The 57,671-nt window shown below is 53.8% G+C and carries 53 protein-coding genes and 2 pseudogenes (2 of these 55 only partly in view); 45 read left to right on the top strand and 10 right to left on the bottom strand.

Annotation, left to right across the window (positions count from 1 at the left end; genetic code table 11):
• The 9 genes and pseudogenes from fdnI to DZE2538_RS11825 all read left to right on the top strand — a co-directional run.
• Positions 1-283 carry the final stretch of a formate dehydrogenase-N subunit gamma gene (fdnI, locus tag DZE2538_RS11855; RefSeq protein WP_019846009.1) on the top strand. The gene continues 359 nt to the left of window position 1, outside the view, so only the last 283 of its 642 coding nucleotides appear in the window; the start codon falls outside the window, past its left edge; it ends in the stop codon at positions 281-283.
• 421 nt (positions 284-704) lie between these two features.
• Positions 705-1,727, top strand: coding sequence for a LacI family DNA-binding transcriptional regulator (locus tag DZE2538_RS11850; RefSeq protein WP_038916442.1), 1,023 nt, complete (start codon positions 705-707; stop codon positions 1,725-1,727).
• 148 nt (positions 1,728-1,875) lie between these two features.
• The gene (locus DZE2538_RS11845) at positions 1,876-4,005 is read left to right on the top strand and encodes an alpha-galactosidase (protein ID WP_038916441.1); all 2,130 of its coding nucleotides are present in this window, start codon (positions 1,876-1,878) and stop codon (positions 4,003-4,005) included.
• A 53-nt stretch (positions 4,006-4,058) separates the two neighbouring features.
• Complete coding sequence (locus tag DZE2538_RS11840) at positions 4,059-5,339, top strand: MFS transporter (RefSeq protein WP_038916440.1); 1,281 nt, start codon at positions 4,059-4,061, stop codon at positions 5,337-5,339.
• Positions 5,340-5,486: 147 nt separating this feature from the next.
• Positions 5,487-6,093: pseudogene (locus DZE2538_RS20385) on the top strand (helix-turn-helix domain-containing protein); the annotation flags it as partial.
• Positions 6,094-6,609: 516 nt separating this feature from the next.
• Positions 6,610-6,747 carry a hypothetical protein gene (locus tag DZE2538_RS21035; protein ID WP_161624056.1) on the top strand — a complete coding sequence of 46 codons (138 nt, stop codon included), beginning with the start codon at positions 6,610-6,612 and terminating at the stop codon, positions 6,745-6,747.
• Positions 6,748-6,802: 55 nt separating this feature from the next.
• Complete coding sequence (locus tag DZE2538_RS20035; RefSeq protein WP_050568678.1) at positions 6,803-7,666, top strand: aKG-HExxH-type peptide beta-hydroxylase; 864 nt, start codon at positions 6,803-6,805, stop codon at positions 7,664-7,666.
• The gene (locus tag DZE2538_RS11830; RefSeq protein WP_038916439.1) at positions 7,663-8,730 is read left to right on the top strand and encodes a hypothetical protein; all 1,068 of its coding nucleotides are present in this window, start codon (positions 7,663-7,665) and stop codon (positions 8,728-8,730) included. Before DZE2538_RS20035 ends, DZE2538_RS11830 begins: the two co-directional genes overlap by 4 nt.
• A 100-nt stretch (positions 8,731-8,830) precedes the next feature.
• Positions 8,831-10,174, top strand: coding sequence for an ATP-binding cassette domain-containing protein (locus DZE2538_RS11825; RefSeq protein WP_038916437.1), 1,344 nt, complete (start codon positions 8,831-8,833; stop codon positions 10,172-10,174).
• A gap of 150 nt (positions 10,175-10,324) precedes the next feature.
• Here the strand turns inward: DZE2538_RS11825 and DZE2538_RS11820 are convergent, their stop codons facing one another.
• The gene (locus tag DZE2538_RS11820; protein WP_038916436.1) at positions 10,325-11,131 is read right to left on the bottom strand and encodes a C1 family peptidase; all 807 of its coding nucleotides are present in this window, start codon (positions 11,129-11,131) and stop codon (positions 10,325-10,327) included.
• Positions 11,132-11,457: 326 nt separating this feature from the next.
• Between DZE2538_RS11820 and DZE2538_RS11815 the strand changes: the two genes are divergently transcribed.
• Together DZE2538_RS11815 and DZE2538_RS11810 are read left to right on the top strand one after the other, a co-directional pair.
• On the top strand, positions 11,458-12,789 hold the full coding sequence (locus DZE2538_RS11815; protein WP_038916435.1) for an NAD(P)/FAD-dependent oxidoreductase: 1,332 nt from the start codon (positions 11,458-11,460) through the stop codon (positions 12,787-12,789).
• Between the two features lie 10 nt (positions 12,790-12,799).
• Positions 12,800-13,648 carry a GNAT family N-acetyltransferase gene (locus tag DZE2538_RS11810; protein ID WP_038916434.1) on the top strand — a complete coding sequence of 283 codons (849 nt, stop codon included), beginning with the start codon at positions 12,800-12,802 and terminating at the stop codon, positions 13,646-13,648.
• A 64-nt stretch (positions 13,649-13,712) separates the two neighbouring features.
• Here DZE2538_RS11810 and dsbG read toward each other — a convergent pair whose 3' ends face one another.
• The 3 genes from dsbG to DZE2538_RS11795 all read right to left on the bottom strand — a co-directional run bounded on the left by dsbG (position 13,713) and on the right by DZE2538_RS11795 (position 17,161).
• Complete coding sequence (gene dsbG / locus DZE2538_RS11805; protein WP_019846017.1) at positions 13,713-14,465, bottom strand: thiol:disulfide interchange protein DsbG; 753 nt, start codon at positions 14,463-14,465, stop codon at positions 13,713-13,715.
• 112 nt (positions 14,466-14,577) lie between these two features.
• On the bottom strand, positions 14,578-15,993 hold the full coding sequence (locus tag DZE2538_RS11800) for a GGDEF domain-containing protein (RefSeq protein WP_038914252.1): 1,416 nt from the start codon (positions 15,991-15,993) through the stop codon (positions 14,578-14,580).
• Between the two features lie 370 nt (positions 15,994-16,363).
• Positions 16,364-17,161: a DUF2076 domain-containing protein gene (locus DZE2538_RS11795; RefSeq protein ID WP_038916433.1), complete on the bottom strand. Its 798-nt coding sequence runs from the start codon at positions 17,159-17,161 to the stop codon at positions 16,364-16,366.
• A 415-nt stretch (positions 17,162-17,576) separates the two neighbouring features.
• On the opposite strand from DZE2538_RS11795, the gene DZE2538_RS11790 reads away from it, so the two are divergent.
• The 8 genes and pseudogenes from DZE2538_RS11790 (at position 17,577) to DZE2538_RS11760 (ending at position 23,818) form a co-directional block, all read left to right on the top strand.
• Complete coding sequence (locus tag DZE2538_RS11790; protein WP_038916432.1) at positions 17,577-18,611, top strand: isopenicillin N synthase family dioxygenase; 1,035 nt, start codon at positions 17,577-17,579, stop codon at positions 18,609-18,611.
• A gap of 36 nt (positions 18,612-18,647) precedes the next feature.
• Complete coding sequence (locus DZE2538_RS11785; RefSeq protein WP_038916431.1) at positions 18,648-19,454, top strand: MetQ/NlpA family ABC transporter substrate-binding protein; 807 nt, start codon at positions 18,648-18,650, stop codon at positions 19,452-19,454.
• A 3-nt stretch (positions 19,455-19,457) separates the two neighbouring features.
• Positions 19,458-20,249, top strand: a complete 792-nt coding sequence (locus DZE2538_RS11780; protein ID WP_019846023.1) for a methionine ABC transporter ATP-binding protein — start codon at positions 19,458-19,460, stop codon at positions 20,247-20,249.
• Positions 20,234-20,905, top strand: a complete 672-nt coding sequence (locus DZE2538_RS11775; RefSeq protein ID WP_038916430.1) for a methionine ABC transporter permease — start codon at positions 20,234-20,236, stop codon at positions 20,903-20,905. The genes DZE2538_RS11780 and DZE2538_RS11775 overlap by 16 nt, the downstream gene beginning before the upstream one ends.
• A 265-nt stretch (positions 20,906-21,170) precedes the next feature.
• Entirely contained in the window at positions 21,171-22,226 is a 1,056-nt protein-coding gene (locus DZE2538_RS11770) for an ABC transporter substrate-binding protein (RefSeq protein ID WP_038916429.1), read from the top strand.
• Entirely contained in the window at positions 22,226-22,945 is a 720-nt protein-coding gene (locus DZE2538_RS11765) for a substrate-binding domain-containing protein (RefSeq protein WP_038916428.1), read from the top strand. The genes DZE2538_RS11770 and DZE2538_RS11765 overlap by 1 nt, the downstream gene beginning before the upstream one ends.
• Positions 22,946-22,964: 19 nt before the next feature.
• Positions 22,965-23,102, top strand: a pseudogene (locus tag DZE2538_RS20885) (metal ABC transporter permease); the annotation flags it as partial.
• A gap of 323 nt (positions 23,103-23,425) precedes the next feature.
• Positions 23,426-23,818 carry a prolipoprotein diacylglyceryl transferase gene (locus DZE2538_RS11760; RefSeq protein WP_019846027.1) on the top strand — a complete coding sequence of 131 codons (393 nt, stop codon included), beginning with the start codon at positions 23,426-23,428 and terminating at the stop codon, positions 23,816-23,818.
• Between the two features lie 226 nt (positions 23,819-24,044).
• Here DZE2538_RS11760 and DZE2538_RS11755 read toward each other — a convergent pair whose 3' ends face one another.
• On the bottom strand, positions 24,045-24,824 hold the full coding sequence (locus DZE2538_RS11755; protein ID WP_038916426.1) for a CDP-diacylglycerol diphosphatase: 780 nt from the start codon (positions 24,822-24,824) through the stop codon (positions 24,045-24,047).
• Positions 24,825-25,039: 215 nt separating this feature from the next.
• The gene (locus DZE2538_RS11750) at positions 25,040-25,930 is read right to left on the bottom strand and encodes a LysR substrate-binding domain-containing protein (protein WP_019846029.1); all 891 of its coding nucleotides are present in this window, start codon (positions 25,928-25,930) and stop codon (positions 25,040-25,042) included.
• A 166-nt stretch (positions 25,931-26,096) separates the two neighbouring features.
• Here DZE2538_RS11750 and DZE2538_RS11745 point away from each other — a divergent pair, with 166 nt between their 5' ends.
• The 10 genes from DZE2538_RS11745 (at position 26,097) to DZE2538_RS11700 (ending at position 38,194) form a co-directional block, all read left to right on the top strand.
• Positions 26,097-27,638, top strand: a complete 1,542-nt coding sequence (locus tag DZE2538_RS11745) for an ABC transporter substrate-binding protein (RefSeq protein ID WP_038916425.1) — start codon at positions 26,097-26,099, stop codon at positions 27,636-27,638.
• 141 nt (positions 27,639-27,779) lie between these two features.
• A complete protein-coding gene (locus DZE2538_RS11740; RefSeq protein ID WP_023640009.1) occupies positions 27,780-28,664 on the top strand; it encodes a dihydrodipicolinate synthase family protein in 885 nt (294 codons plus the stop codon).
• Positions 28,661-29,722: a nucleoside hydrolase gene (locus tag DZE2538_RS11735; RefSeq protein WP_038916424.1), complete on the top strand. Its 1,062-nt coding sequence runs from the start codon at positions 28,661-28,663 to the stop codon at positions 29,720-29,722. Before DZE2538_RS11740 ends, DZE2538_RS11735 begins: the two co-directional genes overlap by 4 nt.
• Positions 29,719-30,678, top strand: coding sequence for a nucleoside hydrolase (locus DZE2538_RS11730; protein ID WP_038916423.1), 960 nt, complete (start codon positions 29,719-29,721; stop codon positions 30,676-30,678). The genes DZE2538_RS11735 and DZE2538_RS11730 overlap by 4 nt, the downstream gene beginning before the upstream one ends.
• A 40-nt stretch (positions 30,679-30,718) precedes the next feature.
• Positions 30,719-31,693, top strand: a complete 975-nt coding sequence (locus DZE2538_RS11725) for an ABC transporter permease (protein WP_023640006.1) — start codon at positions 30,719-30,721, stop codon at positions 31,691-31,693.
• A complete protein-coding gene (locus DZE2538_RS11720; protein ID WP_038916422.1) occupies positions 31,690-32,610 on the top strand; it encodes an ABC transporter permease in 921 nt (306 codons plus the stop codon). Before DZE2538_RS11725 ends, DZE2538_RS11720 begins: the two co-directional genes overlap by 4 nt.
• Before the next feature lie 3 nt (positions 32,611-32,613).
• Positions 32,614-34,404 (top strand): ABC transporter ATP-binding protein, encoded by a 1,791-nt coding sequence (locus tag DZE2538_RS11715; protein ID WP_038916421.1) that lies wholly within the window; start codon positions 32,614-32,616, stop codon positions 34,402-34,404.
• A 59-nt stretch (positions 34,405-34,463) separates the two neighbouring features.
• Positions 34,464-35,402: an alpha/beta hydrolase gene (locus DZE2538_RS11710; protein ID WP_038916420.1), complete on the top strand. Its 939-nt coding sequence runs from the start codon at positions 34,464-34,466 to the stop codon at positions 35,400-35,402.
• 213 nt (positions 35,403-35,615) lie between these two features.
• Positions 35,616-36,995 (top strand): glutamine synthetase family protein, encoded by a 1,380-nt coding sequence (locus DZE2538_RS11705; RefSeq protein WP_050568677.1) that lies wholly within the window; start codon positions 35,616-35,618, stop codon positions 36,993-36,995.
• Between the two features lie 113 nt (positions 36,996-37,108).
• Complete coding sequence (locus DZE2538_RS11700) at positions 37,109-38,194, top strand: alginate lyase family protein (RefSeq protein ID WP_038916419.1); 1,086 nt, start codon at positions 37,109-37,111, stop codon at positions 38,192-38,194.
• Between the two features lie 15 nt (positions 38,195-38,209).
• On the opposite strand, the gene DZE2538_RS11695 is transcribed toward DZE2538_RS11700, so the two are convergent.
• Positions 38,210-39,178, bottom strand: coding sequence for a threo-3-hydroxy-L-aspartate ammonia-lyase (locus DZE2538_RS11695; protein WP_038916418.1), 969 nt, complete (start codon positions 39,176-39,178; stop codon positions 38,210-38,212).
• A gap of 194 nt (positions 39,179-39,372) precedes the next feature.
• Here DZE2538_RS11695 and DZE2538_RS11690 point away from each other — a divergent pair, with 194 nt between their 5' ends.
• From DZE2538_RS11690 to mdcH, 10 genes are all read left to right on the top strand, one after another.
• The gene (locus DZE2538_RS11690) at positions 39,373-39,993 is read left to right on the top strand and encodes a helix-turn-helix transcriptional regulator (RefSeq protein WP_038916417.1); all 621 of its coding nucleotides are present in this window, start codon (positions 39,373-39,375) and stop codon (positions 39,991-39,993) included.
• A 605-nt stretch (positions 39,994-40,598) separates the two neighbouring features.
• Entirely contained in the window at positions 40,599-41,567 is a 969-nt protein-coding gene (locus tag DZE2538_RS11685) for a chemotaxis protein (RefSeq protein ID WP_019846044.1), read from the top strand.
• 477 nt (positions 41,568-42,044) lie between these two features.
• Positions 42,045-43,700, top strand: a complete 1,656-nt coding sequence (gene mdcA, locus DZE2538_RS11680; RefSeq protein ID WP_019846045.1) for a malonate decarboxylase subunit alpha — start codon at positions 42,045-42,047, stop codon at positions 43,698-43,700.
• Positions 43,701-44,558, top strand: a complete 858-nt coding sequence (locus tag DZE2538_RS11675) for a triphosphoribosyl-dephospho-CoA synthase (RefSeq protein WP_038916416.1) — start codon at positions 43,701-43,703, stop codon at positions 44,556-44,558. It begins immediately after the preceding gene.
• Positions 44,559-44,567: 9 nt separating this feature from the next.
• Entirely contained in the window at positions 44,568-44,867 is a 300-nt protein-coding gene (gene mdcC / locus DZE2538_RS11670; RefSeq protein ID WP_038916415.1) for a malonate decarboxylase acyl carrier protein, read from the top strand.
• Positions 44,860-45,693, top strand: coding sequence for a biotin-independent malonate decarboxylase subunit beta (locus DZE2538_RS11665; protein WP_023639995.1), 834 nt, complete (start codon positions 44,860-44,862; stop codon positions 45,691-45,693). Before mdcC ends, DZE2538_RS11665 begins: the two co-directional genes overlap by 8 nt.
• The gene (gene mdcE / locus DZE2538_RS11660; protein WP_038916414.1) at positions 45,690-46,490 is read left to right on the top strand and encodes a biotin-independent malonate decarboxylase subunit gamma; all 801 of its coding nucleotides are present in this window, start codon (positions 45,690-45,692) and stop codon (positions 46,488-46,490) included. The genes DZE2538_RS11665 and mdcE overlap by 4 nt, the downstream gene beginning before the upstream one ends.
• A gap of 256 nt (positions 46,491-46,746) precedes the next feature.
• Positions 46,747-47,706 carry an AEC family transporter gene (locus tag DZE2538_RS11655; RefSeq protein ID WP_023639993.1) on the top strand — a complete coding sequence of 320 codons (960 nt, stop codon included), beginning with the start codon at positions 46,747-46,749 and terminating at the stop codon, positions 47,704-47,706.
• A gap of 21 nt (positions 47,707-47,727) precedes the next feature.
• A complete protein-coding gene (locus tag DZE2538_RS11650) occupies positions 47,728-48,345 on the top strand; it encodes a malonate decarboxylase holo-ACP synthase (protein ID WP_038916413.1) in 618 nt (205 codons plus the stop codon).
• Between the two features lies 1 nt (position 48,346).
• Positions 48,347-49,255: a malonate decarboxylase subunit epsilon gene (mdcH, locus tag DZE2538_RS11645; RefSeq protein ID WP_038916412.1), complete on the top strand. Its 909-nt coding sequence runs from the start codon at positions 48,347-48,349 to the stop codon at positions 49,253-49,255.
• Here the strand turns inward: mdcH and DZE2538_RS11640 are convergent.
• Both DZE2538_RS11640 and DZE2538_RS11635 read right to left on the bottom strand, forming a co-directional pair.
• Positions 49,239-50,171 carry a LysR family transcriptional regulator gene (locus DZE2538_RS11640; protein ID WP_019846052.1) on the bottom strand — a complete coding sequence of 311 codons (933 nt, stop codon included), beginning with the start codon at positions 50,169-50,171 and terminating at the stop codon, positions 49,239-49,241. The two genes, mdcH and DZE2538_RS11640, sit on opposite strands and share 17 nt — an antisense overlap.
• A 239-nt stretch (positions 50,172-50,410) precedes the next feature.
• Positions 50,411-51,292, bottom strand: coding sequence for an SDR family oxidoreductase (locus DZE2538_RS11635; protein WP_038916411.1), 882 nt, complete (start codon positions 51,290-51,292; stop codon positions 50,411-50,413).
• A 62-nt stretch (positions 51,293-51,354) separates the two neighbouring features.
• On the opposite strand from DZE2538_RS11635, the gene DZE2538_RS11630 reads away from it, so the two are divergent.
• Positions 51,355-51,966, top strand: coding sequence for a TetR/AcrR family transcriptional regulator (locus DZE2538_RS11630; protein WP_201765530.1), 612 nt, complete (start codon positions 51,355-51,357; stop codon positions 51,964-51,966).
• Between the two features lie 132 nt (positions 51,967-52,098).
• On the opposite strand, the gene DZE2538_RS11625 is transcribed toward DZE2538_RS11630, so the two are convergent.
• Complete coding sequence (locus DZE2538_RS11625; protein ID WP_023639990.1) at positions 52,099-53,019, bottom strand: LysR substrate-binding domain-containing protein; 921 nt, start codon at positions 53,017-53,019, stop codon at positions 52,099-52,101.
• A 324-nt stretch (positions 53,020-53,343) separates the two neighbouring features.
• On the opposite strand from DZE2538_RS11625, the gene DZE2538_RS11620 reads away from it, so the two are divergent.
• From DZE2538_RS11620 to DZE2538_RS11600, 5 genes are all read left to right on the top strand, one after another.
• Positions 53,344-54,675, top strand: coding sequence for an MFS transporter (locus DZE2538_RS11620; protein ID WP_038916410.1), 1,332 nt, complete (start codon positions 53,344-53,346; stop codon positions 54,673-54,675).
• Positions 54,676-54,719: 44 nt separating this feature from the next.
• Positions 54,720-55,469, top strand: coding sequence for an SDR family NAD(P)-dependent oxidoreductase (locus tag DZE2538_RS11615; protein WP_019846055.1), 750 nt, complete (start codon positions 54,720-54,722; stop codon positions 55,467-55,469).
• A 14-nt stretch (positions 55,470-55,483) separates the two neighbouring features.
• Entirely contained in the window at positions 55,484-56,332 is an 849-nt protein-coding gene (locus DZE2538_RS11610) for a transketolase (protein ID WP_038916408.1), read from the top strand.
• Positions 56,329-57,330 (top strand): transketolase family protein, encoded by a 1,002-nt coding sequence (locus tag DZE2538_RS11605; RefSeq protein ID WP_023639988.1) that lies wholly within the window; start codon positions 56,329-56,331, stop codon positions 57,328-57,330. Before DZE2538_RS11610 ends, DZE2538_RS11605 begins: the two co-directional genes overlap by 4 nt.
• Positions 57,331-57,612: 282 nt before the next feature.
• A protein-coding gene (locus tag DZE2538_RS11600) for a phage terminase small subunit (RefSeq protein ID WP_038916407.1) crosses the window boundary here: on the top strand, positions 57,613-57,671 show its 5' end (the start). Its footprint extends 367 nt past the window's final position; the window shows 59 of its 426 coding nt (coding positions 1-59); it begins with the start codon at positions 57,613-57,615; the stop codon falls past the right edge of the window.

Raw genomic sequence — 57,671 nt, 5'->3', positions numbered from 1 at the left:
CATGGGCTTAACGCTGGTGCTGTTGATTACCGGTGTCATCATGTGGCGGCCGTACTTCGCCCATTTGTTCCCGATAGACCTGGTGCGTTATGCCATTTTGCTGCACGCCACCGCCGCCATTGTGCTGATCCACGCCATTTTGATTCACCTGTACATGGCGTTCTGGGTCCGTGGTTCGATCAAAGGCATGATTGAAGGCAAGGTCTCGGAGAAGTGGGCGCTGAAACACCACCCGCGCTGGGCGCGCATGGTGATCGATAAAGCCAACAAAGACAAGAAGTAAGGCTCTCTTCTCGTAGTGCCTTTCATGACAGGCGAAGGGTTTTCCGGCGTTAAAAACGGTGCTGAGGTGGACGACTTCGCCGGGTGAGCCGCATGGACTCGGCGAAAGCCCGTGCCGCTCCGGGAGAGCGTCACGGGCGGCCCGAACAGCGAAGGCGAACGCCGAAGGAACCGCGAAGCGGCACAGTTTAGCCCTCAAGCCAGTGGTCAAGGAGAGGCGGCGTTTGAGCCTCTCCTTGTCGTGCGAGAGATAATGTTACAAAGGAAAGATTGGCTTTACCTCGCACGAAATCATCCACAACCCAGACAGATATCACCGTTCACAAAACCACTTGGCTGTTTGTCAACCGCCTCTCGCATCCCCCCTTGCCGTGATTTGTGGTAGTCTGGCCCGTAATAGCATTCAGGGTGAATGATGCGCCATGTCACTGAAACAGATTGCAAAAACGTTGGGATTATCGGTCACCACCGTCAGCCGGGCGCTCAATGGCTACGATGACGTGGCCGCTCAAACGCGCCTGAGGGTGGAAGAAGAAGCGCGACGTCTTGGTTATCGCCCCAATACGTTTGCCCGCCGACTGAAAATGGGGCGTATTGACGCGGTAGGGCTGGTGTTTCCGATGCAGCCCGCACCGCTCAGTAACACCACTTTTATGGAGATGGTGGCGGAAATCAGCCACGAGCTGGCGAAGCAGGAGATTGATCTGCTGCTGATTGCCGACAAGGAGCAGGCCGATCACCATGCGTTTTTACGCATGATAGAAAGCCGCCGGGTGGATGCGTTGATCGTCGCGCATACGTTGCAACAAGACCCCCGACTGCAATACCTGCAATCGGTCGGCTTTCCGTTTTTGGCGCTCGGGCGCAGTGATCTGCCATTGCCCTATGCCTGGTTCGATTTTGACAGTCAGGCCGGTGCGGCGCTCGCCACCCGGCATTTGATCTCGCTCGGTCACCGTCACATCGCTTTTCTTGGCGAACATCATCCGCAATCCTTTATCGCCCAACGTCGCGCTGGCTATCTGGAAGCATTGGCGGCAGCCGGTATCGCCCCGCGTGATGAACTGTTACGGCAGGTGGCACCATCACGCCGGGAAGGGTATCAGGCAACGTTGCAATGGCTGGCGTTGCCACAGCCTCCTACCGCTATCGTTATCGATGGCAGCACACAAGGGGAAGGGGCGGCGCTGGCGTTGCGCGACAGCGGCCGTCTGCAAGGGGAGCGCGCGGTATCGTTGATCGTCTATGATGGCCTGCCAGCCGACTCGTTGCTGGAGATACCGGTCACCGCCATCACACAGGCTACCCGTTCGCAGGTGGGCCAGCAGATAGCCCAGATGGTGTCGCGTTTGTTGATGGGGGAAGCCCCCTCCTCACTACAGGTGTTATGGCAACCACAGTTGCGCGCCGGACTGACGGATAACTCACCGCCAGCAACGAAATAACCCGACTGCGTCCGCCTGTTTCGTCATCGTTTTCCTCCCTTGTTCCTGCGTTCGTTTTTTAACCCGATCACAAAACCGAAACGTTTCGGTTTTTATCCGAAACGTTTCGGAATACAACTAACCTCATCAACCATTCAGGAGGATGAGGATGGAAACGACGCTAATTCGTCTGACCAGTTCGGTGACGGATGTGATTGTGCGCTGCCGACCGGCAGCGGAAATACTGTATTGGGGGCCACATCTGGCAGACTTTTCACCACAGGATGTGCAGAGTCTGTCACGACCAGTGGCGAACGGCCGACTGGATGTAGATGTGCCGGTGACACTGGCGGCGGAAACCGGGCGTGGGTTATTTGGCTCGCCGGGCGTTGAAGGGCATCGTAACGGTCTTGACGCCTTTGCGGTGTTGACTACCGTGGCGGTAGAACAACCGAGTCCACAACACCTGATCATTGACGCAGAAGACCGTCAGGCGGGCTTGCGTCTGACCAGCGAATTCAAGCTGCACGCTGACAGCGGTGTGCTGCAACTGCGTCATTGTCTGACCAACCTGCATCCGGGTGACTGGCAGGTGCAGCGGCTGGCGGTCACGTTGCCGTTGCCGGAATCGGCGGCGGAGGTGATGGCGTTTCACGGGCGCTGGGTACGGGAGTTTCAGCCACACCGCACGCTACTGTCACACGGCAGTCTGGTTCAGGAAAACCGCCGTGGGCGCACCTCGCATGAATATTTCCCGGCGATGGTGAGCGGCGAGCCGGGATTTTCCGAGCAACAGGGACGCGTATGGGGGGCGCACCTCGGCTGGAGCGGCAACCATCGGTTGCGAGCGGAGGTGAAAACCGATGGACGACGGCTGGTGCAGGCGGAAGCGCTGTATCTGCCCGGCGAAATCGCGCTGGCGCAGGGGGAATCCCTGACCACGCCGTGGCTGTACGCCGCCTGCTCTGAGCAGGGACTCAACGGTATGAGCCAACAGTTTCACCGCTTTTTGCGCCAGGAAATTATTCGCTTTCCTCGCGCTAACGCCCGCCCGGTGCACCTCAATACCTGGGAAGGTATCTATTTTAAACACGACCCGGACTACATCATGCAGATGGCGACGCAGGCTGCTGCGCTGGGTGTTGAGCGTTTTATTATCGATGACGGCTGGTTTCGCGGGCGTGACCATGACCGTGCCGCCCTCGGCGACTGGTACGTGGACGCGGAAAAATACCCGCAAGGGCTGATGCCGGTGATAAACCATGTGCGCTCACTCGGCATGGAGTTCGGTATCTGGGTGGAGCCGGAAATGGTCAACCCGAATTCCGAGCTGTATCGCGCGCACCCGGATTGGTTGCTGGCCGTGCCCGGTTACGAGCAGCCGACCGGGCGTTATCAGTATGCACTCGATCTGGCGAACCCTGAGGTATTCGATTATCTGCTGGCGCGCCTGAGCTGGCTGCTGGGTGAACACCCTATCGATTACGTGAAGTGGGACATGAACCGCGAGCTGGTGCAACCGGCCCATCAGGGGCAGGCGGCCGCCGATCGCCAGACAAAGGCGTTTTATCATCTGCTTGATGTACTGGGCGAATGCTTCCCGCAGGTGGAGTTTGAGTCCTGTGCCTCTGGCGGTGGGCGTATCGACTACGAGGTGCTGCGGCGTAGCCACCGCTTCTGGGCGTCTGACAATAACGACGCGCTGGAGCGGCAGACGATTCAGCGTGGTATGAGTTACTTCTTCCCACCCGAAGTGATGGGCGCACACATCGGCCACCACCGCTGTCACGCCACCGGGCGTCAGCACAGTATTGCCTTTCGTGGCCTGACGGCGTTGTTTGGTCACATGGGTATCGAGCTGGATCCGGTACGTGCCGACGTGCAGGAACAGGCTGGTTTTCGCCATTACGTGGCGTTGCACCGCCAGTACCGCACGCTATTGCACACCGGCCGCCTGTGGCGGGTCGATATGCCGGATGCCACCACACAGGTGCAGGGTGTCGTCAGCGAGGATAGGCGGCAGGCGCTGTTTCTGGTCGCGCAACTGGCCATGCCGGATTACGCGCTGGCCGGGGTGCTGCGTTTCCCGGGGCTGGATGCGCAGGCCCGTTATCGCTTAACCGTGGTGGACCACCCAGACCTGAAGCCGGTTATCGAAGGTGGCAGCACCATGCGCCAGTTACCGTCCTGGATGGCGGCACCGGCGCAATACAGCGGCGAATGGTTGATGAAAGCCGGGTTACGCCTGCCCATTCTTAACCCGGAAACGGCGCTGTTACTGGAATTAGAACGTCTGTAATACAGCGGGAGAGGGCGACCTCTCCCCCGACTGGCCTTTTTAAGGATAGATATATGGACATCAGTCAACCGACCCTACACACGACAACACATAAACATAATCGTAATTTCTGGATTTTCGGCCTGTTCTTCTTTCTGTATTTTTTCATTATGGCGACCTGTTTCCCGTTTCTGCCGGTGTGGCTGGCGGAGGTGATTGGTCTGAACAAAACCCAGACCGGGGTGGTGTTCTCCGCCATTTCACTGTTTGCCATTCTGTTCCAGCCGTTGATGGGGGTACTGTCCGACCGGCTGGGATTGAAAAAACACTTGCTGTGGGTCATCGCCATCCTGCTGTTTTTGTTCGCGCCGTTCTTTTTGTATGTGTTTGCACCGCTATTAAAGGTGAATAGCCTGTTGGGGGCGGTTACGGGCGGTGTTTACATCGGGCTGGTGTTTTCCGCAGGCTCTGCGGCGGTGGAAGCCTACATCGAGCGCGTCAGTCGCCAGAGCGGTTTTGAGTACGGCAAAGCGCGCATGTTTGGCTGCCTGGGTTGGGGATTGTGTGCCTCCACGGCGGGTATCCTGTTTAACGTTAACCCGGAACTGGTGTTTTGGATGGGGTCGGTCGCGGCGGTGTTGCTGCTCGTGTTGCTGCTGATAGCCCGACCGGAAGCCCACCCGACAGCACAGGTGATGGACGCGTTAGGTGCCAATCAGCCACAAGTCACGCTAAAAATGACAGGCCGGGTGTTCGGCGATCGCAAACTGTGGATGTTCGTCTTGTACGTGGTAGGCGTCGCCTGCGTGTACGATGTGTTTGACCAACAGTTCGCCAACTTCTTTAAATCGTTTTTCGCTACACCGCAGCAGGGTAATGAAGTATTTGGTTTTGCCACCACGCTGGGCGAACTGGCGAATGCGATCATCATGTTTTGCTCGCCGTGGATCATCAATCGCATCGGTGCTAAAAACACGCTGCTGGTGGCGGGGATTATTATGACGGTGCGTATCGTCGGGTCGGCGTTTGCGACCAGCGTGGTGGAAGTGGTCGCGCTGAAAATGCTGCATGCGCTGGAAGTCCCGTTCCTGCTGGTAGGAGCGTTCAAATATATCACCACCACCTTTGACACCCGGTTGTCTGCCACCATCTACCTGATTGGTTTTCAGTTCGCCAAACAATCGGCGGCGATTTTCCTGTCAGCGATGGCCGGGAATCTGTATGACCGTATTGGCTTTCAGCACACCTATTTAATCCTCGGGGCGATTGCCCTGACGGTGACGCTGATCTCCGCTTTCACGCTATCGGGTACACGTGGCGCACCGCAAGCGGCGTATCGAACCACGGTGTCTTAACGGCGTTCGCTCTTGGGTCGGCCGCCTCGGATGGCGGCCGAGACCTAAATAGCTTCGCCAAATAGTAGCTCACTTGAAGGGAACTCAGTCCAAAGTGAGCGATCTGATCAATCGCCAAATATCTCAAATCACTGACCGGACTGAGCGATGCCGATCATAGCAGCAATCCCTGATGAAGAACGCCAACTGATGTGCAAAGCAGCCCAACAAACCCACGATAAAAATTATGCCAGACGACTCATTGCCATGTTGATGTTGCATCGGGGAATGACCGTCACCGAGGTTGCCATACTGTTTTGTGCTGCGCGTTCATCCGTCGGAAGATGGATAAACTGGTCTACTTTACAGGGTGTTGAAGGACTTAAGAGCCTAAGACCCGGTCGAGTGCCTTGCTGACCGGTCGCCGAAGTATTTCGGCTGGCTGCGCTCCCGCTGGAACACGGAGTTCCTGACCCGTATCGTCAACCGGCTTTTTGACGTGACGCTTCATCGCCTCACCGTGCCACTCTGTACCTATACCTCAAACAGGCCGGTATGGTCTGTCGTAGAAGAGCCGAGCCGACGCTGAAAATAGTGACCCGCATTATGATGAAAAGCGGCTGTTATCGAGCAGGTGCTGGCTCAAGAGTCAGAGGCTAATCCTTTGTTTTATCAGGATGAATTAGATATAGACCTGAACCCGAAAGTCGGTGCCGATTGGATGCCCAAAGGGCAGCGGAATCGTATCGACACGGCTGGACAGAACCAGAAATATTTGGTTATTTATAAACACTTAACTTCATGTGATTATAATGTATAAATTAAATTAGATATTTTTATTTCAAAGTGCTTGGTTTTTGTTTTTGTGATAACTTATATAAACTTATTCTGCTTGATATAACACTTTCATGTTCCTTTATTATAAAGAGATAAAATTCTATATATATCTGTGATATTGGTTTTTTATTTTCCCATCATCTCGGGATAAAAATATTTGTTTCATATTCAATAAATTAATTACTTCATTGTTCTAGATCAATATATGATGGATTTAGAATGTAATTCTTGTTTTTTTATACATGTAGACATCAATAACTTATTGTTTTTTAATTCCTATTTCTGATTTTTTGTGAGTATTTGTTTTTCTTCTTGGGACTGTATTGTTTCTGGACTGCATTGACAGTTTTATCACATTGGCGCTATAAAAATTTTGAAGCTTAAAGATGGTTGTAAATTAAAATTTAACTATTTTGAAGCCTCGCCTTCTGCATATAACTATTTTGAGGAAGTAATGATGATTAATATTGATGAGATTATTGCGAATGTTAAGGATGAAGAATTTAAAGAAGCCAATGAACAAACTATGAATATGGAGAGAGAGGATGTTGATGTTTTAGGTCCAATGAACATGCTAGCCTTTGATCTCTAAAAATATCTAAACAGCCTTAGACAATACTAAGGCTGTCATTCATTTGGAGGTTGTTATGTTATCATTATATGGCATCAATTATTCAATAAAAAATATTTACCTTCTTTCTAAGAGATTTTCAGAAAAGAAAATAGAAAATAATGATGATTTGAGATGTGCGTACCTTAATTTCCTTAGCTATCATCAGCCTCGCCAGCCTGTTAATTATTCTGACAATAAATTCATCTATGACTCTGATGTATCAGATAGGTTAAAACTGATTTATCAACCGAGTAGTCTGAATGATATGAATCAAAATGACATCATTGGTGATTTACACTCAGAAAATGAAATAGAACGGCTATCTTCGATGATTTCTGAGGCAAAAGAACTTCTCACATATGAGTATCGTTTCATGGTCGATCTCATAATACATAGTTTTTTCTTCAGAAAAACAAGAGTATCAGGTAATACATCTTCATTTGGTGGTTCATCATCGACCGCTATCGGTGTAGTTTGGATAAGTGGTCATGGGAAACTAACAAAGTATGATATTGCTGAGTTTTTGGTACATGAGTTAACTCATCATTTATTATTTATAGATGAAAGATGCCATCAACAGTTTTTTTATAAAGAAATGCAAAAAAAAGAAAACTATGCGATATCAGCCTTGCTTGTTAGAGCTAGGCCATTGGATAAGGTTATACATAGTATTGTAGTTTCTTCAGAAATACTGAATTCTCGTAGATGTTTTCTTGGTGAGAATAGTGTTTCAATACATCCTAATACTCAGAATTTGCGCCAGAATACGCTTAATTCTATCGAAGATGTTCGCAAAATGCTAAACAGAGATGCTGTGATAACCGAGCATACACTGGATATCATTAATAGATGCGAAGAAGTTATCAATAGTCACGAAAATTTTAAGGTTGCTATATGAATAAATTAATTTTTGAAATGGCCAAGAGAATAGAGAATCGCTGGGTGATGAGTGATAATGATTATAGAATATTCCCAGATATCGCTAAAGAAGAAATGTCTCGGTATGAATTACATAAAGAATTTGACTATAAAGACATTATTACATTTCTGAATGATAGTTATGTGCAAAATGTTCAGATCAGTTCTGACTTTTCTGATCTTCATGTGAAGTTATTCGATAATGGAAAGTTTTATGTTGAAGTTCTTACATGGTTTGATAAAGACACAGCCATTCATGATCATGGATTTACTGGTGTACTACAGCAGTTAAAAGGTGTCTCTTTAAACGCCGCATATGGATTTAATGAAAGAAAAATAGTAAGTCAAAATCTTGCTCTAGGAAATTCTTGGCTCTGTGATGCAGAAATACTAAATCCTGGCGATTTTCACTCCATTTATCCTGGGCGAGAGGAAAAGCATGCTGTTTTTCATATAGAAAAACCAACTATATCTATTATAGTAAGGACCCATCCAATTACAGAATTACCTGCACAATTAAACTATTTCCCTCCATTTATAAGGGTGAATCATTCTGAGGCTGGTCTTGTATTCAAAAAAATGATTAATTTTTTTCTAAATCTGAATAGATATGACGAGAAATCATTTTCTTCAACACTACTAAATTCAATGGGTGCATGGAGTTACACGGAAAATTTTTGGGCTATAGTAAAGCTTTCTAGATTAATATTCACTCCAAATAACATAGATGTTATCTCTGCCTATCTAAATAGTTCGAAAAATGATATTGATCATGAGATCAGAAAAGAAATTATTGCCTCGGCTACTTTTAGATCATATTCACAATTTATAACAAACACAGTAAAGCCGAAGTTTAATGATTACTCTGTACGTCTTGCACTTTCTGCATTAGCTGCATGTTACACCGAGGAAGATTTAACTTTGATGGAGGGGAAGGTTGGAATTAATATTAAAAACACTATTGAAAAACAAGTTTATCCACATATATCTGTTGATGATGAAAATAAATTGAGGCGAATAATAAAATCTATATTTTTAGATTAGCTGTATATTATCAGGATAATATCAATGTAATTTATTATTTAAATTTGAATTTTTATGTGTTATAAGTTCAATAGGTGATAAGTGATTTAGTGAGTATTTAATGATCATAAAAAATTTTTGGTTTTTATCCAGCGTATTCCTTGTTGCGTTGCAGCAAGTATTGGTTGGGTTATCGACTTACTTTATAGGTGTTGCTGGCTACAACATATCAAGTAACATTGATAAAACGTTTAATTATATCGTGTTGTTTTATGCCAGCATCGCATTTTGCTATGTTTTTGGCTCTCTTTCTTTGTATACAAGAACAAGGCTTTCTAATTCTGTTTGGGCTGAATACTATTGTTGGGTATTTGGTGAGGTAATAAAGAAACCATCCCTCTCATCGCAGGATAATAAGAGGAGAACTCTCAATTGGATAGCGGGTGAATCTCTTCCAACTATCGAAGAGGCTTCATTTTATTATGTGGAAATTCTCGCTTTATATTTTAATGTGTTATTTACTATTGTTGCATTGATTTTTGTTTTGGGTGGGAATATATCTTCGGTTATTATCTGTTGTGTTGTGTTTTCATGGTTGCTGATTTACTATTCTAGTAAATCCATTAATAAAATGTCATCTGAAATACAAAATAGCAAGGTGAATGCTTTTCATGCAATTGATAAAATATGGGATAACGGTTTTTTTGGTTTAAAAAAACATTACTCTGAAGCGTTAAATTATGCGTCTGATAAACACTCAGTCTTTTTCTCTGTGCTTCAAAAATACAAAAAATTAGAGCAAATTTTGGCATGTATCCCAGTTCTTATTACTATACCACCGCTGGTTTATATTTCCTGGCAATCAACTTTGGTTAGGCCTGAAATTCTCGGTGCTATCGTTGCAGTCTTGCCAAGAACCATACAGCTTTTTCAAAGTATCAATGCTGCGAGTATGCATACAACTCAACTTATGCTAATTAAAAACAAGGTGAAGAATCTTCAACGATTCCCGTCCTCATTGGCAGAAGTAGATTATGAGGAAAATATTAATGATGATGATGTTATTATTCATAATCTTAGTGGGAATAATTCGAATCTATCTGTTCGCGAGTTCATTGATTATATATCCCATGGCTGTGCGTCGCCAGGGCGATATCGGGTGGAAGGGCCGAATGGTTCTGGAAAGTCATCTATCCTCAAGGTAATAAAAAAGATGACTGATGATTCTGTTTTACTCGGGCCGGAGAATAGTATAGGTATAGTCGATGTCAAGGGCTCTACAGGGCAAAAACATCGTGAAAATATTAATAGACTACTATCAGATGATGGTATTTCTATCCTTCTTCTTGATGAGTGGGATGCGAATCTGGATGCGAATAATACAATGGTGTTTGACAAAATACTTAATGACATATCACATGATAAAGTCGTCATAGAGGTAAGGCATAAGCATGTAGTAAGATAAAATGGCCTGTTGGCTACACCCAAACGCGTCACGATTATTCCTTGCTATGTATGCAAGTTGCCAAATCTTTTCTTTGGATCTGCGGTGAGGCTATGTCCGGGTTTTATCTCGAGGATAATGTATTTCGGGACATAGCCTAAACTGATTAGCCTAATTCTTAACAGTATTAATAGCCCAGATATCTTGTGCCAACCGATGGTCGAGTAAATAGGCGTAAGGCATATAGAAATAGCCGTTTTCTCCCACGTCTTTCCCCCATGAATTGCGGAATTTAAAGAGCTGGGTGGCGTTGTCATACCCGACGCACAGGACGGCATGGCCACCTTCCGGCTTATCTTTGCCACTGGGCAGGGGTACCACCACCGGCAGGTTTTTCAGGTCCATCCAACTGGAATAGACCGTAAAACCGAACACAAACGGAAAGCCGCAGGCCAGGCAGCCTTGCAAGTGTGACAAATCCTGATGCAAACGCTGATAGTTGGTGATGGTGTATTTCAATGCGTCCTGATAGCAGCGCTCCGGTGGCCGGGTCGCCGCCGGGGCGCCGGGAGGAAATTCACCGCCTTCTTCCTGTGCGGGGGTCGCCACATAGGACCACTCTTCTTCCGGACAGACTCCCAGTTTATGCAGGGTTTTGATGCCATCGCGCAGCGTAGCGCCCGCATCATACTTGACATCGCCTTCAATGGTGCGTTCGTTGTAGTAGATGAACAGCCGTGACGGTACAAAGTTAGGTCGCTCACCCATTTTTAACCGTTCAAACTGCACCGCACCTGCCAGTGCGTTGGCGGTACACGAGCCGACAGGGCCCTGATCGTAGACCTCAAAAGTGGGCGTCAGGTCCACTTTGGCGGGCAGCACTTTCAGCACGCTGGGGTCCGGGGTGTAGTGGTGGTCGCGAATGTCTGGGGTATCGGGAATGTAGCCCAGTCGGGATTTACGTCTTTTGGTTAACATAGCATCGCTCTCCTGATGGTAGGGTTCCTGTCCATTGTCGGCGATGGGGGTTATTCAGCTATCGGAATGGGTTGAGAGAAGATGACTGGCTGATGATCGTCTGTTGCAGGATGTGAGTGCGGTGTTATCGCGACCGGTGGCTAATCCGCCGTCGGCGGCACAACAGGCGGTTGATGCTGGCAGGCAGACCGTGACGCCGGTGCCATTGCCGATTACGATAGGCTGCTATCAAATGTGCGATAATGTCATAAAGAAATCAGGCTATTGGTAAGCGCACTGGCGTTAGAGATACATTTTCTATTCTTAGGCAATCACAGAGGAACAACATGCCTGCACCGATCAGATATGTTCAGGACAGTAGACAGTTGCCGGATCAGGCAGACGTGGTGGTGATTGGCGCTGGTATTGCTGGCGTGGCGGCAGCTTATGAGCTGGCGAAAAAAGGCGTCAGCGTGTTGCTGCTGGAAAAAGGGCTGGTGGGTGGCGAGCAATCCAGCCGCAACTGGGGATGGTGCCGACAGCAAAACCGCGATGAGCGCGAATTACCGCTGGTCATCTATGCGTTGCGTCGCTGGGAAGAACTGCAACAGGAGACCGGTGAAGATCTGGGCTTTCACCGTTCCGGGCTGCTGTACACCACGGTGGATCAGGCAGAAATCGATGCCTGGGACAACTGGGGTAAAATGGCGAAAGCCTACGGTGTGCGCAGCGATATTCTCAATGCTGAGCAAGCCAAAGCGATGACGCCGGGCAGTACCACCGCGTGGCTGGGGGGCGTGTCGTCGCCGACGGATGGTCATGCCGAACCCGCGCTGGCCTGCGCCGGGCTGGCTATCGCCGCGCAACGTCTTGGTGCCAGTGTTATCCAACAATGCGCTGTGCGCGGGCTGGATATCAGCGGTGGACGGGTCAGCGGCGTGTGGACCGAACGTGGCCGGGTCAAAACCTCCGCCGTGATTTGTGCTGGTGGTGTCTGGAGCTCACTGTTCTGCCGTCGTCACGGTATCGAACTGCCGTTGGGCAACGTGATTGGTACGGCGTTTCGTACCGCACCGATCGAGCAGGTCATTAGCCTGCCGTTTTACACCGCGGGGTTTGCCTGCCGCCCCCGGTCAGACGGCAGCTATACCGTATCGGTGTCCGGGCGCGGTCGACTGGAACCGGGCTTCCAGAGCCTGCGTTACGCCCGACAGTTTTATCCGACCTTCCGGGCGCGGCGTAAAAATTTGTCGTTCCGCCCGGGTATTAAACCTTTCCTATGCGGGCCGGAATCACGGGCAACCTGGTCATTCGATGGGGTGTCGCCGTTTGAGAAAACCCGTATTCTCGACCCGTTACCGGATATGGCGATAGTGAGCGACGGGCTGGCGGCGATGCGGCGTGAATACCCGGCGCTGGCCGCTATCCGCGCTATACAGGCATGGGGCGGAATGATCGACAGTACGCCGGACGCGATTCCGGTCATTTCAGCGGTGGAGAGCCTGCCGGGGCTGGTGCTGTCTGCCGGGTTCAGCGCGCATGGCTTTGGTATCGGGCCGGGAGCCGGTCGACTGGCGGCAGATCTGGTGACGGGGGATACCCCGATCGTGGATCCAACCCCGTTCCGCTACGCCCGACTGGTAGACGGTTCCGGGTTGAAAGCGCCGGGTATGATGTGAGGAGCATGACATGACGATAACGTTACGCGCCATGACGGCAGCGGATGCTGATTTCGGCTGGTCGCTAACCCAGCAGACGCACTGGCCGCACCGGCTGCAGGACTGGCAGGACGCGTTGCAGTTGGGGGACGGGCTGCTGGCGGAAGAAAATGGGCAACCGTTGGGAACCGCCGTATGCTGGCGCTGGGGCGAACGCTGGGCCACTATCGGACTGGTGGTGGTGGATGAACGGCAGCAAGGGCGTGGCATTGGTCGGCGGCTGATGGACGGGCTACTGGCTGGCCTTGAGGGATATCAGGTGCGACTGCACGCCACTGCGGCGGGGCAGGGGTTGTATGCCCAATTGGGATTTACGGCGGTGGGTGAAATCCATCAGTATCAGTGCCCGCAGTTACCGGCAATCGCTGCGCCCACGCTGGATGATGGGCTGCAACTGCGAGCCGCTACGCTGGCGGATGCCCACCACCTGTCGACGTTGGATCAACAGGCGCATGGGTTGGCACGCCCGGCGCTGATCGCCTGGCTATTGCGGCAGTCAACGGCGATGCAGGTACTGGAACAGCACGGCCGTATCGCTGGGTTTGGCGCGTTGCGACCTTTTGGCCGTGGGTATGTTATCGGCCCGGTGATTGCCGACAGCGCCGAACATGCCCGTGTGTTGATCCGTGCGTTGATGAGCGAGGTTGGCGGTGAGTTTGTTCGTATCGACACAGACGCTGCTCTCGGACTCGGGCACTGGTTGGCGGAGTGCGGGCTGCAACCGGTCGATGCGCCGGTCACAATGATCCGGGGCACACCGTGGCAGCCAGAGGCGGGGGGTATGCAGGCCTGGACGCTGATGACACAGGCGATGGCGTAATCAGGTAACGGTCCAGACGGCGTAGCGCCTGAGCACCCACTCTTGTACTTCCCGACGGAGCGGTTTATTTCCCCATCATGTCGGCCAGTTGCTTTTCATCGGGCAGGCCGACGACCTGTTGCAGCGCGTTGTCGGCATTCATGTAGTAGATAGCCGGGGTCACGTTAGCGCCCAGTTCGTCAAGCAACTGCTGGTTGTATTGTAGCTTTTTCACGACATCGGGCGGTGTAGCGTCCGGGAACGGTGGCACGGTTTTCCCGTTTGACAGTTCAAAGTCGTGCCAGGCTTGTGCCGGGTTTTTCGCACTGAGGATCGCAGCGGCGTACCGGCCGCTGTCCGGGCGGATAATCCCAACCAGTAATGTGTGTATCTGCACCTTACCGGATGCTACCCAGGGTTGAGCTTTTTCCCAGAACTGCTTGCAGTAGGGGCAGAATGGGTCAGCGAATACCACGATGGTGCGGGGAGCATCAGCCTTACCTTCAGCAATCCACGGCGCGCGCTCCAGTTTTTTCCACATTTCTCGCCCGGCGGGCAGGTAGAGTTCCTTGTCAATCAACTGTTCGCTCAGATTGTTGCCTTGCGCGTCGTACATGTAGCCGGATATCGCGTGTTTGCCATCTGGCGTCAGATAAATGGTGACGCCCATTTTTTGATATTCACCTAGCCAACCTTGCACGCCACCGGGTGCAGAAAACGGTTTGATAATTTTGATGCCCTGCTTTTCAAGCTGTTTTACCGCAGGCGGTATGGCGGTGTCGGCCTGTGCCGATACCGCAGCAAGCAGGGAGCAGAGCAGTAAATAACGGTATTTCATCCTGATGTCTCGATACGTTTTTATGTGTAGCGTGCCATGTGGTGAACGTCGGTAGGCCGAAGGGCCGCCACCGGGCGAGGTATCACCGACGCGCTTTTCAGCGATCATTCATTTACTGAATGGTGCGGTTACGCCCTTCGCGTTTGGCGGTATAGAGGTTTTTATCTGCCAGAGGAAACAGTTCATGCACCGTATCCACCAGGTGTTTACCCGCTACCTGCGCATGGGCAATGCCAATGCTGACGGTGACCGGCACATGCTGTTGGTTGAACAGAAACACGGTGTGCTGGATAGTTTGACGCAGTTCGTCGGCCAGCCGGTAAAACGCGGGCGGACTGTAGTTAAAGCACACGACGGCAAACTCCTCCCCGCCGATACGACTGACCAGCCCTTGAGCAGAAACCGTCCGTTGTATCACATTGGCGACCTGTCGCAGGATTTCATCGCCGCAGTCATGCCCGAAGCTGTCGTTGATGTTTTTGAAGTTATCGATGTCGATCAGCATGATGTTGACCGCATCCTGTTGCGATTTGATGTTCTGATCGTGCGTGGATAGCGCTTCGGTAAACCCGTAGCGCGACAAGGTGTTGGTCAAAAAGTCATGGCTGGCCTGTCGTAGCAGACGAGCGTTTAACTGGCGGATGGTTCGTGCGTTGGTTGCCATCATCAGCGGGCTGAAGATGGTGGCGGCGATACCGATGCGCGCAATCACGACTTGATGCATGAACATCGGGTCTTGTGGGTTATAGAGCGCGTAAACATGCTCGGCGGTCATGATTAACTCTGTCGCACCGACGCACAAGGTGATAAGCCGAATCAACCATAGCGGGTAGACAATCGCGCACCAGGTTAATGCGGGCAAGGGGAACGCCAGAATCGCGACCGGGCCGAGCAGCGGGGCGATGCAGATAGACAGCAGCAGTAACAATAATGGCAGAGCATCTGCCATTTGCAGCGACGCCGGGAGATGCAGCGGGATCCGGCTTTGCAGGGTTAACAACAGTGGCAGGAACAACACCGCGGTGTAGAACTGGTCGCTGAACCAATTGAGAAAATTACTGCGAAATATCGCCGCCGGGAAGGTGGGCCAGGGCTGCTGCGCCAAGGCACCGACAAAACCGCAGGCCAGAGCGGCAATCATACACGCGGCAAACACATACAGTGAGCTGATCATGTCGGTTTCCCGGCGTGTCAGGAGCCCCGGCCAGTTGAGCAACTGGGTGAGCACAACGATAAACGCGATGTTGGCAGAGTTGATGGTCAACGCGCTCACACCCCAGCCATAGAACATCGTATCTTGCAGAATCATCGCGGCGTAGGCGACGAGGTAATACCAGGGATTATTCAGGTATCGGCAGCGGTAAAACAAGGCCGCGATGATGATGTTCACCGGCCAGAATACGGATAAATCAATGTTGGATAACCGGGCATGCGCACCGATATTGCAACCCACCAGCGTCACCATGAAGACATTTAAACTGTTCAGCCCGGTGCTGCCGTTTTTAAATAAAGCCACGTTCAGATGCATGCCGTCAGTCCACTTTCAGGTTTCAGAGCCTTCCCCTGGTACTAATCGTTGTGACGTTGTCGCTATCTGGCTACAACGGTTCACACGTAGAGCCGGTATCATACAGTGTTATTGATAAATGATATGAAAAAAGCCCATTCTGCATTGTTTCTCTTTTATTCTATTTCTTTCAATTCGTTACGAGCGGATGCGGGCAATCAACATTGATCTGCCGTTGCCATGGGGGTTGGCTACTATCCAGTCGTCACCGATTTCTGAGCGCTTAGGATAGCCTGAAATCGGCGCCAGGATAATCCATATCTATTTATCTGGCCGTCCCTTGAGTCAACGACGACACAAGGGACAGCCTGATGGCGGGAAAAACGGGGTATCAGACGTAAGAATCGTCGTCGTCGTAAGAATCGTCGTCGTCGTAGGAATCGTCGGCAGAGAAATCGTCGTAGTCGTTACCCTGTGGGTCGTTGCTGACATTACTCCACTGGTCGTTGTTGCCTGTGCCGTTGAAGGTATCGAGGTTATCCGCGCTGAAATCGCGGAAGTTATCGCTGGCATTGCCCAGCGGATTGTCGTTGATCATCGGTGTTTCATTGATGATATTGACGATTTCCTCTGGCTGTGAGCGATGGAACATACCCGTCAGCATATCTGCCAGCACGACGCCGCCAGCCACACCAGCCGCGGTCTGCAATGCGCCGCTTAGAAAACCACCCGCGCGGGAAGGTGCCTGCTGGGCTGGCTGACCGTAACCTGCTGGCGGCGGTGTATATCCCATCGGCTGGCCGTAACCGGTGGGTTGACCATAGCCCGCAGGTTGACCGTAACCGGCCGGTTGCGAAGGCTGAGCCGGTTGTTGTGGCGCGCTGCTACGGCTGCCGCCGCCAAACAGACCGGCCAGAAAACCACCGCTGCTTTGCTGTGGGCGCGCAGCGGCTTCTTGTCTGAGCCGGTTAACCTCGGCTTCCAGCTCTTTCACGCGCTGATCCAGTTGTTTGAGCGCCGCTTCCTGAATAATCATCGCCTGCGCCATGTAGTAAGGTGCGGCGGGCTGCTGGCGAATATAGTCGTTGATTTGCTGTTCTGCCTTGAGATCCCGAGGGCCCGTGTTGGTCTCGGCTGTCTTCAGTCGGCTAAACAGACCATCAATAAGGCGTTGTTCTTCAGATTGCATAGGATTACCTCAAGAGATATTGGAGTGCAGACCGGCACACGGTGGGGCGGTCCTGCGGCTGTTTTATCACACCCTTCGCCGTCATCCTACTGTGTTCCCGCAGGCGAATACATGGATTGTCAGGTAAAGCTGCTTACAAATTTGTTACCAATTACAGCAAGTCGGCGTACGTGGTTGTGCCGATTTTCGTCTTACCTTTGCCGTTATTGATATTTTACCTGCGTGGGAAAATCGGGATTAATACATTTCAGCCGTCATCTGCTGCTATGGCGTGATGATGTCATGTTTTAGGTTCGTTTTACGAGCCGGTTTCCTGATTATCGACCATGAGGAATCACCATGTCCCCTTCGTCTTGTTGCGCTTGCTCCATGTTGAATGCCACGACATCTCTACATTTCATTACTGGAGTTAGCCATGAGTCACACCGAAACCTTGCCCGTACTCGATTTTTCTCTGCTTGAAGGCGTTGCCCGGCAACGCGCCGAGTTTCTGCAACGCCTGAATCACGCCGCACGTGAAACTGGCTTCTTTTATCTCACCCACCACGGCGTCTCGCCGGAATTGCAACAACGCGTTCAGCGCGTATCGCGAGCTTTTTTCTCTCTGCCGGATGATGAAAAACAGCGCGTGGCGATGATTCGCTCTCCCCATTTTCGTGGATACACCCTGGCAGGTGCCGAACGAACTCGCAGCGCGCCGGACTGGCGTGAGCAGTTTGATATTGGGGCAGAGCGCCCAGCGTTGCGCCTGCTGTCGGGCGATCCGGCCTGGCGGCGACTGCAGGGGCCGAATCAGTGGCCTGAATCGCTACCGGCGCTGAAAAGTACACTGCTGGAATGGCAGCAAGCCCTGACCCGGATTTCACTGCGCCTGCTGCGTGCCTTCGCTGAGCTTCTGGGGTTGCCAGTTACCGCGTTCGATGCGCTGTACGGTAATAAACCCAACGAGCATATCAAGCTGATTCGCTACCCTGGGCAACCAGTGGTAGGCAGCCAGCAAGGGGTTGGTGCGCACAAAGACTCCGGCTTTCTGACGCTGCTGTTGCAGGACGAGCAGCCCGGCTTGCAGGTGGAACTTGAGCCGGATAGTTGGGTCGACGCGCGTCCATTGCCGGGTTCATTTGTGGTCAACATCGGCGAGTTGCTGGAACTGGCGACCGACGGCTATTTGCGCGCCACGGTGCACCGGGTGGTTTCGCCGCCGCCAGGTCAGGAGCGCTTATCCATCGCGTTCTTTCTTGGTGCGCAACTGGATGCAGTGGTGCCGGTATTTCCACTGTCGCCCACGCTGGCAACACTGGCACGCGGACCTGCCAGCGACCCGAACAACCCGCTGTTGCGTGACGTCGGCTGGAATTACCTGAAAGGGCGCTTACGTTCCCACCCAGAGGTGGCGAAGCGCTATTACGGCGATGTATTACAGGCACAACAGCAGGCAGAGACCGTCTGAGACGTAAAATAATTACCGTTAATAAGGAATAAAAACATGAAAAATAATAAATTTTTTGCTCTGGCGGCAATGGCGTTGGCAATGGGGTTATCGGTATCGGCTCAGGCGGCTGATGCCTTGCGAGTGGCAGCGGACCCGGTGCCGCATGCAGAAATTCTGGCCCAGATTCAAAAGACGGATCCGTCACTGAAACTGAAGGTGGTGGAGCTCAGTGGTAACGTGAACGCCAATGAGTTACTGGCCAGCGGTGATGTTGACGCTAACTACTTCCAGCATGTGCCTTACCTGCGCGATCAGGAAAAAGCGCTGGGCAAAAAATTCGTGGTGGTAGCCACCGTGCATATCGAACCACTGGGGATTTATTCCCGCAAATACAAATCGCTTAACGAGGTGAAGGAGAATGCCACCGTGGCGGTGCCAAATAACGTCACGAACCTCAGTCGGGCACTGTACTTATTGCAAGGGCAGGGGTTAATCAAACTGAAGGCGGGTTATAACGACCCGGCGAAAGATCAGGCGACACCGAAAGATATCGCCGACAACCCGAAAAAATTGAAGATTAAAGAGATCGAAGCGGCACAAATCCCCCGCTCGCTGGATGACGTCGACCTGGCGGTTATTAATGGTAACTACGCACTGGAAGCAGGGTTGGTGCCATCCCGTGACGCGCTGGGGCTGGAAAGCGCCAGCCATAATCCGTACGCCAACATTCTGGTGACGACACCTGCGTTGCAAGACGATCCGCGCATTAAACAACTGGCGAAGGATTTGGAGTCTAAAGCGACGGCGGATTTCATCAGCCAACGTTATAAAGGGTCGGTGATTGCGGTGGCGGGGCAATAACGCATGATTCGCATCGAACGGTTGGGGAAACGCTACCCGGGCTGTGCACAGCCTGCGTTGGAAAATGTGTCGCTGACGATTCCCTCAGGGGCGGTGTACGGCATTCTCGGGCGTAGTGGTGCGGGCAAGAGTACGTTGATCCGTTGTCTCAATCTGCTGGAACGGCCCACCTCGGGCCGTATTCTGATAGATGAGTGTGATATCGCCAGCCTGTCGCCGCGTGAACTACGCCAGCAACGCCAGCGTACCGGAATGATTTTCCAGCATTTTAATTTACTGCATGCCCGTACCGTGCGGGATAACGTGGCAGTACCGCTGGAAATTGCCGGGGTTGGCAAGCTCGAGCGTGAGGCGCGGGTAACGGAGTTGCTGGCGTTGGTGGGGTTAAGTGACAAGGCGCAGTCTTATCCATCGCAGTTGTCCGGTGGTCAGAAACAGCGGGTCGGCATCGCGCGCGCGCTGGCGGCGCGACCGCGTTATCTGCTGTGTGATGAAGCCACCAGTGCGCTTGACCCAGAGACGACCGCGTCAATACTGGCGTTGCTGGCGGCGATCAACCAACAACTGGGGCTGACGATCGTGCTGATTACCCATGAGTTGGAGGTGGTGAAAGCTATCTGTGACCATGCCGCGTTGCTGGAGCAAGGGCGTGTGGCGGAAAGCGGCGCGTTACGGACCTTGCTGGCGGATCCGACTTCCCGTTTGCGACACGCGCTGCTACCGGATTTAGCCGCTGAACGTGCGTTTCTACGGCGTCATGGCATTGAGGAGAACGGATTATGCAAAGTCGCCTGAGCTGGGACGAGTTTTTCCCGATCATGCTGAACGCGACGCTGGAAACGCTCTATATGGTAGGGTTGGCGGCGTTGTTTACCGTGCTGGTCGGTTTGCCGACCGGGGTGTTGCTGTTTATCAGTCGACAGTCCGGTGTTCTGCCGCTGCCGCGTGTCAACGCGGTGCTGGGAAGCGTAATCAACGTTGGACGCTCGCTGCCATTTGTCGTGTTGTTGATTGCCCTGATCCCGTTTACCCGCTGGGTGGTAGGTACCACGTTGGGTAGTACGGCGGCGGTAGTACCCATTGCCGTCGGTGCGTTTCCGTTCTTCGCCCGCATTGTGGAAAATGCGCTGGCCGAGGTGGATAGCGGCCGGATCGAAGCCATTGAATCGATGGGCGGCACCGTCTGGCATGTGATCACCAAAGCGTTATTGCCGGAAGCGTTGCCGTCGATTCTGGCAGGCGTGACGTTGACGATAGTGATGCTCATCGGTTTTTCATCAATGGCGGGGGTGATTGGTGGCGGCGGGCTGGGGGATTTGGCTATCCGCTACGGTTATCAGCGTTTTAATCAACAGGTGATGGCGGGCACGGTGATCGTACTGGTGTTGCTGGTGCAACTGGTGCAGTCGCTGGGCGACAGGCTGGTGCGTCGGCTGGCCTACCGGCGGTAATTTTTTTCTCTTATCCACGATATTGCTGGTATTCAATCGATTGGCTATGAATAACCCTGAGCTCGGTAGCCGGTTTATCCACTGCGTGAAGGCAAGGATTTTACTCCACCAGATGAAACGGTAGAAACATTACTGAATTTGATTAAACAGGCGACCCGACAAAACACGAAGAAATAGTGAATAAATAGTGCTCGTTTGTTTTTGTGACTATTCATCCCTCAAACATGCGTTGTATAATTTTTTGTATAACGATTGAGGGGAAAAGATGAAACCATTTATTCAACGGGTAATGGCTATTACCTGCTTATGTTTATTACCATTTTTTGCTCAGGCATCCCGGACAGTGACGGATCAACTGGGGCGTCAGGTCACCATTGCCGATAACGTCGAACGGGTTGTTGTATTGCAGCATCAGACCCTGAATATTTTGGTGCAGCTAAACGCCACAGATAAAATCGTTGGCATCCTGGCCAACTGGAAGCAGCAACTGGGCGATAATTATGCGCGCCTGGTGCCTGCTTTGTCTGATAAAGCCGCTCTGGGTGATTTGACCCATGTGGATGCAGAAAAACTGGTTGCGCTGCATCCGCAAGTGGTTTTTGTCACCAACTATGCCCCGCAAGAAATGATCGACAGCATGACCCGTCTGGGGATTCCGGTGATTGCAATTTCGTTGCGCCATGATAACGATCCTGTTCAGGCGGCGAAGATGAATTCAACGCCGACTAATGAGGATGAGGCCTATAACCAGGGATTGCGCGAAGGCATTGCGCTGATTGGCGAGGTGGTGAATAAGCAGGCTGAAGCGAAGGCATTAATTGATGCGGCTTTTGCCTATCGCCAACGGGTCAGTGCGCGTTTAAAAGGCATTCCGGATAGTGAACGTGTGCGTGCTTATATGGCGAACCCGGATCTCACGACCTATGGTTCCGGGAAATACACGGGACTGATGATGCAACACGCCGGCGCACTGAATGTGGCGGCGGCAACGGTTCAGGGCTTTAAGCAAGTCGCTATTGAACAGGTGATTGCCTGGAATCCTCAGGTGATCTTCGTTCAGGATCGTTACCCTCAGGTGGTGAGCGAAATCACCACGATGCCGGAATGGCAGGTGATTGACGCAGTGAAGCAGCATCGGGTCTGGTTGATGCCTGAATATGCCAAAGCCTGGGGATACCCTATGCCGGAAGCCATTGGTCTGGGGGAATTGTGGATGGCGAAGAAACTTTATCCATCACGCTTCCAGGATATCGATATGAAGCAAGAAGCAGAACGTTGGTATCAGCGCTTTTATCGCACTCACTATCAGGGCAGCGAATAATGAAGGCGCTGGTGGCAGGCAGTTTACGGGCAGTCTGGCAACCGCTTATGGTGAATTTCTATGATATCTGGGGCCTGCGGGTGGAGACGATTTTCGGCCCGGCCGGGTTATTGCGTGAGCGTATTGAAAAAGGTGAGCCCTGCGACCTGTTTGCTTCCGCTAACCTAGGTCATCCCCTGGCCTTGCTGGCTGCGGGTATTGCCGGACAGGTGATGCCGTTCGCCACTAACCGACTGTGTTTGACCGTCGCCAGCAGTTGTATTCGCCCGGAGGATAACTGGTTGTCCCTCTTGACCCGTCCCACCTTGCGCCTGGGGACATCGACGCCTGTCTGTGACCCTTCAGGTGACTATACCTGGCAATTATTTCGCCAGATTGAGTGGAGCCAGCCCGGTGTCGGCCTGGCTATCCAGCAACGAGCGCAGTGTCTGGTCGGGGGCGAAGCGGGTGCCTCGGTTCCAGCCGGGGAGATGGCGGCAAGCTGGCTTATTCAACAAGGCATGGTGGATATGTTTATTGGTTACGCCAGCTATGCACCGCGTTTAAGAAAGATTGCGGGCTTAACGGTATTTGATATTCCTGCTGAGTTCAGCGTCCAGGCACAATACGCCCTGGCGGTCATCAATAAAGAGGCAGAGTCTCTGGCCGCATTTCTGGGTTCGCCTGTCGCTCAACGGATCCTCAGTGAATGGGGTTTCGGTCCCGGCTCAGGCGGCTGATGTCTTGCGGGTGGCGGCGGACCCGGCTATCCGCTACGGTTATCAGCGTTTTAATCAACAGGTGATGGCGGGCATGGTGATCGTACTGGTGTTGCTGGTGAAACTGGTGCCGTCGCTGGGTGACAGGCTGGTGCGTCGGTTGGCCTACCGACGGTAATCTTTTTACCTTATCCACGATATTGCTGGCATCCAATCGATTGGCTATGAATAACCCTGAGCCCGGTAACCGGTTTATCCACTGCGTGAGAGCAAAAGTCGCATAAAAAAACAACGCGCACGATATTTATCCTGCCAGTGAGGAGAATATAAAATAATCAGGTCGGATGAGTCAGGTAATTTCTAGGAGTATTCCATATTCTTTTTATTTCCAGCTTTGCTTTAATCACTCCCGAGGCGGTTACCTGAACGCTTCAGTTATTAACCAGAATATAAAACGTTATGTCTGGTTAATCGCAAATGACTTGTTAAAGGAAATTCATAATGAATATGAAACCTCTGTTTTTAGGCGTTATCCTGGCTGCTTCTTACGCTCACGCTGCATCTACTGAAGTGAGCGCCAAACCGGTAACCGGAACGGCCACCAGCGCGGAAGTGAAAACCACACCCGTCGCAGACGCTACAGCGAGTCAGGAGGCGAACAATAAAACGCTAACGGCGCAGCAAACAGCAACGGATAAATCGCTCAATAAGCATAGCGATAAAAAAGTGATGCATAAAAAAGTCACGACAGAGGAAAAAGAAAAGACGGCGGCAGAAAAGGTAGGAAAAGAAAAAACAGCGGAACATAAAATAACCGCAGAGAAAAAGAAAAATACCACCGATGAGAAAAAAGAAACGACACCGGCAACATCAAGTCCGGCTAAAACAGAATAGTTTTTATTAATTAGAAAAAGCATTATGCCAGCCACTGAAGGGAGTCAGTCGTAGCGTAAACGGATAGCTGAAACGGTATTATCGGGCTGGCCCCCTTATTCCCCCGGCTGGTCATCGTCTGTTTTTTGCCTGATGCAGAGAACAGGTGCGATGCCCGGCCGGGACTCGTTAACAGGGTATTTATTGATGCGGTGTATCCTGCTTCACCGCAACGGCCGCTTCAGCGTTACTGCGCCAGCGCGCAGCTCACATCCAGAATTTCTTCTGCGGAACCCCGATTGAACATACCGATGAAGTCACGCCGTACTGCCAGCAGGATCAGTTCGCCCTGCGCGTTGGCGGTGAGCGCCAGACCGTAGTTTTCCATGTTGTCCCCACGGGCCTGTACATATTGATTGAGCAGCTTGAACGGGTCGGAGCGCGTCAGGTCGCTGCCGTTGAGTTTGGTGGCCAGATAGTCGTGCTCCAGCAGTGGCTGGCCGAGGGCGACCCAGTCGTAACCGATGTGTGCATTTTGGGCGCGCAGCGTTTGGTAGACCTCGGGTTTCAGGCAGGAAATATGAATATGCAATTGGCCTTGTGTGCGGCCATACAGCGAATTGATTGCCAGCCCCAGCTTATCGTCGCTGATCGGTTTACCCATCTGGATCGAGAGTCTGTCGCGGTAACTCCAGGCGGCGGCAAAATAGGCAGGTGTGCCGGGTTGCAACAGCAACGGGCTTTCAATACCGCTGATGCGGTCGGTTGGGATCAGCAGATTGTGATACGGGCCGCGCCTGTCTTTGAACAAGGCGTAATGGCCTTGCAGATTGACATCCAGACAAGGGGCAGGCGAGTGGTTGTTCTGCTGGTTGGGAACGCACTGCTGGCTGACGAACTGCCACAAGGCATTACCATTACCGCGCCGGGCGAAAGGTTGCCAGAAATAGAGCAGCAGGGCGACCAACAATAACGTAACGATCAAACCAATAAGGTACTTTTTGCGTATCATAACGTTGCGTGTCATAGCGCGATTCCATCAAAGGGGAGACTGTCGGGGTATAGGTGACAGTGCCATTGTCGCAAGGCGAGCGTTTTCACGGCTATCCGTTATCAAGATAAATCGTTTCAAGATAAGTCGTTGCCAGGTGGTTCATCGTGTGACGGCTGGTCACATCGTGCCGCGTACAGATGGCGCTATGATGACAGTCGCGGCGATGGGCGACACCGCTTATGCGTTCTTTATGCGCTCTCGTTGATCAAGGTGCGGATAGCGTCAACGACCTCTTCCACCAGCAGGCTGCGGGCATGCTGGGGCGGGAAAATCGCCATGTAGGCGACGTCGATTTTGGGTTCAAACGGTTTGATCAAAAGCTGGGCTTCGCTGGTGCGGGCGGTAATGGCATCGACAATACCGACCCCCAGTCCTGCGCCTGCCATAACACAACAGTGGCGCAGCGAGGTTTCAATTGGGCTTTGCAAGGCGATGTCTTGGGCGGTGATGGCCTGCGCCAGTTGTTCCCGCAACACGGTTTTGCGCCCGGGGAGGATAGCGCGGTGGTAGTTCAGGTCGTCCAGAATAATGCCGGTACGTTCCGCCAGTGGGTGGCCGGGGGCGACAACGGCAACCGCCTGCGCAACGCCCAGCAGTTCAGCCTGCAACCCTTTGATGGCCGGTGTACTGTTGATAAAGCCAATGTCGTATTGATTACTGAGCACCATTTCGGTGATCGATAATGTACTTTCCACATCCATCGACAGCGCTACGTCCGGGTATTTTTTCAGCATTGACGGGAAAATACGCTCGGTACACAGATTGGCAAGCGCGGATACCGCGCCGATGCGCAGGACACTGCCTTTAGCGTGCCGGATATCGTCCGCCACCCGCAGAATGTGATCCAGCCCCAGATACAGTCGTTCTATTTCACGAAAAAGCTTCAGCGCCTCTTCTCGGGGTTCCAACCCCCGGCCATCCCTGTCAAACAGCTTTAGTTTAACCGCGTATTCAAAATCCTTAATCAGGCGGCTGACCGCCGGTTGGGTAATATTCATGATGTTGGCGGCTTGTGTGATGCCGCCGGTCAAAATCACTTTATGGAATGCTTCAACCTGCCTTAAGTTGATACGGCTCATAGATGTTACCAACCATAATGTTTATTTATGTATTCGGTACAAAATGCGATTTTTAATTATTTTAATCACCACGTAGACTCCATCTACAAGGTTACAGTTTGTCATAGGTTTGAGCAAAACGTGATAAATACGAATGCGAGATGGATCTGAATCTAAAGGAGTAACCATGAAAGGAATGTTGTTTGCCGCCAGTCTGATGACGCTGATGATGCCCATCGCGCAGGCAGCAGATTTGACGATTGGACTCGCGTCATCCACGACCTCGATGGATCCGCAGTTTTATGTCGGCGGTGCGAACAGCGCCATGGCCCGTAATTTATTTGACGGGTTGGTTAACCAAAACGAAAAACAACAGATTGTTCCTGCTCTGGCGGTATCGTGGAAAGCCATTGACGATACCACCTGGCAGTTTGCATTGCGACCCAACGTCAAATTTCACGATGGCACCGACTTTAGCGCCCGGGATGTGGTCGCCAGTGTGAAACGCGTCGCGTTAGCGGCGAAAAATAGCCCCAGCGCCTATACGCCTTACGTGGCGGATATCAGCGAGATCCGTGAAGTCAATCCGCTGACGGTAGAAATCAAAACCAAAGGCCCGGCGGCGCTGTTGCTCAACAATTTAAGCCGTATCGCTATTTTACCGGCTCGTCTGGCTGACCAGCCGACAGAGGTGCTAAACAGCGGTAAAGACGTGATTGGCACCGGCCCATTCAAATTTGTTTCCTACACCCCGGATGACAAGGTGGTGTTGAGCCGAAACGATCATTACTGGGGCAGCAAAGCCGAGTGGGACACCGTTACGCTGCGCGTCATCAAAAACAGCAGTGCCCGTATCGCCGCGTTGCTCTCCGGTGATGTGGACATGATAGAAAGCGTACCAACGGCGGATCGCGCCACCATTGCCCGTCAACAGGCGTTTGTGACCGAATCAGTACCGGGTAACCGTATTTTGTATCTGCACCCGGATCAGGACAGGGAGATATCGCCGTTCGCTAAAGGCGATGACGGTAAAAACCCGCTGCGAAACGTGGCGGTGCGTCAGGCGATGTCGTTGGCTATTAACCGTGACGCATTGGTAGAGCGCATTCTCGACGGTCAGGGTCTGGCGTCGTCACAGCTGGTGCCGAAAGGGTATCCGGGGTATTCCGCCCACATACCCGCACCGGTTTATGACCTGAAACAGGCAAAACAAAAACTGGCGGCGGCAGGCTACCCGAACGGGTTTACCCTGACGTTCCATGCTTCAAACGATCGTTACCCCAACGACGCCAAGATTGCACAGGCGTTAGGGCAGATGTTCACGCAGGCGGGTATCAAGACCGAGGTGGTCACCATGCCCGGCAACGTCTACTTCGCCAAGGCGGCGCAGCGTGAGTTCAGCCTGGTGATGGGCGGGGCGGCGATCGAAACCGGCGAGGCGTCCGGTGTGTTGGGGCCGTTGCTGGAAACCTTTGGCCCGAATGCCGGGCAGGGGAATCGGGGGCGGTATTCCAATCCTGAATTTGACAAGCTGCTGAGTCAGGCTCGCGCCACGCTGAATGAACAGCAACGCGATGCACTGTTGCAGCAGGCAAGCGAATTGGCGATGAAAGAGCAAGGGGTGATCCCACTGCTGTTTCTTTCCAATACCTGGGCAATGAAAAAAGGCTATAGCTACGTGGGCCGCACAGACGGCTACACATTGCCCTATTTTGTTCACAAGCAGTAAACGGTGAGTATTTCACCCGATACTGGTGGTGGATAGAAAAATGTAGTGCGATTTTTACGTTAACACCAGGGTTCTCCCATCAGGCCGTGTCCCGCCGCATTCGTGGTGGGACACCCAGCCTGCAACCTTCAGGATCACTCCATGAGCGGATTCTTCGGCGTATTTCCCTATCTGGTTTCACCGATAAAAGCGAATGGCGAGGTGGACCGCGTCGTCCTCGCTGAACTGGTTGAACACCTTATCAGTAGTGGTGTACACGGTCTGACGCCGCTTGGCAGCACCGGTGAGTTCGCGTATCTGACGGAAAAACAACGCGTTGATGTTGTGAGTACCGTGATGGAGGCCGCGCGCGGCCGGGTGCCGGTGATAGCCGGTGTGGCAGCGACGACGATTCAGGATGCGGTCACGCAGACTCATACCTACCTGAGTCTGGGCGTTGACGGCATTCTGGCGATACTGGAAGCCTATTTTCCACTGACCGATGCCGGGGTAGAGAGCTACTTCCGGGCCATTGCCGCCGCGGCGCATCCCACGCCGGTGGTGTTGTACACCAACCCACAATTTCAACGTACCGACCTGAGCCTTCCCGTGATTGAGCGCTTAAGCCATGTGGATAACATTCGCTACATTAAGGATGCCTCCACCAATACGGGCCGGTTGTTATCGATCATGGAACGAACCGGTGGTCGCATGCAGGTTTTCTCTGCGTCTGCCCATATTCCCGCCTGCGTGATGCTGATTGGCGGCGTCGGCTGGATGGCCGGTCCGGCCTGTATCGTGCCGCGACAAAGCCTGGCCTTGTATGACGCGGCTAAACAGGGCGACTGGCCGCGGGCGATGGAACTGCAACGCCCGTTGTGGCGGGTAAACGAAATTTTTGCCAAATACTCCGTGGCCGCCTGTATTAAGGCGGCGCTGGAAATGCAGGGTTTTGCCGTTGGCAATCCGATTGCGCCGCAACAGCCGTTAACGCATCACGCCCGCGATGAGATAGCCAGCGTATTAAAAGAGGTGGGCGCATTGTGAGGTCCATTCCCGTTATTATCGATTGTGATCCCGGTATTGACGACGCTCTGGCACTATTGAGCGCATTTGTCGCGCCACAATTGTCGATTCAGGGCATTACCGTCGTGAATGGCAATCAGCCGTTACCCAACACACTGCGCAATGCGTTGCAGATAGTTGAACTGGGCGGACGTACCGATATTCCGGTGTTTGCCGGTTGCTGGCAGCCGTTGTTACGTGAACCTATCCACGGTCAGTTTCATGGCCAGCATGGTCTGGGCGACAGCGATTTTCCCGCGCCGCGTAAAACCGAGGAACCGCAGCATGCGGTTAACTTTATTATCGCCCGTTGCCGTGCGGCGGCGCAGTGTGGCGAGCGAATTACGCTGTGTTCGCTGGGGCCGATGACGAATCTGGCCAGCGCGTTCAGCATCGCACCCGATATCGCCGCAGGTATTGAGCGGATTGTTTCGATGGGCGGTGCCTGCCGTGAGTTGGGTAACCGTACCATGACGTCGGAATTTAACCTGCTGGCTGACCCGCATGCGGCACACATCGTTTTTTCTCAGGGCGTACCGATGACGCTGTTGCCACTGGATGCCACCCATCAGGTGATCCTGACGCCGGAACGGGTCCATGAACTGGTGGCCCATGCCGGACGATTACGCGGCCCGTTGAGTCAACTGATGGCCTTTTGGGATCGTAATGACATCAAACGTTACGGCTCGCGCGGCGGACCGTTGCATGACCCGCTGGTGATTGCCTGGTTACTGCGCCCCGATCTGTTTCGCACTGAGCGAGCACGAATACTGGTGGAGCATCAGAGCGAACTGTGCATGGGGCAGAGTGTGATGGATCTTTACGGCAAATCTGGCCTGACGCCGAATGTCGATGTGGTGACAGGTGTAGAGGTTGACGAGGTCATCCGCTTGTTCTGCCAGTTGTTTTCAGCTTATGAAACGTTTTCAGCGTATGACACGTCTTCAATGTATGACGTATCTTCAGCCAATAACAGACCGTCAGCCAATAACAACCCTTCAACCGATAACAGGCCTTCAGCTCATGGAACCACGCGATGACACGCCAGCGAATCATCATTGACACTGACCCCGGCGTCGATGACGCGATCGCGTTATGGCTGGCGTTGGCCTCGCCGGAGCTGGAAGTACTGGGTATCACGGTAGTGGCTGGTAATGTGGCATTAGAACATGCGTTGGCGAACGCCCGGCGGATCGTGGCGTTGTCTGGCCGTATCGATGTACCGGTCTTCGCTGGCGCGACAAAGCCGCTGGTTGGTCCACAGCGTTACGGCAAGTATGTTCATATCGGCGCGTTCAGCGATGCGCTGGTACCGGCGGGCGAGTGTCAGGCCACGATGCAGGAACACGCGGTGGAGTTTATCGTGCGTACCGCACGTCAGGCGGCACAGGAACACAACCCGATTACCTTTTGTGCCATCGGGCCGATGACCAATCTGGCGCTGGCGTTGGTCCAGCACCCAGATGTGGCGCGGGGTATCCGCCAGGTAGTGACCATGAGCTGTGCGTTTAGCGCACTCGGTCACCGCATGCCGTGGGCGGAATTCAATGTGTATGCCGACCCCCATGCCGCCAGCCGGGTATTTAGTAGCGGTATACCGTTGGTTATCATGCCGTTGGATATGACCTTTCAGGCGCTGATCACCCAGCAGGAAATCGCCCAATTGCAACGTGATGCCGGGTTACCGGGTCAGGCTATCGCGCGTCTGCTGGAGGCGTTTGACCGCAGTGATGTGGCGCGCTTCGGGCGCGAAGGCGGCCCGATACATGATGCAACGACGGTGGCGTGGTTACTGCAACCGTCACTGTTCGCCGGTCATGAAGCGCGGGTTGGGGTGACAGTTTCCGGTGAAACCGCCGGACACACCTGGGCGGATTTTTATGGCAAGCTGTCGCAGGCACCCAATGCGCAGGTCATGCAGTCGGTCGATGAACCCGGTTTTTTGTCGTTGCTGGTGCGGGTGCTCCATCGTTATGGCCGGGCGGATACCCCGTAGCTTCCTGTGTAATCATCACTGCTAACCACAAGGACTTGTCATGGCCCGCTTTTTACTCAGCCGTTTTTTGCAAACCCTGATAACGCTGGCGGTCATGTCGGTGTTGGTGTTCGCGGGTGTGTATCTGGTCGGCAACCCGGTAGATTTGCTTCTGGGCAGCAATGCGACGCCTGCCGAGCGCGACGCGGTGATCCGTGCCTTCGGGCTGGATAAAACCCTATGGCAGCAGTACCTGCTGTTTGTCACCCATGCCTTGCAGGGCGATTTGGGCAACTCCTTTATTTTTAACCAACCCGCATTACACCTGATTTTGCAACGGATGCCCGCCACGCTGGAACTGGCGCTGGTGGCGTTTTTGCTGTCGCTGCTGGTGGGTATTCCACTAGGGGTGTTCGCCGGTCTGCGACCGGACAGTCTGGCGGCAAAATCGGTGATGACGGTCTCCATTCTGGGGTTTAGCCTGCCAACATTTTGGATCGGCATGATGATGATCATGCTGTTTAGCGTGAAGCTCGGCTGGCTGCCGTCGTCAGGGCGAGGCGAGACGGTAACGGTCGCCGGTATCCCCCTGAGTCTGCTGACGCTGGATGGCTGGCAACATCTGCTGCTGCCGGCGCTGAATCTGGCGCTATTCAAGATTTCATTGATTATTCGCCTGACCCGCGCAGGCGTGCGGGAATGCCTGCAACAGGATTATGTGCGTTTTGCCCGCGCCAAAGGGTTGTCTGAAAGCCGCATCCTGTTTGTACATGTGCTGAAAAATACGCTGATACCGCTGATTACGGTAATTGGCCTGGAATTGGGGTCGTTGATTGCGTTTGCGGTCGTGACCGAAACGATTTACGCCTGGCCGGGGATGGGCAAGCTGATTATCGACGCCATCGCCGTGTTGGATCGCCCGGTGATTCTGGCTTACCTGATGATGACAGTGGTCATGTTTAGCCTGATCAACCTGCTGGTGGATGTGCTGTACGCCGTGGTGGATCCGCGTATCCGCTTAGGGGGTGAGCAATGAGCTTGCCAGAGCGTTCGGTGCATACGGCGTCTACCCTGCCGGTATCACATTCGGCACTGAGCCGCAGGGTCTTGATGCTGTGGCAAGACCGGCTGGCGCGGCTGGGGCTGCTTGTGCTGGCGTTGATTGTGGCGCTGTCGCTGCTCGCCCCGTGGATTGCGCCGCAAAACCCCTATGATTTATCGCAGTTGATGATCATGGATAACCGCCTGCCGCCGGGTTCAAGTGGCATGAGCGGGTTAACGTATTGGCTCGGCAGCGACGATCAGGGGCGTGATGTGCTCAGCGCTATTCTCTACGGCACGCGCACCAGCCTGATAGTGGGCGTCAGCAGTGCACTGGCGGCGTTGTGTATCGGTATGGTCGTCGGCCTGTTGAGTGCCTGGCTCGGGGGTAAAACCGATGCGTTGTTGATGCGTATTGTTGATATCCAGCTTAGCTTCCCACCGATACTGATAGCCCTGATCCTGTTGGCGGTGCTCGGGCAAGGGGTGGATAAAATTATTCTGGCGCTGGTGATCACCCAATGGGCCTATTACGCCCGTACCCTTCGTGCCTCTGCGCTGTTGGAAAATCGCCGCAACTATGTGGATGCGGCGCGCGGTATGGCCTTTTCCACCCCGCGCATTCTGTTTCGCCATGTGTTGCCCAACTGCCTGCCGCCGCTGATCGTGGTCGCCACAATGCGTATTGCTTACGCCATCATGCTGGAAGCGACGCTGTCGTTTCTTGGCATCGGTCTGCCGATTACCGAACCGTCGCTGGGGTTATTGATTGCCAATGGTTTTGACTATCTGCTGTCCGGCGATTACTGGATCAGCCTGTTTCCCGGCCTAATGTTGCTGTTGCTGATTGTGGCCATCAACCTGATCGGCGACGCCTTGCGTGATGCGCTCAATACCAGACAGGAGGAGTGAGGGGTGAATCAGCCGGTACTGCGCGTTGAACAACTGAATACCGCTTTTCGGGTGAACGGTGAGTGGCTGAAGGTGGTGCAGGATTTGTCGTTTGAGATTGGCGAGCGGGAAACCGTGGCGCTGGTGGGCGAATCCGGCTCTGGCAAAAGCGTCACTGCGCTGTCCATCATGCGTTTGCTGGCAGGACCACAGGTGCAAACTCGTGGGCGGGTGCTGTTCGAGGGGCGGGATTTGCTGGCGTTACCCGCCCGTGAGATGCAGCGCATTCGCGGCAACCGCATCGGCATGGTGTTTCAGGAGCCGATGACCAGCCTCAATCCGGTACTGAAGATCGGCACCCAGATAACCGAAGTGCTGCAACGCCACCGGGGGATGGAGCACGCCAGTGCCCGAACCGAAGCCGTACGTCTGTTGGAGAAAGTGCGTATTCCCGCAGCGCAAGCCCGGCTGGATGAGTATCCGCTGAGCTTTTCCGGCGGTATGCGACAGCGGGTGGTGATCGCTATCGCATTGGCTTGCAACCCTAAGTTGTTGATTGTCGATGAGCCGACGACGGCGCTGGATGTCACCATTCAGGCGCAGATCCTGTCATTGATCCAGACGTTGCAGGATGAGGAAGGCATGTCGATTCTGTTCATCACTCACGATATGGGGGTGGTGGCGGAGGTCGCCGATCGCACCATCGTAATGTATCGCGGTGAAGGGGTGGAAATGGCGGAGACCCGCCAGTTATTTCAGGCACCGCAGCATCCTTACAGCAAAACGTTATTTTCCGCGGTACCGCGACTGGGTGACATGGCAAACAGCCCATTGCCGCAACGCTTCGCATTATTCGGGCAACCGACCACGAACGAACCGCTGCAAGACACCGTCATCGCGGGCGCACCGGTGCTGGCGGTGCGTGATCTGATCAAACGTTTTGAGGTGAAAAGCGGGTGGTTGCGGCGGGTAACCGGCCGGGTACACGCGGTCGAAAACGTCTCTTTCAGTCTGCAAGCCGGAGAAACGCTGTCGCTGGTGGGCGAGTCCGGCTGTGGCAAGTCCACCACAGGGCGCGCTATCTTGCGATTGCTGGAGCCGAATGGCGGTACGGTATCGCTGTGCGGTGAAAACATGCTGAGCGCTGATAAGTCTGCGCTGGCCGGGCTACGGATGCGGGCACAGATGATTTTTCAGGATCCGTATGACAGCCTCAACCCACGGCTGACTGTTGGCCGGGCGATTGCTGAGCCCATGGTCAGTCACGGTCTGGCATCTGCCCGGCAGGCACCGCAGAAAGTGGCGGAATTGCTGGAGCGGGTCGGGTTACAGGCCGACATGGCGGAGCGCTATCCGCACCAGTTTTCTGGCGGGCAGCGCCAACGGCTATGCATTGCACGGGCGCTGGCACTCAATCCGCAGTTGATCATCGCCGATGAGGCGGTGTCGGCGCTGGACATGACGGTTAAAGCGCAAATCGTCAATCTGTTGCTTGATTTGCAACAACAACTGGGGCTGGCGTATCTGTTTATTTCTCACGACATGGCGGTGGTGGAGCGCATTAGCCATCGTGTGGCGGTGATGTATCAGGGGGAGATTGTGGAGATTGGCCCGCGTCAGGCGGTATTCAACAACCCGCAACATCCGTATACCCGCCGTCTGCTGGCCGCCGTGCCGGTGCCTGACCCGCAAAGACGAGTATATCGATCACTGCTGGCGGACGAGTTGCATAGCCCGTTGCGTCCTCTGGGTTACCAGCCGCCGGTACGCCGTTATCGGCAGGTAGGCGACGACCATCTGGTGTTATTGTCTTGAAAAAACCGGTCACCCACGTCGTGATCGTATCGCTTCAGATGTAAAGAGGGCGGCCAGTGATGAATCGCAGAGGATTTCTTACCGCTATATCGACGGCTACCGTGCTCCTGACGGCTGGCCGGGTATTGGGGGTATCATTGGCTGCGCCACGCCCACGTATCAACCTGTGGGGCGACACCCCGCCGGGCGGCGGAGGCCCCTTTGACCCGCCTCACGTGAGTGCACGAGGTGCGCTTAGCCACATCGCCAATCCATACCTTGACGTGTTTGCACCGGAAAAACCCAATGGTCAGGCTATCCTGGTGGCGGCGGGTGGCGGTTATCAGCGTATCGAAATGGGCAAAGAGGCCTGGCCTGCCGCCGCCTGGTTGGCTGCGCAGGGGTATACGGCCTACGTACTGGCGTATCGTCTGCCCGGTGAAGGCTGGCATGACGGCAGCCGGGTGGCGTTGCAGGACGCGCAGCGAGCATTACGGGTGATTCGCCACCGGGAACGCCGGGTGGGGGTATTGGGTTTTTCAGCCGGAGGGCACTTGTTGGGGATGGCGGCGCTTAGGCATGAGGCGCGCTATCCTCCGCAGGATGAACTGGATACGTTGCCGATTCAGGCTGACCATGCTGCGTTGATTTATCCGGTGATCACGTTGGAAAAGCCTTATCAGCATACGGCGACGCACCGGGTGTTGGTAGGGCGCGATGCCAGCGCCGCGCAGGAGGCCGAATGGTCGGTACAATCCTATGTCTCAGGACGCTCGCCCCCCTTTTTTCTGGTGCAGGCAGACGATGATTCGGTGTCCGATCCGCATAATACACTGATCATGGCACAGGCCTGTCAGCGTGCTAACGTGCCGGTGGTGATGCAACGCTATCCCGTCGGCGGGCACGGTTTTGGACTGGGGGAGCCGGGCTCGCCGGTCGCGGCCTGGCCGTCGGCGTACCTGAACTGGCTGCATCGTCAGCCTCCTGTCGTTATTTCTGTGCAGGCAGCTCCCGCATGAAAATCATGGCCCCACAGGGCGTGATGCATCTGATTTTCCTCCCCCGATCCCTACAGGATTTTTATTTTCTGCTGCCGAGAATTTACAGAAAATTTATCCCGGTCATCCAATAATCAGGCAGATGTTAACGGGGTCGACGAGTGCTACACCCACGGCGTGAATACGTTGTCGCCGGGTCGATCCGTCATTCATTCTGATGGGGCTGATATCGTTATGCTATTACGCGTCATGAACGCCAATGTCATTACCGGGTCGTTTCCCGAACCGGTCGAGCGATGTTTTCGCGATGAAGTGGAAACCTACCTGAAGCATTACCCTGATACCGAACATGTCGATATTTACCTCCATGACCTGAATGGCTGTGTACGCGGTAAGCGTCTGTCAGTTCGAGCCTTGTTTACGTTGGAACAAGGGTGTTATTTCCCTCTGTCGGTCTACGCCATGGACCTGGACGGTCACGTCATCGAGCAAAGCGGGTTAGGCAAACAGGTTGGTGAACCGGACCGCTTATGCCTGCCAGTCATCGGTACGCTACGGCCTTGTGCTGATGACCCCATGCACCATGCCCAACTGTTACTGACGATGAAAAATGTGGACGGCACTGCCTGCGAGCTGGAACCCCGCGTGGTATTGCAGAACCTGCTACGCCGTTTTCATGACGTTGGCCTGTATCCGGTAGTGGCGGCTGAGCTGGAGTTTTATCTGCGCGATCGCAGCCAACCCGCTCCGTCATCAGCCCAACCATCCCACTGTTTTCTGGTCGATGAGCAGGGTGCTCAACTCCACTTTCTCGATGAAGTTGAGCGTCATGCCAGAATGCAACAGGTGCCGCTAACGGGGATCGTCGCCGAAGCGGAAGCCGGGCAGTATGAGTTTAACGTGCAGCATAGTGACAGAGTGCTGGAGGCGTGTGAGCAGGTCTTGACGTTAAAGCGGATAACGAGGCAACTGGCGGAAAAATTCAATCAGTCGGTCTGTTTTATGGCGAAGCCCTACGCCGAACTGTCGGGGAGTGGGCTGCATGTACACATCAGCCTGCGGGATCGCCACGGTACCAACCTGCTGGCCGGTGAGCCGGGGCAGACACTCAGCGAAACCATGCGGCGCTCACTGGCGGGCATGATGGCACTGATGCCTGCATCTGTAGCGCTGCTGGCTCCGAATGTGAATGCGTTTCGCCGCTTGCGGCAGGGTGGGCACGCCCCGCTCCACGCATCCTGGGGGTTTAACGATCGCACCGTCGCGCTGCGGTTGCCCTGTACGGATCACGATAATCAGCGCATCGAGTATCGTCTGGCTGGCGCTGATGCTAACCCCTATCTGGTGATGGCGACGCTGTTAAGCGGTATGTGGTATGGCCTTGAGCATGACCTACCGTTGACCGGCACCGGACGACATGAGGCGATCCCGTTGTCGGAGTGTGTCGCGTTGCCGCACTATCAGCAGGATGCACTGGCGCTGTTCAGGCAGTGTTTACCGTTGCAGGAATTGCTGGGTGACGCGTTTAGCCAACTGTGGCTGACCTGTAAAAGTGCGGAGTTGCGTCAGTTTGACGCCAAAGTTACCGAGGCGGAAAACGAGTGGCATTTATAACCACGATGGCTGTAGCGTCTGGCTGGTGACTCCGCCCAGATAACCTACGCCGTCTCCTGCGTTGTGATAATGTGGCTGCGGTACGCCGTTGGGTCATGAGCAGGAGTGTTCGCATGGGAATCGTAAACGCCATCGTCAGTCGTCAGCGCAGTGTCGGTTTGTCTATTCGTTATCCCCTATGGGGGCTTGGTGCGATCGCCCTGTGTTTCACGGCATCCGCACAGGCTGACAGCCAGTTGTGTCTGGCGGCGACCGCGCCCTCGGCATCCGCACTGCTGTCGACCGTTTCTCATCCGCCGTCAGCGCAGCCGCAGGCTATCCCGGTTATGCATACCGAAGGAACGCTTCCCCATCAGGGGATCTATGATATCTCGAACGCCGCCCGACGCGATTTTAGCTATATGCGTGATTTGGCGCTGGCGTGGTATCGGGCCGGGGATGCGACATCGCTATCCCGATTGGCAACCTATCTTGATGCCTGGACGACAACTTATCGTCTGAGTTTTAACCCTATCGATGAAACCAGTCTGGATGGATTGATTGACGCTTATCAGCTCACTCACGATGCGTTGCCGCAAGCCACACAGGCACGCACCCGACGTTTTCTCAACGAGCTAACCACCGGTTACCTGCAACAGATGCAGGCGCATCAGCAGGATAAGCGCGGGACCTGGAGCAATAACTGGCAAAGCCACCGCGTTAAGCTCTTGACGATGGGGGCGGCTGCGCTGGGGGATGCCCACCTGATGGCGGCGGCGCAGGATGCCTTTGTTCGCCAGTTGAACGCCAACATCCGCCCTGATGGTGAAGTGTTGGATTTCAGCCAGCGAGATGCACTGCATTATGTGGTGTACGACCTGGAACCGCTGGTACGTGCTGCCCTGGCGGCGCGAACGCAAGGGCGTGACTGGCTTGATTTGAAAGGTGCGGAGGGGCAGAGCCTGCGTGGCGCGCTGGCGTGGCTCACCCCGTATGCGGATGGGGTGAAGACCCATCAGGAATTTGCCCGTACCACGGTGAAATTTGATATCGCACGGCGACAAGCGGGGGTGGCTGGGTTTGATGGTCTCTGGCCTGCTAAAACGGCGGCAGCCCTGTATTGGTCAGCCAGTTCGCTGGATGACCGTTATCTGGAGACGGCCAGCAAACTGAACGCCACGCCGCCCCGATGGTTGTGGGCGGCGGTGTCGTGCCGGTAAGCAGTATCTGACGGTTTACCCCGCCAGTAACTGGCCGTAGCGGGCCAGATCAACGTTGCCGCCACTGACGATAATACCGACGCGTTTCCCCCGCAGTTCGTGCTGGCAGGCGCGGGCTGCGGCGAAGCCAAGACAGCCGGTCGGCTCGACCACCATCTTCATGCGCTCGGCGAAAAAGCGCATCGCGGTGACCAGTTCATCATCACTGACGGTTAAAATGTCATCCACATGCTTGCGAATCAACGCGAAGGTGTACTGACCCAGATGCTGCGTCTGAGCACCGTCGGCGAGGGTGTTGGGCGTATCGATATGTACGATGTGGCCGCAACGAAAAGACTGCTGACCATCGTTACCGGCTTCAGGCTCGACGCCGTATACCCGACAGCCGGGTGACAGTTGACGTGCCGACAGCGCTGAACCGGATAACAGCCCGCCGCCGCCCATGCAAACAAACAAGGCATCCAGCTCACCGACCTCCTCGAACAGCTCTTTCGCTGCCGTTCCTTGACCGGCGATGATATGTGGGTGGTCAAAGGGGGGAATCAACGTCATGCCATGCTGTTGCGCCAGTTCACGGCCGATGGCTTCACGGTCTTGCGTGTAACGATCGAAGGTCACCACCTGTGCGCCGTACCCTTTGGTGGCGGCTATCTTGGCCGCCGGGGCATCCTGCGGCATGAGGATGGTCGCGGGGATTCCCAACAGTGTTGCCGACATGGCGATCGCCTGCGCGTGGTTACCGGAGGAGAACGCTACCACACCGGCCGCCTTTTGCTCTGGGGTGAATTGCAACAGCGCGTTCATCGCGCCGCGAAATTTAAACGCCCCCATACGCTGGAAGTTTTCGCATTTGAAGTAAAGCTCTGCGCCGAGCGCGTCGTTGGCGGTACGGGAGGTGAGAACCGGCGTGCGGTGGGCATATCCGGCAATCCGCTCACTGGCGGCGACAACGTCGTCATAAGAAGGCAGAACAAGCTGGCTCATGGCGGTTCCTTTATGTAAACGATTTATCCAGTTTTAAACAAAGTGTCTTGATTTTATAGCCGGTATTGTAGCCATTGCCAACCGTTTTTCGCGGGCAGGCGGGCTTTTTTGTCTGAATGCCACACTGGCCTGGTTTGACATAACGTCTATTTATAAATAATTTATCCAGCAATAAAAGGTGAAGGAGAAACAGGGTGACGCATCTGCCAGACTCGATACTACTTGAACAGCTCAATACCATTGCAGAAGGGCTGGGGGAGACCTTTGCACCGTTTTGCGAAGTGGTGATCCATGACCTGAAAAACCCGGAGCACTCGATTCTGGCGATTTACAACAATTTGTCTGGGCGGGAAGTCGGACAGTCAACCACTGAGCTGGGGTTGGCGCGTATCGCATCGCCGGAATTCCCCCGTATCGTGGCCAATTATGCCAATCAGTTTGCTGATGGCCGCCCGGTGAAAAGCACCTCGATAGGCATCAAGGACGCCAGCGGTGAATATGTCGCCTCTTTGTGCCTGAATGTGGATATGACACTGTTTCGTGGCATCCAGCACGCTTTCGCACATTTTAATCAGGTCAATAGCGGCGTACTTACCGAAAGTCTGGAACCGTCCGGTGCCGAAGCGATCCGTCAGCGTATCGACCAATTTGCGGCGCGTCTGGCGACCACACCGCGCGCACTGAAAGCACCGGAGCGGCGTCTGCTGATGCAGGAACTGCGGGAAAGCGGTTTACTTGACGTGAAGAAATCGATGGAGACGATTGCGCAACATCTGGGTATTTCACGCGCTTCCGTCTACAGCTATGCCCGCTAGCCTTGGCGGGAATCGGTCATCGTAGCGGCAGCGGCGAACCTGCGCCATGCGGCTCGAATCATTTACGGTACAGCGAGCTAATTCTCATCAGAAGAAAGATCATTTTCTTATGATCTTCTTATTATTCTATTGATTATTTCTGTTAACTCTCACGCCTCAGTCATTTTAAATCGGTACCTATTTATACCCTAAATAATTCGAGTTGCAGGAAGGCGGCAAGAGAGTGAATCCCGATGAGCTTACACAGGTAAGTGATTCGGGTGAACGAACGCCGCCAACACACCTGCAACTTGAAGTATGACGGGTATATATAGGCAGGTAATAACAACACACATAATCAAATCTGCCATTCATCACAGGATACAGAACATTTGCTGCGGGAATATGGTGGAGAAATGACCGGTGGTCTATGCTTTTCAAAACAGGAAGATGCAGCAGATGACGTGAGACACATATTTTTCTTTTTAATGGTGTATAAGAAGTAAGAGTTATTTGAAGCGCGTCAGCGATCGCGTAGAGTGGGGTAAGGCCACCGGCCTGATTTACCTGCATGACTGATGTTGCCTTGTAACCATACATTAATAATTATTTGCATTGAGGACAGAATGGATAAATTTCAAAAAGAGATTGAGGAGAGAACTAATCTTACCTCGTCCAACAAGTTTGAATTGTTATTGTTCCGTTTGGGATCGGCCACCGGTGAAGGGCCATCCGAGCTGTTCGGTATCAATGTGTTCAAGCTTCGTGAAATCGTTCCGATGCCAACCTTGACCAAGGCTGCGGGTATGACACCACCGATGCTTGGTATGATTAATATTCGCGGGCAGATTATTCCCGTTATCGATCTTCCGGCGGTGGTAGGGTGTGCGGCAAGTACCGGGCGCAACATCCTGCTGGTGACGGAATATGCACGCAGCACCCAGGCGTTTGCCGTTGAATCGGTTGACGATATTGTCCGTCTTGACTGGAGTCAGGTAAATACCGCTGAGGCAGGCGTCAGCAATAGCTATATCACCAGTATCGCGCGTCTGGACAGCGATCCGGCAAGTAACCGTCTGGCGCTGGTATTGGATGTGGAACAGATTCTGCACGACATTATTCCCACCGAGCGTGAAATCAAAATTGAAAGCGTGGAAGAGAAAACGTTCCACCTGAAACCCGGTGCAGTAGCGATTGTGGCTGAAGACTCCAAAGTCGCCCGCACGATGCTCGAAACGGGGCTGAAGGTGATGAATATTCCCTACATCATGCATATCACCGGTCTGGGAGCCTGGAATAAGATCAAATCCATGGCGGAGGAAGCGAAGGCGGAAGGTCGGCCAATCTCCGATAAGATTGCCTTTGTGTTGACCGACCTGGAAATGCCGGAGATGGATGGATTTACGCTGACACGTAATATCAAGCGTGATGAGGCGCTGAAGCACATTCCCGTTATCATCCACTCTTCACTGTCCGGCTCAGCCAACGAAGATCACGTACGCAATGTTGGTGCTGATTCGTATGTGGCGAAATTTGAAATCAATGAACTGGCCGCTGCTATCCACAAGGTTGTGGATCGTGTGAAACCGAAATAAGGCCAATGGCATTAACACAATGACATGAACACAATGGTATTAACTCAATAGCATTAGCCAAATTGTGTCGGCTAAATGGTATTAATCCAAGATGGTGTTAATCCAATAATGTAAGTGATTCCGTTCGGCCCTGTGCTGCTAGCATGGGGCCGATGCGTATACGGCAGTAGGTTCCTGCCGATATTCCTGTCTCTCCGCAACGATATTCCTGCTCTGTTTTTTCATGCTTACCTCATTGTGATTAACGATACCAATGCGCAAAGCGCTGGGCTGATCACAATTCGCGCGATGTAAAGGGAGTGATGGAAACCCGCACGTTACGCGGGCTGGCATGGCAATCACGGCCAGCGTGCCAGTTATCTTTACTCTAAAGCTAATGATTGCGACGGCTGCTTGATTGAAGCCGCTTCAGCCAGAGAACATACTTTTCCCAGACCAAGGCAAATCAAAATGATGAGCTGAATCAGGAGGTTAATAATGTTGTCTGGGCAAACGTCACCGCGGGTCTGGAATACGCGCCGCAGTGAAAAGCAACGACGCAAAGCGTCGATACCCGTTTCGGGCAAGGTGCTGCCTACCGAACATCTGGCCGCGATGCTGGAAAAATTGATCGCTCCCGGCGATAAGGTCGTGCTGGAAGGTAATAACCAAAAGCAGGCCGATTTCCTCTCCCGCACCCTGTCGGAAGTCAACCCGCAGGTAGTGCATGACCTGCACATGATCATGCCAAGCGTTGGGCGTAGCGAGCATCTGGATATCTTCGAGAAAGGCATCGCCCATAAACTCGATTTCTCCTTCTCGGGTACGCAAAGTCTGCGCATTTCTCAGCTGTTGGAAGACGGCGTGCTGGAAGTGGGGGCGATTCACACCTATATCGAACTCTATTCCCGTCTGTATGTTGATTTGATCCCGAATGTGGCACTGGTGGCCGGGTATAAAGCCGACCGTAAAGGCAACCTGTACACCGGCCCCAGCACCGAAGATACCCCGGCACTGGTTGAAGCCGCTGCATTCCATGACGGCATCGTCATCGCGCAGGTGAATGAACTGGTGGATGACGAAACCGATTTACCACGCGTCGATATTCCCGGCTCCTGGATTGATTATGTCGTTGTCGCCGATAAGCCGTTCTTTATCGAACCGCTGTTTACCCGCGATCCGAGACTGATCAAACAAGAACATATTCTGATGGCGATGATGGCCATCAAGGGCATCTATGCCGAGCATCAGGTGCAGTCGCTCAACCACGGTATCGGTTTTAACACCGCCGCGATTGAGCTGCTGCTGCCGACCTATGGCGAGCGTCTGGGGCTGAAAGGCAAGATCTGTAAACACTGGACCCTGAACCCGCATCCCACCCTGATCCCGGCGATCGAAAGCGGCTGGGTCGAGAGTATCCACTGCTTCGGCGGTGAACTGGGGATGGAAGCCTATATTGCCGCGCGGCCGGATGTGTTTTTCACCGGCGCTGATGGGTCGATGCGTTCTAACCGTGCATTTTGCCAGCTGGCGGGACAATACGCCGTCGATATGTTTATCGGTTCGACCTTGCAGGTCGACGGGTTGGGTAACTCATCTACCGTGACTAAAGGCCGTCTTGCCGGGTTCGGTGGCGCGCCCAACATGGGGCACGACCCACATGGACGTCGTCACGCTACCCCAGCCTGGCTCGCCATGATCAACGAGCCTGACCCAATGCAGCGCGGGCGCAAGCTGGTGGTGCAAATGGTGGAAACCTTCCAGGCTGGCGTGAAACCGACGTTTGTGGAAAAACTCGATGCGGTCGACGTGGCGAAAACCACCGGTATGCCGCTGGCTCCGGTGATGATTTATGGCGACGACGTGACTCACGTGCTGACCGAAGAGGGGATTGCCTATCTCTATCGCGCCAACAGTCTGGAAGAACGGCGGGCGATGGTCGCAGCGGTAGCCGGGATCACCGATATCGGGTTGGGTGTGGACGCGCAACGCGTGGCGGAGTTTCGCCGCAGCGGCAAGGTGGCCTACCCGGAAGACTTGGGGATCCGCCGTACCGAGGCGACCCGTTCTTTGTTGGCCGCAGGCAGCGTAGCCGATCTGGTGGAATGGTCAGGCGGCTTGTACAACCCGCCAGCCAAATTCCGGAGCTGGTAAATGAAAACGCAGCGACAGTCTGATGCCCACGACTACGCCCACTGGCTGGCTGAAACCGCAACGCATTGCCTGATTGCGGAAGCGCGACTGAGCCCTAAACCGGGTCTGGTCGATAGCCGCGGCAGAGGTGCGCATCAGGATTTGACGCTCGCGCTGATGGAGCGCTCGGCTCACAGCCTGACCGCGACCTTTCATGCACTGGCGCTTCAGAGCTGGCAACGCTCGGCAGATGTCGCGTTACGGCAAATCGTCGGTCGGGTGGGGCGCGAAGGCGAACAGCAGATGATGCTGGCGACAGGCGGTGTGAATACGCACCGCGGAGCCATCTGGGCATTGGGGCTATTGGTGAGCGCCGCAGCGATGCTCGGCGGTTTTGGCAGCGAACAGACTATCACCGAGACGGCAGCACAGTTGGCTCGCCTGCCGGATAACGGCGCGCCGACAGTGTTCAGCAAAGGGCGGCTGGCGACGCAACGTTATCAGGTATCGGGGGCGCGTGAAGAAGCGCAGCAGGGCTTTCCACATATTACCCGGCTGGCGCTGCCGCAACTGCGACGCAGTCGGCGTCAGGGCGCGAGCGAGAACGACGCGCGGCTGGATGCGCTGATGGCGGTTATGACGTCGCTGAGCGATACCTGTGTGTTGTCACGCGCCGGGCTTGACGGGTTGCAGGCCATGCAGCAGGGCGCACAGGCAGTACTGGCGGCAGGTGGCGTGTCTTGCCCTGCCGGTCGACAGGCGCTGGCGCAACTGGATACACGCATGCTGGCGCTGAACGCGTCGCCCGGTGGCGCGGCCGACCTGCTGGCTGCCACGCTATTGCTTGATGGTATCGCACAACCATCTTTATACGATTAAGAGGGTGTTATGGAACACATTACATTGTCATTCCCGGCTACCCGCATGGCCAGCGGCAACGCGCTGGCGGGCGTGGTGGGATCCGGTGATATGGAAGTGCTGTTGACGGCGGATGCCGGACAGACACTCACCATCGACATCACCACGTCGGTGGATAACAGCCGGGCACGCTGGCAGGCGCTGTTTTCCCGGTTAAGTACGCTTGGCAGCCTGACGGCTGGCACCATGACCATCCACGATTTTGGTGCCACGCCCGGTGTGGCACGCATCCGTATCGAACAGGTTTTTGAAGGGGTGAGTTATGCGTGACGACCGCAGTTTTATCGAACTTAAAGCGCGGGAACGCGCCCACGCGCTGCTGGATGAAGGCAGCTACCGCGAGCTGCTTGGACCGTTTGACGGCATGGTGTCGCCGTGGCTGAGTCAGCAGGGGATCGTGGTGCAGTCAGACGACGGCATGGTGGTCGCGAAAGGTACGTTGCAGGGCAAACCGACCGTCGTTATCGCGATTGAAGGGGCATTTCAGGGCGGCAGCATGGGGGAAGTCTCCGGGGCCAAGATGGCTGCGGCGCTGGAACTGGCGGCTGAGGACCAACGGAACGGTATTCCGACGCAGGCGATTCTGTGTCTGGAAACGGGCGGGGTACGGTTGCAGGAAGCTAATCTGGGACTGGCGGCGATCGCCGATATCCATGCCGCGATTGTCGACTTGCGTCGTTACACGCCGGTTATCGGCATCATCGCCGGGACGGTGGGGTGTTTTGGTGGCATGTCGATTGCCGCCGCGCTGTGCAGCCACCTGATTGTCACCCGCGAGGCGCGTCTGGGGCTGAATGGCCCGCAGGTGATCGAACAGGAAGCTGGCGTCGCCGAGTACGACTCACGCGATCGTCCGTTCATCTGGAGTATGACCGGTGGTGAGATTCGTCACCACAGCGGTCTGGCCGACAGTCTGGTGGCCGATGGCGTTAACGCGGTCAAACACGCGGTGAATGACGCCCTTGCCCACGGCGTACCGGCGCAACACCGTTCGGATAAGTATGCGTGGTATCTGACACGTCTGACTGACGCCGATACCCGTACACAGGCCGACACGCAACAGATCCAACAGCTTTTCGGGGAGGTAAAACCATGAGTCAGGTAGCACATCGCGGCGCGCTATGGTTAGACGCGCTGGCACCCGGAAAACCACGCCTGAGCGGGCTGTGCCCGTCGGTACAGGTGGCAGATGGCAATATCGCCGGTGAGCCGGTACGTTTTATCGCTGTGGTTCCCGACGTGAATAACCACTACCCGCGAGCGGTAAAAGGCGAAGTTGGCTTGCTGGAAGGCTGGACGCTGGCGAAGGTGGTGCATGAAACGATTGCGGCCGATCGCAACAGCGAGAAGAAACGCCCGATCATAGCGGTAATTGATGTGCCCAGTCAGGCGTATGGTCGCCGGGAAGAAGCCTTCGGCATTCATCAGGCGCTGGCGGCGTCGGCAGGGGCCTATGCTCAGGCGCGCCTCGCCGGTCACCCGGTGATTGGGTTGATCGTCGGCAAAGCGATGTCCGGTGCGTTTCTGGCTCATGGCTATCAGGCTAACCGACTGATCGCCTTTAATGACCCGGAAGTCCAAATTCACGCCATGGGCAAAGCCTCAGCGGCGCGTATCACGCTCAGAAGTGTCGAAGATCTGGAGAAGCTGGCCGCGACCATCCCGCCGATGGCGTATGACATTCGCAACTACGCCACGCTGGGGTTGTTATCCACGCTGCTGGATGTCGCCAACCCGGATGCGCCGTCCGCCGACGATTTGTCGCAGGTGAGCGCGGCACTGCAACAGGCGGTGGCCGATGCCCGCCGTGACCCGTCGCTGAAAACGCGGCTGGGTGCGGACAACCGGCGCAGTTCTTCCCTCGTTCGTGAGCGGATGAGGGCGCAGTGGTAAGCGCGCTTAACCACGCTTACAGCTAAGTCACACACCGGTGGCTGGTTCGTGTTGAACCACGACGGCCACCTATCGGTAAGCCAATAAAGAGACCTGCCAGATAACAGGGGCAAGGTGCCATTCGGCACCTGCAGGATCCCTTTTGTCTGAAAAACGGCCGTCTGAACATTGACAGACATTGCGCCCGCCACTGTGCGGACACAAGCCAAACCATCGCGCTGGAACTGATACTCTTTTTATTACAGGTGAATACGATATGACTTATGTAATTGTTCATGCCCTCGCGCCCATTTTTATCATCATGCTGCTGGGGTTCTGGGCGGGCAAAGCTAAGCTGGTGGATAACAAGAACGTCGCGCTGCTCAATATTTTCGTGATGGATTTTGCTTTGCCAGCGGCATTGTTTAGCGCCACCGTGCAAACGCCCTGGGCCGGCATTGTCCAACAGTCTCCGCTGATCGTGGTGTTGACGCTGGCGATGTGGATAACCTACGCCGCTATCTACTTTCTGGCCGTCAAGGTATTCCATAAAACGCCGCAGGATGCCGCAGTGCTGACGCTGACTGTCGCGCTGCCCAACTACGCGGCACTCGGTTTGCCGATCCTCGGCAGTGTGCTGGGCGATGGCTCATCGACATCACTTTCCGTAGCGGTCTCCATTGCCTGTGGCTCGGTGTTAATGACGCCGTTCTGCCTGCTGATTCTGGAGCGCGAGAAGGCGCTGGCGTCTGGCGGCAATCAGACCTCTACGCTGTCGATGCTGCCGGTGTTGATGTGGCGTTCGCTGAAAAAACCGATCGTGTTAGGGCCGCTGCTGGGTGTCGTGTTGTCTGCCATCGGTATCCGTATGCCAGAACTGTTGCTGTCGGCGATTAAACCGCTGGGGTTATCTGCCACCGCGACCGCGCTCTTCCTGACCGGGGTTATTCTGTCTGCACGCCAGCTAAAACTGAATTCGATGGTCACCACCGCGGTATTGACCAAGTTGCTGATTCAACCGGCGTTGGCATGGGGTATCGTACTGGTACTGGGGTTACACGGCTCGGTGGCGATCACCGCGATTCTGATGATTGCGCTGTCCGCCGGGTTTTTCGGGGTGGTGTTCGGTAACCGCTTTGGCGTGCAATCGCCGGATGCAGAAGCTGTACTGCTGTTAAGCTCCGTTCTCTGTATCCTGTCGCTGCCGCTGTTTATCACGTTAACGTCAGGTATTTGAACGACATCAGGAGTCTGAATCATGGTAACGACACGTCCGCACGATCTGTTATGGCTTGCCTCCCGCGATGCGCTGGAGGGTATTGATGCCCCTTGGGTCGCGAGCCAATGGCAACCGGCGCTGCCGGTGGTAGTGCGGCGTGACGTTGACCCGGCCGGGCTCATTCCGGTGGGGGTGCGCGGCCTGCGCCGCGACCAGCGTGCTGCCGGGTGGGTAGCAGCAGCGCAGATTGTTCGGGTGGTTACGCCAGACAGTCTGTGCAACCTGTCAGCGTTGCTGCATTCGCCGTTTGTTTCTCAGCCACCGGTACAGCTTGCGATTCAACTGGCGCAACAGCACTGGCCGTGGCAATGGGGCATCACCGGGGCTACCGCCTACGCGCTGGCAACGCAAGTGCCGGTACTGCATGCCGCCAGCGACCTGGACCTGCTGATTCGCGCACCACAGGCGTTGGAGCGTGACGCGCTGGCGAACTGGCAACGGCTGCTATCCGCCTCGCCGCTGTGCCGGGCTGATACGCAAATTGAAACGCCCAACGGCGCTTTCGCGCTGGCTGAATGGTTACGCGATGGACAGGTGCTGTTAAAAACCAACCACGGCCCGCGGCGGGTCAGCGACCCGTGGGCAATGGAGCCGTAAAATGAAAATTCTGTTTACCTTCCCCGGTCAGGGCGCACAGTACGCTGGCATGTTGCAGCAATTGCCTGCCGATACATGCGTGTTGGATGAAGCGTTTGCCGTGTTGGGGGATGAGGTTTACCAACTGGATACCCCGCAGGCACTACGACACACCCGCGCGGTGCAACTGTGCCTGTTGATCACGGGGGTGGCCTGGGCCAGAGCGCTGATGGCGCGTGACCTGATGCCGGACATGGTCAGCGGGTTGTCGATTGGCGCGTTTCCGGCGGCGGTGATAGCCGGGGTACTGCGTTTTGACGATGCGTTACGGCTGGTGGCGTTGCGAGGTGATCTGATGGAGCAGGCATACCCGCAAGGCTACGGATTGACCGCGATTATGGGCTTAAGCCAGTCCGACGTGGAAGCCTTGCTGCCCGGCAGCGGGGCGTATATCGCCAACCTGAATGCTGAACGGCAAATTGTGATTGCCGGTAGCGATGAAAGCATGGCACAGGTGGAGGAACAGGCACTGCAACGCGGTGCCAGCCGGGCGCAACGCCTGCATGTTAGCGTGCCGTCGCACTGTGCGCTGCTCGATGCGCCCGCCGGGCAACTGGCGGCGGCGATGGCGTCGGTGTCTTTTGCTCCTCCCCGTTGCTGTTACCTTAGCGGCAGCTCCGCCCGTGCTATCTGGCAACCGGAGCGTATTGCAGACGATCTGGCGATGAACATGGCGCGCACCGTGCGCTGGCATGAGGCGATGGTGGCAGCGGAAGAGCGTGATGTCGGGCTGGCGATTGAGATGCCACCGGGTGGCGTGCTGACCTGTCTGGCGAAACAAGCGTTTAGTCGCAGTGAGGCATTTTCACTGGCGCGCAGCGGTAGTGATGTGGTCATCCACCGCACCGCGCAACTCAGGGCGCAGGGGTAGTATTCAGGCTGCGGGCGTACATACGGCCTTCGGCCACCAGCGCCAGCAGATTCGGGTCGTGCTCGCGGTTGCGAGCGAAGACGATGGCGATAAGCTGGCGCATCTGATAAGGCGGCGCCAGTGGTAGCAGTTGCACATCGTTCTCGTATACCTTTTTCATCCGCTCGGGGATCAGGGTAAAGCCGACACCGGCCTGCACCAGACTCAGCATGGAAAAGATATCACCCACCCGTGTGACAATCTCTGGTTCAAAGCCTGCGATGTGAAACGCCTCCTGAAAACCGGCATAGGTGGCAAACCCTTCAGACAGTGAAACGAACCGCTGGTGATGAAAATCCCTCAGGTCAGCCGGTTGACGGGTATCGAGCTGCGCGCTCGCCGGTGCCGCCAGACAAATATTATCCTCAAACAACGGCAGGCACTCTAACCGGTTACGATCAATCGTGTCGTCGGACAGCGAGATAAGGATCGCGTCAAGCTGTTGGTCATCCAGCATGGCGAGCAGACGCTGATTCGACCCCATGGTCAAATCCAATTCCAGATCAGGACGGCGCAGTTTGACGCCCATGATCAGGCGCGGCACCGTTTCCAGCGTCAGCGAATACAGTGTGCCGATACGCAGTCGACCCTGACCGACGCCTGCGGTCTTGCGGGTTTCTTCCAGCCCCCGTTCCATCAGCGACATCGCTTCCTGGCTGTATTCCAGCAGCGTATGTGCCGCTGGCAATGCCACCAGATTGCGACCTTTATGGATAAACAGCGGGCAGCGCACGCCTTCTTCCAACGTATGCAACGCCCGGTGCACGCTAACGCCGCTCAGCCCAAGACGCTCCGCAGTACGGGTGATGGTGCCGGTTTCCATGAATGTCTTGAAAATCTCAAGTTTACGGAAGGTGATGTCGCTGTCTGTTAGCATGTCGGGCTCATAGTGTGGGTGAGGCGGTGGATACCAATCGCTAAACCGTGGCGGGATTGTACCTGCAATACGCCATAAAAGGGGAGCGAGGTGCATCTGTTGTGATGCGGATGTCGATCGTGGAGCAAAATAATGTTGTTGGCCTGACATTACTTTAGGTCAGGGGAGGATTTAGTGACTTGATATGATGCTAAATCCTCAGTGTGATTACCATTTACCCATTGCGGAACATATGGTTATCACTGAAATAGAGCCAGATTGTCGGTTAGCCACGCAGTCAGTGAACGTGGGGTTTTTCCCGTCATTTCTTCGACGGTCAGCGTTGTTTCGCCGATAGCGGACTCACGGAACAGGCGATCGAGCCCGATGAGTAGGTCTGCTGTGAATGGAGACAGTCCGCTCCCGAGCAGCGCCTCTCTTTGCTGCGAAGGCGAAAGATGAACATAAGTAATGGGGTGAGCAAGAAGGCGGGTCAGTTCTTGCGCCACTTCAGCCATTGTCCAGGCGCGCGGACCTGTCAGGTGATACACGCGTTGTGATTCAGGTTCTGTTTCTTCCAGTAACGCAATACGTGCTACGTCGGCAATATCACGGGTATCAATGAAGTTCACACGTCCATTACCGGCCGCACCGCTCCAGGATCCGGAGGCAATTAGCGGGCCCAGACGTTTAAGCACATCGCTAAAAGCGGTGGGCCGCAGGACGGTTGATGCGATTGGCTGGCGTGCCAGGTGTGCTTCAATCTGCATATGCCAGGCGATAGGTGGGAGCTGGGTTGCAGGCCCAAGCGCAGATAGCTTGACGATGTGCTGAACACCGGAAGCCACCGCTGCATCGATCAGCGCAATCTCGTTAGCAACCTGCTCGGTGGAGGTACCATGAGCAATAAACAGACGATCGACATCGTGTAGGGCTGTGTGCAATCCATCCTGATGGGTGAAATCGACTTTAATCGCATTGGTACCAACAGGCAGGTTTGTCGAGTCGGGATCGCGGGTCAGTACGACTACATCGATTGGATCGGCAGCGAGCAGAGCTGTTAACGTAGTACCAACGCGTCCTGTGGCACCCGCAAGAGCGATACGTGGTTTTCGTGCTTGCGATGATAAATAATTAGACATGGTGTAACCTCTTCAATGTATCATGGAACGAACAGTCCAATTTAAAATGGAACGATCGTTCCATGTTGTCAAGCGAGATTATTCAGGTGAGTGGAAAACCCCAATACAATGAGGCCGAGGTTATTGATGCCGCTATGGACGCGTTTTGGCGCCATGGCTATACGGCAACATCGATTAATGTGCTGACGGAAGCAACGGGATTATCGCGCTCAAGTTTGTATCAGCGCTTTCAGGATAAGGACGGCTTGTTTCAAATCGTGTTGGCGACATATATCGAACGCCTCATGCGTCGTATGCATTCCGTTGAAGGCAGTACCGCCCGCGCAAATATTGAGTCGTTGTTACGTGGATTATTGCCAACAGAATCACCACGCCCTCTGGGCTGTTTACTATCAAGAAGCTGTGCTGAGCTTGTCGATTTGCCGATGGCGAGTCAGGCGGTGGTGCTGGCAGGGATGAACCAACAGCGTAATATGCTGGTGAGTTGGCTGCGGGAAGCCCTCACTGCTGGTGAACTCCCTGCCAACGCAGACATAGAGGCGTTAGCCTGGCATTTCCTCAGCGTCATGCAAGCTGTAGTAAACTTTCCTCTGGTCGGGGCGAACCCAGGTGATCTGGAACGAATGATCGCTGTCGCAATGATGGTGTGGCCTGAGACTACGGTTACAGTGTAAAACGACATCGTGAATAAGATGGCTGCTCATGGCTTCGTTATTGAGATTCTTCATTTTCCCGTGGATAGCGCATTCGCATATTACCGCACCAGATAGGACGCGCGGGTTACGGGCACAACGTTTCTGTGCTGATTATAAAATATATCCGTCGATGGCCAGCTCATGCCGCATCCATTCAATAAACACCTTCACCTTATGGGTACGCTCGTTAATATGCGGCATCACGATATGATGCGCACTGACCGGGTATTCAAACTCCCGTGGGAAAACCTGCACCAGAGAACCGTTTTTGAGAAACTCCTCACCCATCATTGAACTCTCCAGAATGAGTCCCAGCCCCATTCTGGCTGCTTCGAAACTCATATAAGAGCGATCAAAACTCAGGTTAAAGTTAGGCCTCGCGTATTGGAGGTTACAGTAAGAGAACCATTTATCCCAGTTGGCCAGAGTGACCGATGAATAAATAAGATTATGATTTAGGATCTCTTCAGGACGAGACAGCGGATGCTTACTGATGTAGTCGGGTGAGGCCATGACTTTTAGCCTTTCATTTTTGATCGTCATGACTCTGTACGCATCCCAGTCTGGGATGCCGTGGCGAATATCAATATCGATATTATCGCGGGCAAACTGGAGGTTCTCATAAGAACAGGTGAGATTGATCGTAATATCCGGGTGCAATGTTCGAAACTTACCTAACCGACGCATTAGCCAAATCATGCCAAAGGACGGGGATGAATGCACCCGCAGGATTTCATTGCTGGATTCATTAATTATTTTATCCGTTGCTCTACCAATAATACTGATCGCACCGGATATCTCCCTAAGGTAAATTTCCCCGTGCTCTGTCAGCGTGACACCTTTACCATTTCGAATAAAAAGTTTTTTATTTAAAAATTTCTCCAGCGCCGCAATTTGATGGCTGACGGCGGACGCCGTGATATTCAATTGCTCTGCGGCAACATGAATACTTTGTGCATTGGCGACCTCAATAAATGCCTGAATATTCCTTAAGGAAGGTAAGGGCAATTTTGACGTTTCGCTATGACTCATCACTACCCCCGGTTGTGGCATCTGGAGCCCATCCAGAAAACGATTAATACGCTGATTCTATTGCAGTTGCTGAAGCTCGTGTTGATCTGTCGAATAAAAGTGTGATGTCGTGCACATTTATATCTCAACGCTTTTCACACACAAAATCACGATGTCGATCACGTTTTTTTTGTGATGAAATTCGTGAGTCAAATTTTTCTCAGCATTAAATGAGTTTTATTATATTTTGTTTTCTATTTCACCAGTTATATTGGTTGCGAAGATTAAGTGAGGCGTTATTGAGTTTTTAATAAAAATAGTTGTTCATACAAAGAGGTTTACACTATGTCACGTATAGAACAATCCGTACCCTACATAAAAACGAAAGAGACGAATTATCGCTATGTCGTTCTTGCTTTAATATTTATTGTTTACGCGATTAATTATGCCGACCGTACAAACATTGGCGCAGTACTTCCCTTCATTATTAATGAGTTTCACATCAATAATTTTGAGGCGGGTGCCATTGCCAGTATGTTTTTTCTGGGCTATGCCGTTAGCCAAATTCCGGCAGGCTTTTTTATCGCTAAAAAAGGGATTCGCGGGTTGGTTGCTTTCTCCATATTCGGCTTCTCCGCATTTACCTGGCTGATGGGAACCGCGACGTCGGTATTAGGATTGAAATTCATTCGGTTAGGATTGGGATTAACCGAAGGGCCATGCCCGGTCGGGTTGGCGTCAACCATTAATAACTGGTTTCCGGCAAAAGAAAAAGCAACTGCAACAGGGGTTTACATTGCTGCTACTATGTTCGCGCCTATTCTGGTGCCGCCGTTAGCTGTCTGGATTGCGGTGACCTGGGGCTGGCGCTGGGTCTTTTTTATCTTCGCCATCCCGGGGGTTGTGGCTGCAATAGCATGGTACGCGTTGGTGAAATCTAAACCCTCGGAAAGCCATTTTGTTTCCCAGACTGAGTTGGATTATATCAATACCGATCATAACGACATCAGCACCAGAAGGCAGAACATTGTTGCTGATGATAAATTCTTTTTGCTGGATAAGATTATCCGCGTCAGAGAACTGGACCCGGTAAATTCAATAAAAGGCCTTTTCACGTCAAAGAACATATTAGGTGACTGCCTGGCTTATTTTATGATGGTCAGCGTGCTGTATGGTTTATTGACATGGATCCCCATGTATTTGGTTAAAGAGAAAGGCTTTAACTTTATGAGTATGGGGTTGGTCGCCAGTATGCCGTGTATTGGCGGATTTATCGGCGCGATTTTCGGTGGTTATGTTTCTGATAAACTTCTGGGTCGTCGCAGAAAACCAACGATGATTTTTACTGCCGTCAGCACCATTATCATGATGTTGATCATGCTGAATATTCCACAAAGTACTGTCGCGGTTTGCACCGGTTTATTCTTTGTTGGGCTGTGTCTTAACATCGGTTGGCCCGCATTTACTGCCTACGGCATGGCGGTTGCTGATAAGAAAACCTATCCCATCGCCGCATCGATTATTAATAGTGGCGGGAATTTAGGTGGATTCGTTTCACCGATGCTGGCTGGATTTTTATTGGATAACACCGGGAGTTTTAATTCTGTCTTCATATATTTCGGTATCTGTGCGGCCATTGGGCTGGGATTAATTCTGATGATTGATGAACCCAGGTAATACCTTCCTGATCGTTCATTAACGTAAATTACTGGAGTTAAAATATGTTACTCAAAGACAAAGTTGCCATTATTACTGGTGCGGCATCCCCACGTGGTTTGGGCTTCGCTACCGCTAAACTGTTTGCCGAAAATGGTGCCAACGTCGTTATTCTCGATTTGGATGAAAAAGCCAGCAAAGACGCCGCGGCCATGTTAGGTACGCAGCATTTGGGGGTTGCGGCTAATGTGTCAAACGAGCAGCAAGTGAATGCGGCGATTGAGCAGGTGCTCGGGAAATATGGCCGTGTGGATATTCTGGTCAATAACGCCGGTATTACACAGCCCATTAAAACGATGGATATTAAACGCGAAAATTATGATGCCGTATTAGATGTCAGTTTACGCGGTACCTTGCTGATGTCGCAGGCGGTTATTCCCACCATGCGTGCACAAAAATCTGGCAGCATCGTTTGTATTTCCTCTGTTTCGGCACAGCGGGGTGGCGGTATTTTCGGTGGGCCGCATTACAGCGCCGCCAAAGCTGGCGTGCTGGGGTTAGCCAAGGCCATGGCCCGTGAATTGGGGCCGGATAATGTGCGTGTTAATTGTATTACCCCAGGCCTGATTCAGACGGATATTACTGCCGGTAAATTATCGGATGAGATGAAGCAAAATATTCTCTCCGGCATTCCATTAAATCGATTGGGTGACGCTATCGACATCGCTCGCGCGGCATTATTCCTGGGCAGTGACCTGTCCGCGTATTCAACGGGTATCACGCTGGATGTCAATGGCGGAATGTTAATCCATTAATGTAAGGGTGAGTTATGTTGCAATCAGAAATCAATAAAGTGGCGGCAGCTGCGTGGCGTATTCGCCGCTATGCCCTGCGCATGGGAGAGGTGCAGGGGCAAGGGTATATCGGCCAGGCGCTGGGGTACGCCGATGTATTGGCGACCGCATTCGCCCACACCATGAATTATCGCCCTGACGAGCCGGAATGGGAAAACCGCGATCGCTTTCTGCTGTCTCACGGCCATTATGCGATTGCTTATTACGCCGCGTTAATTGAAGCCGGCATTATTCCGGAAGCTGAACTTGAAACCTATGGGTCTGATGATAGCCGTTTGCCGATGTCCGGCATGGCGAGCTATACCCCAGCGATGGAAATCTCCGGCGGTTCGTTAGGGCAGGGGCTGAGTATCGCCGTCGGCATGGCGCTGGGCCTGAGGCAAAAACAGAGCACGTCTCTGGTCATTAACTCCATGTCAGACGGTGAACTGGATGAAGGGTCGACCTGGGAAGCGGCAATGTCCGCCGCGCATCATGGCTTGCCGAATCTTATTAATATTGTGGATATCAACCGCCAGCAGGCGGATGGCAACTCCCTCAATATTCTGGGGTTTGAACCACTGCATGAGAAATGGGCCTCTTTTGGCTGGTATGTGCAGCGCGTAAACGGCAATGATGTGTCGGCATTGGTCGACGCGTTTGATAAAGCGAAACATCACCCGGAAAAACAACCGCGCGTTATTTTGTGTGACACCCTGATGGGAAAAGGCGTGCCTTTCCTGGAAACGCGCGACAAGAATCACTTTATCCGTGTTGATGCGGATGAATGGCAGCAAGCGATTGCGGTACTGGATGCGAACAAACCGGAGGGAGTACAGCTATGAGTCAGTCCACACAATCCAAACCGCGTTTGACCACATCCGCCATGATTGCGTCGATTGCCGATGAAGGGCAGGAAACCCGCTCCGCGCCTTTCGGCCATGCGTTGGTCAAACTGGCACAAACACGCCCAGAGATTGTCGGCATGACTGCCGATCTGTCCAAATACACCGATTTGCATATTTTCGCCCAGGCTTACCCTGAACGCTTTTTCCAGATGGGGATGGCGGAACAATTGCTGATGGGAGCGGCAGGCGGTATGGCCAAAGAAGGGTTTATTCCCTTTGCTACCACCTATGCCGTTTTTGCCACCCGTCGTGCATATGACTTCATCCATCAGGTGATTGCCGAAGAGCAGCTCAACGTCAAAATTTGCGCAGCGTTGCCCGGTTTGACGACCGGGTACGGCCCAAGCCATCAGGCCACGGAAGACCTGGCTATCATGCGCGGCATTCCGGGAATGACCATTATTGACCCTTGCGACGCTATTGATATCGAACAGGCGGTACCGGCGATGGTCGATCATCAGGGGCCGGTATATATGCGCCTGTTGCGCGGTAAGGTGCCGGTGGTGCTCGATAAATACGACTATAAATTTGAGTTGGGCAAAGCCAAATTGCTGGAAGACGGTAAGGACGTGTTGATTATCTCTTCCGGTATCATGACCATGCGGGCGCTCGAGGCGGCGGAACAACTGCGAAAAGATAACGTCAGCGTTGCCGTGCTGCACGTGCCGACCATCAAACCGCTGGATGAGGAAACCATTCTGGCACAGGTTGGCAAACCGGGACGGCTGGTCATCACAGCGGAAAACCACACCTGTATTGGCGGCCTGGGTGAGGCGGTTGCTGCGTTGCTGATGCGTAAGGGCGTGCGCACCGAGTTTGATACCGTCGGCTTACCTGACGCATTCCTGCACGCTGGGGCATTACCGACGTTGCATGACCGTTATGGTATTTCAACCGCAATGATGGTTGAGAAAATCAAACAGCGGCTTAAATAACGTCGTCCGTGGTGAGTGGGTGTGTGACTGTGACTATTGGTGATACCGCAGCCTATACCGTGTAGCCACACAAGAGCGCGACCATGAATCGCGCAGTAAAAACAGTACCGCCGTTAAATACGGCGGTACTGTTTTTTTAGCGGGAAATACACTTTTTCAAGCGCAGAGCAACAATAGCGGCGTCACGTGGTTCTCGACTGCTAATGAAAAGGAGGGTTTCCTTTTGCGGTGTATCAGCGCTATTGTTTTAGGCATTAGACAGTTGCTGCAGGAATGTCGACGATGAATGAGCGGTTTACTATTGGTGATGATCGCGTGAGTTTTACCTCCCCCGAAGTCGT

It is taken from the genome of Dickeya zeae NCPPB 2538, from assembly GCF_000406165.1.
Classification (GTDB): domain Bacteria; phylum Pseudomonadota; class Gammaproteobacteria; order Enterobacterales; family Enterobacteriaceae; genus Dickeya; species Dickeya zeae.
This window is presented reverse-complemented; position numbering and strand designations above follow the sequence as displayed.

Coding starts and splice junctions, on each gene's coding strand:
- DZE2538_RS11640 (WP_019846052.1), bottom strand. CDS start 50,171: ATGCTAACAGACAGCGACATCACCTTCCGTAAACTTGAGATTTTCAAG.
- DZE2538_RS11705 (WP_050568677.1), top strand. CDS start 35,616: ATGCTATTACGCGTCATGAACGCCAATGTCATTACCGGGTCGTTTCCC.
- DZE2538_RS11820 (WP_038916436.1), bottom strand. CDS start 11,131: ATGTTAACCAAAAGACGTAAATCCCGACTGGGCTACATTCCCGATACC.
- DZE2538_RS11785 (WP_038916431.1), top strand. CDS start 18,648: ATGAAAAATAATAAATTTTTTGCTCTGGCGGCAATGGCGTTGGCAATG.
- DZE2538_RS11730 (WP_038916423.1), top strand. CDS start 29,719: ATGACACGCCAGCGAATCATCATTGACACTGACCCCGGCGTCGATGAC.
- DZE2538_RS11620 (WP_038916410.1), top strand. CDS start 53,344: ATGTCACGTATAGAACAATCCGTACCCTACATAAAAACGAAAGAGACG.
- DZE2538_RS11760 (WP_019846027.1), top strand. CDS start 23,426: ATGAATATGAAACCTCTGTTTTTAGGCGTTATCCTGGCTGCTTCTTAC.
- mdcA (WP_019846045.1), top strand. CDS start 42,045: ATGTTGTCTGGGCAAACGTCACCGCGGGTCTGGAATACGCGCCGCAGT.
- DZE2538_RS11610 (WP_038916408.1), top strand. CDS start 55,484: ATGTTGCAATCAGAAATCAATAAAGTGGCGGCAGCTGCGTGGCGTATT.
- DZE2538_RS11650 (WP_038916413.1), top strand. CDS start 47,728: ATGGTAACGACACGTCCGCACGATCTGTTATGGCTTGCCTCCCGCGAT.
- DZE2538_RS11790 (WP_038916432.1), top strand. CDS start 17,577: ATGAGTCACACCGAAACCTTGCCCGTACTCGATTTTTCTCTGCTTGAA.
- DZE2538_RS11675 (WP_038916416.1), top strand. CDS start 43,701: ATGAAAACGCAGCGACAGTCTGATGCCCACGACTACGCCCACTGGCTG.
- DZE2538_RS11695 (WP_038916418.1), bottom strand. CDS start 39,178: ATGAGCCAGCTTGTTCTGCCTTCTTATGACGACGTTGTCGCCGCCAGT.
- DZE2538_RS11775 (WP_038916430.1), top strand. CDS start 20,234: ATGCAAAGTCGCCTGAGCTGGGACGAGTTTTTCCCGATCATGCTGAAC.
- mdcC (WP_038916415.1), top strand. CDS start 44,568: ATGGAACACATTACATTGTCATTCCCGGCTACCCGCATGGCCAGCGGC.
- DZE2538_RS11665 (WP_023639995.1), top strand. CDS start 44,860: ATGCGTGACGACCGCAGTTTTATCGAACTTAAAGCGCGGGAACGCGCC.
- DZE2538_RS11700 (WP_038916419.1), top strand. CDS start 37,109: ATGGGAATCGTAAACGCCATCGTCAGTCGTCAGCGCAGTGTCGGTTTG.
- DZE2538_RS11780 (WP_019846023.1), top strand. CDS start 19,458: ATGATTCGCATCGAACGGTTGGGGAAACGCTACCCGGGCTGTGCACAG.
- DZE2538_RS11725 (WP_023640006.1), top strand. CDS start 30,719: ATGGCCCGCTTTTTACTCAGCCGTTTTTTGCAAACCCTGATAACGCTG.
- DZE2538_RS11810 (WP_038916434.1), top strand. CDS start 12,800: ATGACGATAACGTTACGCGCCATGACGGCAGCGGATGCTGATTTCGGC.
- DZE2538_RS11850 (WP_038916442.1), top strand. CDS start 705: ATGTCACTGAAACAGATTGCAAAAACGTTGGGATTATCGGTCACCACC.
- mdcH (WP_038916412.1), top strand. CDS start 48,347: ATGAAAATTCTGTTTACCTTCCCCGGTCAGGGCGCACAGTACGCTGGC.
- DZE2538_RS20035 (WP_050568678.1), top strand. CDS start 6,803: ATGTTATCATTATATGGCATCAATTATTCAATAAAAAATATTTACCTT.
- DZE2538_RS11605 (WP_023639988.1), top strand. CDS start 56,329: ATGAGTCAGTCCACACAATCCAAACCGCGTTTGACCACATCCGCCATG.
- DZE2538_RS11815 (WP_038916435.1), top strand. CDS start 11,458: ATGCCTGCACCGATCAGATATGTTCAGGACAGTAGACAGTTGCCGGAT.
- DZE2538_RS11845 (WP_038916441.1), top strand. CDS start 1,876: ATGGAAACGACGCTAATTCGTCTGACCAGTTCGGTGACGGATGTGATT.
- DZE2538_RS11740 (WP_023640009.1), top strand. CDS start 27,780: ATGAGCGGATTCTTCGGCGTATTTCCCTATCTGGTTTCACCGATAAAA.
- DZE2538_RS11840 (WP_038916440.1), top strand. CDS start 4,059: ATGGACATCAGTCAACCGACCCTACACACGACAACACATAAACATAAT.
- DZE2538_RS11830 (WP_038916439.1), top strand. CDS start 7,663: ATGAATAAATTAATTTTTGAAATGGCCAAGAGAATAGAGAATCGCTGG.
- DZE2538_RS11685 (WP_019846044.1), top strand. CDS start 40,599: ATGGATAAATTTCAAAAAGAGATTGAGGAGAGAACTAATCTTACCTCG.
- DZE2538_RS21035 (WP_161624056.1), top strand. CDS start 6,610: ATGATGATTAATATTGATGAGATTATTGCGAATGTTAAGGATGAAGAA.
- DZE2538_RS11770 (WP_038916429.1), top strand. CDS start 21,171: ATGAAACCATTTATTCAACGGGTAATGGCTATTACCTGCTTATGTTTA.
- DZE2538_RS11720 (WP_038916422.1), top strand. CDS start 31,690: ATGAGCTTGCCAGAGCGTTCGGTGCATACGGCGTCTACCCTGCCGGTA.
- DZE2538_RS11765 (WP_038916428.1), top strand. CDS start 22,226: ATGAAGGCGCTGGTGGCAGGCAGTTTACGGGCAGTCTGGCAACCGCTT.
- DZE2538_RS11630 (WP_201765530.1), top strand. CDS start 51,355: ATGTTGTCAAGCGAGATTATTCAGGTGAGTGGAAAACCCCAATACAAT.
- DZE2538_RS11795 (WP_038916433.1), bottom strand. CDS start 17,161: ATGCAATCTGAAGAACAACGCCTTATTGATGGTCTGTTTAGCCGACTG.
- DZE2538_RS11710 (WP_038916420.1), top strand. CDS start 34,464: ATGAATCGCAGAGGATTTCTTACCGCTATATCGACGGCTACCGTGCTC.
- DZE2538_RS11755 (WP_038916426.1), bottom strand. CDS start 24,824: ATGACACGCAACGTTATGATACGCAAAAAGTACCTTATTGGTTTGATC.
- DZE2538_RS11655 (WP_023639993.1), top strand. CDS start 46,747: ATGACTTATGTAATTGTTCATGCCCTCGCGCCCATTTTTATCATCATG.
- DZE2538_RS11800 (WP_038914252.1), bottom strand. CDS start 15,993: ATGCATCTGAACGTGGCTTTATTTAAAAACGGCAGCACCGGGCTGAAC.
- DZE2538_RS11825 (WP_038916437.1), top strand. CDS start 8,831: ATGATCATAAAAAATTTTTGGTTTTTATCCAGCGTATTCCTTGTTGCG.
- DZE2538_RS11615 (WP_019846055.1), top strand. CDS start 54,720: ATGTTACTCAAAGACAAAGTTGCCATTATTACTGGTGCGGCATCCCCA.
- mdcE (WP_038916414.1), top strand. CDS start 45,690: ATGAGTCAGGTAGCACATCGCGGCGCGCTATGGTTAGACGCGCTGGCA.
- DZE2538_RS11745 (WP_038916425.1), top strand. CDS start 26,097: ATGAAAGGAATGTTGTTTGCCGCCAGTCTGATGACGCTGATGATGCCC.
- DZE2538_RS11635 (WP_038916411.1), bottom strand. CDS start 51,292: ATGTCTAATTATTTATCATCGCAAGCACGAAAACCACGTATCGCTCTT.
- DZE2538_RS11750 (WP_019846029.1), bottom strand. CDS start 25,930: ATGAGCCGTATCAACTTAAGGCAGGTTGAAGCATTCCATAAAGTGATT.
- dsbG (WP_019846017.1), bottom strand. CDS start 14,465: ATGAAATACCGTTATTTACTGCTCTGCTCCCTGCTTGCTGCGGTATCG.
- DZE2538_RS11625 (WP_023639990.1), bottom strand. CDS start 53,019: ATGAGTCATAGCGAAACGTCAAAATTGCCCTTACCTTCCTTAAGGAAT.